Source organism: Salmonella sp. 32100201201700099SM, assembly GCF_017572645.1.
In the GTDB taxonomy this organism is placed as follows: Bacteria; Pseudomonadota; Gammaproteobacteria; order Enterobacterales; family Enterobacteriaceae; genus Salmonella; species Salmonella enterica.
Genome location: NZ_JAGERQ010000007.1, coordinates 114,954 through 172,624, shown reverse-complemented (window position 1 = coordinate 172,624; position 57,671 = coordinate 114,954). Strand labels below are relative to the sequence as shown.

Here is a 57,671-nt window from a genome sequence, read left to right as displayed (position 1 = left end):
TGTGAGTAGGCTGTGGTAACGGGCTAAAATTGGTAGGGCCAATTGAGGGGAGAGGACAGCAAAGGGAAGTGAAAAGGCAATGGCATTATGCCATTGCCTTTGATGTCGGGAGTGTTGTTACTTCATTACCACTGGAAGCCCGCGCCAATGGCCGCAGAGTAATCGCCCTGGCTGTTGCTGGTTCCTTGCAATTTATACACCCAGCCCCCGCTTTCACTTACCATGGAGACACTAATGGCGACGGCACTTTCACCATTAAACGTACCGCCAGCAATCGAGGTCATGTTGGCGCCCGGGGCGTAGGCTTGTGGCAGACCGGCCATCGCCATCGCTGAAGCGATACCGCCGCTCATCTTGTTTTCTACGCCTTTGATTTTGCTGTTCATTTCACCCATTTTTTGGTCGGTATAGGTGTTTGCTTCTTCGACGCTGCGTTTCAATTGCGCATAGTTAACCGCATCCGTATCATTCACCGCCGCTGAAACATTGCCGATCCGAGTGGTGCCGCCACTCCCGTCTCCCAGGTTGAGCACGCTATAGTTAACCGAGCCATCTGCATTGGTTTCATAACGCACGGAGCCTGCTTCTGAGGCTTTCAGTTGAGCCACATTAACCGCGTCAGTGTTATTCACCCCTGCGGCAACGTTGGTAATACGGCGTTGTTGAGTAGAAGAGCCGACAGACACAGTATTAGCTTCATCTGCGACGGAATTTGTGCCTAACGCCACGCTGTTTTCAGCGGCAGCAATAGAGCCAGAGCCAATCGCGACGCTGTCCACACCCTGGGCATTTGCATCTGCGCCATCGGTGTTGGTCTTGAAGTACTTGGTGCTACCGGTAGTGACGATATCGCCAATGCCGTTTTCGATATTGGTGACGCGGGTATCCAGATTCGATACCTGAGTATTCAGGTTAGTAATGCTCTGGGTATTCCTGGAAACCTGCGCGTCCGTTACTTTCAATTGACCAACGTTAACGGCATCGGTATCTGCCGAACCCGCCGCGACGTTAGTGATCTGACGTTGACCGTCTTCACTGCCGACAGAGAACTCACCGACAGAGTTCTGCGGTGTGTCCATGTTGTAGGCGGTGTAGTCAGTCTGTGCGCCGCGAGTGGTCTGAGAACCATTACCCATTGCAATACTGTTTGCATGGTTGGCGCGTGCGTTAGAACCGATAGCAATCCCGTTGATGGCATCAGCCATCACCAGTGTATTCAGACCAATACCAATACCTGCATCAGCATTGACGATAGTCTTCGCACCCATTGCCAGTGAGTCAGTTCCGACAGCCAGTGAATCTTCTTCCGTTGAGTTTGCGTGGTAGTACTTGGTCGGTGTAGTAGTGACCGCACCAATGGCATTTTGTAACTGACGAACTGTTACCGCATCTTGCGCTTCAGAGCCGTCAGCAACGTTGGTAATTTGACGATAGCTTTCTCCATCCGTCCCCAATGATAACGCGCCCAGCAACTCTCTGTCTGTTGTATTGTAGCCAATCACCACGCCATCGCTTGTTGCGCTCGTTTCTCGTATACCGGTTGTAATAGCGCGGTTAGAGGTGGAGCCACTGCTCAAAGCGATACTGCCCTCAATGCTGCTGCTGCTGTTTTGGCCAAGAGCCAGACTGCCAGCGCCAGAGGCGACGGCGTCGTAACCTACTGCCGTTGCGCCGTTACCCGTTGCGTATGCATCCTGGCCTTCAAGCCCGTTATCATTCGTACGGATGTATTTCACGCCGGTACCATTTTCCGTGATATAGGTTTCGCTGGTATCGCCGGCTAGTTGGCTAATAGATTCATTATACTGAGAAATCAGCATGTTAGTTTCATAGAGCTGAGAGCCATTAACGGTGTCAGTACTGTCACTGGCGATTTCACCTGCTGCTACATTGGTTATCTTATTAGTACCGCTGGTACCGTGGCTGGCGCTGAACGCACCCTCTTCGTCATCCCAGCTCAGTGCATCGGTACCAAGGTTGGTGATGGACGTATTGATATCCGCGATAGCAGAGGTGTTTTGATCCACCTTCTGGTTGGTTTCATACAACTGTGAGCCGTTTACCGCGTCTGTACTGTCCTCAGAAAGCGCCCCGGCGGCGACATTGGTTATTTTACTGGTGCTTCCACCGTGGTTTGCGCTGAAAGCGCCGGTGTCTTCGTCCCATAACAGGGCGTTATCAGTGAGGCCGGTAATGGACGTATTAATGTCGGAGACAGAAGTATTCAGGTTCTCAATCGCGGTGCTGTTCTGAGTGATGTTGGTGGTATTGGCGGCGATATCGGTCGTGTTCTGATCCACTTTTTCATTGGTTTCGAACAGCTGCGATCCGTTAACCGCGTCGGTACTTTCTTCAGACAGCTCTCCGGCAGCAACGTTGGTGATTTTGTTTGTCGTACTACTTCCGTGGCTGGCAGAGAACGAACTCGTTGTCTCATTCCAGCTCAGGTTGTCAGAGCTAAGATTGGTGATTTTGCTGTCGCTTCCGTTGTGGTTAGCGCTGAATGCGCCAGAGGCTGCATCCCACAACAGGGCATCATCGGTGAGCGTGGTGATAGAATCGCTCAGATTGTTAATATTGGTAGTGTTGGTGGCAATATCAGTGGTGTTCTGATTGATGCTGTTGGTATTGGTGGTGATATCAGCGGTGTTCTGATCCACTTTCTCGTTCGTATCAAACAACTGGGAGCCATTAACCGCATCGGTGCTGTCCGCGGTCAGGGTGCCTGCCGCCAGATTGGTGATTTTGCTGGCGCTTCCGTTGTGCTTAGCGCTGAATGCGCCAGAGGCTGCATCCCAAAGCAGGGCATCATCGGTGAGCGTGGTGACGGAGTCGCTCAGACTGTTGATATTGGTGGTGTTGGTGGCAATATCAGTGGTGTTCTGATTGATGCTGGTCGTATTGGCGGCGATATCGGTTGTGTTCTGGTTAATGCTGTCGGTATTAGCGGTAATATCGGCAGTGTTTTGGTTGATGCTGTCGGTATTGGTGGCGATATCAGCAGTGTTCTTATCCACTTTCTCATTTGTATCAAACAACTGAGAGCCGTTAACGGCATCGGTGCTGTCAGCAGCCAGGGTACCCGCCGCCAGATTGGTTAACTTGCTGTCGCTTCCGTTGTGCTTAGCGCTGAATGCGCCAGAGGCTGCATCCCATAGCAGGGCATCGTCGGTGAGCGTGGTGACGGAGTCGCTCAGACTGTTGATACTGGTGGTGTTGGTGGCGATATCAGTGGTGTTCTGATTGATGCTGGTCGTATTGGCGGCGATATCGGTTGTGTTCTGGTTAATGCTGTCGGTATTAGCGGTAATATCGGCAGTGTTTTGGTTGATGCTGTCGGTATTGGTGGCGATATCAGCGGTGTTCCGATCCACTTTCTCGTTCGTATCAAACAACTGAGAGCCGTTAACGGCGTCGGTGCTGTCAGCAGCCAGGGTACCCGCCGCCAGATTGGTGATTTTGCTGACGTTTCCCGTGTGGCTAGCGCTAAAGGCGCTGGTGCTGTCATCCCACAACAGCGCGTCTTCGGCTAATCCTGCGACAGAGGCCTCTGTATTAGTGATAGAAGTGTTAAGTGCGCTTAATGCACTGCCTACGTTATTGTAGATGCCTGTGCCTACCTCGTAGAGGGGCGCATTCACTGTACCATCAGAATTAACGGAAGCCCCTCCGCCGAGTCGATCGGCGACGGATTGACTTAAAGAATAAATTTGCGCACCTGTAACGGCATCGGTACTGGTGGAATTGATGTCGCCTTTAGCAACGTAGGTGATCTGCCGCTGAGTGGTGCTGTTACCCACGGCGACGGAATTGTCTTCCTGGGCGATAGAGCCCGAGCCAAGGGCAACTGAGTTGGTGCCTACCGCTTTTGCGCCATTACCAAAAGCAGCGCTGTCGTCGCCGCTCGCAGTAGCTTGATAACCTAATGCAGAGGAAGTTGCTCCGCTCGCGACAGATTTATAACCTAATGCAACCGATTTTGCGCCGCTCGAATTGGCATACACGCTGAATAACTTCCACTGGCTGAGGATGAGGCCCCCATCGCAATGGCCCGGTCACCGGCTGAAGTCGATTTTACGCCAAGCGCTAGCGAAGAGTCGCCGGTGGACTGGCTGTATGAACCAATGGCGGTACTCCATTTCCCCATTGCGGAGGCATGATAACCCATTGCGGCGCTTGCGCCATCAACGTTGGTGTAAGTATTGGCTGTGGCATCAGTACCAATTGCAATCCACCCGCTTCCCGTTGTGCCTGATACTGTAACACCGCTGCCGGTATCGTTCCCTGCATTGGCCAGCGCATCTGCAGAGACCATAATACTGCTAAGACCGACGAGTGCGGAAACCGCCAGCTTTCTGCGGCCGCTTTTTTTTCCGCGGCTTTTTGCCGTCTCGCTGGTGACAATAAATGTTCCCGTAGCGGCATTCCAGAGGACTTTAAATATTCTGTTCATGAATAAGTGCTTTCCTTTTCTAAAATAGTTGTATCAATGGCTATTATTTTTTTGGCTTCTTTTTCGTATCATTAATAGGTTGTATGCTGTCGAATATGACATTCTCCATGTTAATACCTATTTTTAGATACTTAAGATTATTGGGCGATACGCCTTTTAATGTTAGCGTGACGTTTGTCCATGCTCCCGGTAAGAGTTCGATTGTCGAGTCCATTTTCGTGTTGAGCAGGAGTTGTCGCCAGCGAGGCAGATCTTTTGCCTCGGAAGGTTTTTTCGTACCCCATGTCATATTAAACGCAAGGTTTGATACGGGAATGCTGAGTAAGTTAACTAAATCAAGATGAATAACACTTCCATTATCTATTGGCTCAATAGATAGAATACGCCCGGCTAATCCGATATTGCCGTTGTTAATAATAAAATAGTGCGTTTGTGATGGGTCCAGTTCTGTATAGTCGAATAGCCGTTGTTTGCGTTCAACGCGGCCAACGACTTCGGCGATCTTTTGAGTCGTGTTGATAACCGTAGTTTGTTGTTTTTCTAGCAAATTTATCTTTACTTCTTGTTCTTTTTGTTGTTTTTCTAACAGGTTTATCTTTGCTTCTTGTTCTTTTTGTTGTTTTTTCAGTTCTTCAACAAGGTGCTTATCTGCGAAGTAATCACAACCAGACAAAAAAAATGTGAATCCCAAAGCAAGCAGGGGGATAAATTTTCCATTTTTGTACATATAAAATATCCTTGTTAATAATTTATATAATATAAATAGTTAACCTATTATTTATACAGCCAACTCATCATTTTGCGGGCATTGCCAATAGCCATTAACGTATGGTTATAATGAAAACATTCATTGCTTCTATAGGAATGTGCAAATACCCGACGTTGTTTATCAATTACTCATAACAATGCTTTATAAAAATATAATTATAATATTTATGTATGAGCATTTTTTTCATGGATGATAATGTTATTTAATTTTGCGGGTCAATTATATTCTGCGGGTTATGAGAAAAGAGGATGAAAAAATTCATTGTATAAATACAAACAGGCACGATAGTGGAATTTTTTATCCTGAAAAAGCAGGGATTGCCGTTAAAAATGAACTTGTATATAAACGATGTAAATACTTCTAGGAAAAATTCGGAATATAGCCCGATGCATTCAAGACACCCTCCGTACAACGGGTGTCTTGAGAGCCTGGGATGCGGAAGGTTTAGAACTCGCTCTTCGCGAAACCTGTCATCTCTTTGAGTCCCATTTCCCGGCCCAGCGCCGTCATCGGGTGCACTACGATCAGACCACGCACGCTTTTCTTCAACTTGCCCATATCGGCCTGCTCTTTTTTAGTGATAGCGCGGCGAAACGGCAGGTTCATCAGCTTCTGCGCTTCTTTACTCAGTTTCTGGCTGTGTACTTCGCGCAGACGGATAATTTCTGCTTCCAGCGTCTCTTTTTCTTTTTCCAGCTCCGCGTATTTATCGGCGGATTCAACCAGCGAGAGACCTGCCTGCTGGTGGCGAATAGCATCAAGACGATCGCTCAGGCGTTTAATTTCGTTTTTTTCGACTTCTTTCATGGGATAGCTTCTGATAGAAATGGGATAGATACCCTATAGTATGCGCGCAGTGGGTGATTCTTCACAACTCATGGCGTAACGATAATCAATTATGGTAAATATTACACCGCTAATTATTTATTTATCCATTTGAAAATAAAGTGCTTTTTTTTCGAAAGAAAAGATGAAACGCCTTTTTGTCGGCAAGAAAAGCAATTAAGCACATTTTCCTCAATGACGACGCTAAATCGATCCTAAACTCAAATAAGCGGCCGCGGGAGTCAGACGCGGATCACACATGGAGGATCTATCATGGCAAAAATAGGTGAGAACGTACCACTTCTTATTGATAAAGCCGTCGATTTTATGGCGTCCAGCCAGGCGTTCCGTGAGTACTTGAATAAAACGCCGCCGCGTGATTATGTTCCTTCCGAAGTGCCGTCGGAGAGCGCGCCCATTTATTTGCAGCGTCTGGAATATTACCGGCGGCTGTACCGACCAAAAGAAGAAGAAAGAGGTTAACGGCGGGATTTACTTTTGAAAGGCCTTTTTTAAGCTGATTTTAGAAATCAGCTCGGTCAGAGAGAGAACCATCGTCGAACGCACCGCCTGCTGGTAGCGCTGAATTTGCATGGCGTATAGCGCCGCGTCGGATGTATCAAAATGCGGCGGTGGCGGCAGCGCCATGACGCAATGCAGTTCGCCAAACGGCCCGAGGATTTCATCGTCGGTAAAGGCGTACTCATTGCCGTCGTGATTCAGCTCTTCGCGCAGCGCCATTAACAGCTCCGCATCTTCATATTCGGTGCGGCTGAGTACGCCAAGGCCATAGATAAGTTTCAGACGTACCGAAAGATCGCCCAGCGGCCCGTCGCCGTCCAGCAACGGTTCCACAGCGTATTTCACGGCATAGTCGTCTTTGCGAAACACCTGGAGCACCAGAATATTCACCGCCTCGGTCAATAACTCGACGGCGGTAATCAGGAAGCTCCGTACGGTTTTGCCAGCATTCAGACGCTCAAGCACACGATTTTCAAAGGCCTGGGTTTGTTCCATTATTGCTGCATATCTGACAATCTGTTATTTGGGCGCAGGCTAACCTGCGCCGGATTCTGCGTCATTTGGTCGCGTTATATGCGTTAACCGCCTCCGCCACCACATCGCTATTGGCATCCAGCCCGGAAATTTGCGCCAGCGCGGCCTGCGGGCCTTTTTCGGTAATCAGAGCCGCCAACTCCTGCGCCTGCGGATCTTCATCACTACGGAAATGCATCGCCGCCGCGATCCCTTTGACCAGATTCACATGCGGCAGACCATATTCCAGGGTGCCAAGCAGTGGTTTGATCAGACGGTCGCCCGCGCTGAGTTTGCGTAGCGGCTGACGACCTACGCGTTCGACGTCATCTTTCAGATACGGGTTTTCAAAACGACCGAGGATTTTCTGAATGTATGCCGCATGTTTGTCGGCATCAAAACCGTAGCGTTTGATCAGCACCGCGCCGCTTTCTTCCATCGCGCCTTTCACCACCGCGCGAATACTCTCATCGAGAATGGCGTCGCGAATGGTTTGGTGACCGGCTAATTTGCCGAGGTACGCGGTTATAGCATGACCTGTGTTCAGCGTGAAGAGTTTACGTTCGACAAATGCCATCAGGTTATCCGTTAACTCCATCCCCGGAATGTTTGGCAACGCGCCTTTAAACTGGGTTTTATCGACGATCCACTCGCTGAAGGTTTCTACCGTCACTTCCAGCGGATCGTTGGTTGCCGACGCAGAAGGCGGCACGATGCGGTCAACGGCGGAATCGACAAAGCCAACATGTTCTTCTACCCATGCTTTGGCGTCTTCCGGTAGGGCATTCATCACATGGCCTTTCAACTGCGTTGTGCCGCGTACCATGTTTTCACAAGCGATGATGTTCAGCGGGGCATCCACGCCCTGCGCCTTACGTTTTACCAGCCCTTTAGCGATGGCCGGAGCGATACGCTCAAGCACAACCGGACCCACGGCAGTAGTGATTAAATCAACGTGGGCAATCAGGTCGACAACATCATCGCCGATGCTGCTGACAGCGTTGACGCCGGAAACGGTATCCACCTGCTCATTTTCACCCACAACATGAACCTGATAGCTATGACGGGCATTCAGGGCATCGAGTACGACCTGATTTACATCCGCAAACGTCAGTTGTATCCCCGCGTCAGCCAGCAGTTTGCCGATAAAGCCACGACCGATATTACCTGCGCCAAAATGTAATGCTTTCATAGTATTAACCTTCATTAATGTTTTTACCCGAGAGGGCTGGGGTGAGGCTTTTCCCTCAACCTAACCCTCTCCACAAGGGAGAGGATATCGCCTTCATATTTCGAACTGCAGATGCGTTGGCTCTCCTCGCTCACCCCAGTCACGTACTTATGTACGCTCCTGGGGATTCACTGCGTTGCCGCCTTCCTGCAGCTCGAACTATTTTGGGGATACTTAACTGTTAAGCTTTTTTACCTGCCAGCAGTTCCAGCACTTCATCCACGCTGGTGGTGTGCGCCAGACGTTCGATCACGGATTCATCATCCAGCGCGTTGGTCAGGCTGGTAATCACTTGAATGTGCTCATTGTTACGTGCGGCGATACCAATGACCAGACGGGCAATATCGTCTTCTTCTTCACCGAAGCGTACGCCTTCCGGATACTGGCAGAACACCACGCCGGTTTTCAGCACGCGATCTTTCGCTTCCACCGTGCCGTGCGGAACTGCGATGGATTCACCGAGGTAAGTCGGCGTCAGCTTTTCGCGGTCCAGCATCGCTTCGACGTATTCCGGCTCAACATAGCCGCCTTTCACCAGTTGTTCACCGGCAAAGCGAATCGCCTCTTCTTTGTTAGCGGCTTTACGGCCCAGGAAGATATTCTCCGCGCCCAGCTTGAACAGGTTGTTATCGCCCTCTTCAAAGCTATCTTTCAGATGATCGCGGACTTTCTCTTCATTAGTATTGTGGCGCTGTGCGGCAACCAGACGTTCGGTCAGGCTGGTGTACAGGCCGCTATCCAGGAAGTTGGTCAGCGAAATATGCTGCGCCTGCGGTACCTGACGCATCGCGCGCTCGGTAAGGTCGCGGTGAGTAATGACCAGATCCACATCCGGCGGCAGATTGTTAATGGCGCTGTTGGTGACGGAGATCTGGCTCAGACCCGCATCCTGTACTTTCTTACGCAGTACCCCTGCGCCCATCGCGCTGGAACCCATACCGGCATCGCAAGCCACGATGATTTTACGCACATGGCTGAGGTCGTTGGTCACGTCGCCAGCCGCCAGCGGAGAGGCGCCTTTAGATTCCGCTTTCATGTCATGCATACGACGGGTGGCCGCTTCAATGTCATCTTCTTCTTTCACTTTGCTGGTTTTCAGCAGAATTGCAGACACCACGAAGGAGACCGCCATTGCCGCCACGATGGCCGCGATGTTAGCGAAGTAAGCGCCTTTTGGCGTCATCGCCAGTACCGCCAGAATGGAACCCGGAGATGCCGGAGAGACCAGACCGCCGTTCAGGATGGTCAGGGTGAATACGCCGGTCATACCGCCGAGAATCACCGCCAGAATCAGGCGTGGGTTCATCAGCACGTACGGGAAGTAAATTTCGTGGATACCGCCCAGGAAGTGGATAATTGCCGCGCCGCCCGCAGACTGTTTAGCGCTGCCGCGACCGAAGAACATGTACGCCAGCAGGACGCCCATCCCCGGACCCGGGTTAGCTTCAATCAGGAAGAAGATGGATTTACCCATCTCATGGGACTGCTGGATACCCAGCGGTGAGAAGATGCCGTGGTTAATCGCGTTATTGAGGAACAGGATTTTCGCCGGTTCAACAAAAATGGACGCCAGCGGCAGCATATCGTGCGCCACCATGAAGTTAACGCCCGCCGCCAGAATTTTGGACAGGACTTCAACCGCCGGACCAATACCGAGGAACGCCAGGATGGCGAGGATCATACCGATGATGCCAGCGGAGAAGTTGTTCACCAGCATCTCAAAACCGGATTTGATCTTACCGTCTACCCAACTGTCGAATTTCTTAATGCAGTAGCCGCCTAATGGACCGGCGATCATCGAGCCGAGGAACATCGGCATATCCGCGCCGACAATAACGCCCATGGTAGTAATAGCGCCTACCACGCCGCCGCGTTCGCCGCCAACCAGACGACCGCCGGTATAACCGATGAGCAGCGGCAGCAGGTAGGTGATCATCGGACCAACCAGTTTCGCCAGCGTTTCGTTAGGCAACCACCCTGTTGGAATAAATAATGCGGTGATAATACCCCACGCGATAAACGCGCCGATATTAGGCATCACCATATTGCTGAGGAATCGACCAAAGCTTTGCACTTTGATCTTAATATCGGATGACATAAAAACACCCCTTCTTATGTTGCTGTCGCGCAGGCTGAAAGCCCGAGGTTTGTTAATGTAGCGGCAGAGGTAGCCGGACCCTGTAGTGTAGATACTGCGCAATCTGGCACTGAATCGTTCAACTGTCCAGACAGGGACAATTTATGTGATTTGCGTCACATAAATATAGGGGGTAGAGAGGTAATTGATGTGATATTGATCACAAAGTAGCTGTGTAAAAAAACAACGAATCTCATTTTTAGCCCTTAAAAGGCCATTTTATGTGAGATATTTCACATTTTTATTTTGGTGCTTTGTTGAATTTTTGTGATCCTCTTCACAAGAAATTTTAAGCCCGGGTAACGTCAATACGATCCGGCAAACATTTTGTCGCGAGCCCTCTCACGTTATGTCATTCAGCAACCTCCTTTTGTGTCTCTTTTCGTCTTATTTGAGCCATACTATGATTTTTACTGGTTGGCAAAAAGGACACGGCATGAAACTCATCGGTAGCTACACCAGCCCTTTTGTGCGCAAAATCTCTGTTCTGCTGCTCGAAAAAGGCATCACCTTCGAATTTATTAATGAACTACCCTACGAGGCGGATAACGGCGTGGCGCAATACAACCCTCTGGGTAAGGTGCCAGCGCTGGTGACGGAGAAAGGGGAGTATTGGTTCGATTCGCCGATCATCGCGGAATATATTGAACTGCTGGATATCGCGCCAGCGATGCTCCCGCGTGACCCGATGGCAGCGCTTAAAGTTCGCCAGCTCGAAGCGTTGGCTGACGGCATTATGGATGCAGCGTTGGTTTCTGTACGCGAACAGGCGCGTCCGGCGGCGCAACAATCGGAAACGGAACTGCTGCGCCAGCGGGAAAAAATCAACCGCAGCCTGGATATGCTCGAAAGTTATCTGAGCGACGGGACGCTAAAAACGGATACGGTCAATCTGGCGACTATCGCGATTGCCTGTGCGGTAGGCTATCTCAACTTCCGCCGGGTCGCGCCCGGCTGGTGTGTTAGCCGCCCCCACCTGGTCAAACTGGTCGAAACGCTTTTTCAGCGCGAAAGCTTTGCCCGCACCGAAGCGCCAAAGGCTTGACGCGCATTATGTCCGCCTGAGCAAACTCACGTTACAATCCCCCTTATGTCGATATCCCTCTCCCGCCAGGAGAGGGCCACCAACAGCCAGGCATTTTCATGACAAGCGAAACGCGTACACTCTACAGCCAGCTTCCTGCTATCGATCGTTTATTGCACGATAGCGCCTTTCTTTCTCTGCGCGATCGGTATGGCCATACCCAGGTGGTTGATCTGCTTAGGCGGATGCTTGACGACGCGCGCGACGTCATCCGGAATACGCAAACGCTTCCCGACTGGTACGCAGACTGGGCGCAAGAGGCGAAACTCCGGCTGGAAAATGCGGCGCAAAGCGCGCTGCGCCCGGTGATTAACCTGACGGGGACGGTGCTGCACACCAATCTTGGCCGCGCATTGCAGGCGCAAGAAGCGATTGAGGCGGTAACGCAGGCGATGCGCGCGCCGGTGACGCTGGAATACGATTTAGATGGCGCCGGGCGGGGGCATCGCGACCGGGCGCTGGCGACGCTGTTATGCCGTATCACCGGGGCGGAGGACGCCTGTATCGTCAATAACAATGCGGCGGCGGTATTGCTGATGCTGGCGGCGACCGCCAGCGGCAAAGAGGTGGTGGTTTCGCGTGGCGAACTGGTCGAAATCGGCGGCGCGTTTCGTATTCCGGATGTTATGCGCCAGGCGGGCTGTACGCTGCATGAAGTGGGCACCACCAACCGGACGCACGCGAAAGATTACCGTCAGGCGGTAAATGAAAATACCGGGCTGTTGATGAAGGTGCATACCAGTAATTACAGCATAGAGGGCTTTACCAAAACGGTAGAGGAAGCGGAACTGGTGGAAATCGGGCGAGAGCTGGATATTCCGGTGGTGGCGGATCTGGGCAGCGGTTCGCTGGTGGATTTAAGTCAATATGGCTTACCCAAAGAGCCGATGCTGCAGCAGCTCATTGCCGCAGGCGTCAGTCTGGTAAGCTTCTCCGGCGATAAGTTGTTGGGCGGGCCGCAGGCCGGGATCATCGTCGGCAAAAAAGCGATGATTGCCCAACTGCAAAGCCATCCGCTGAAACGCGCTCTGCGCGCGGATAAAATGACGCTGGCGGCGCTGGAGGCAACGTTACGTCTGTATCTGCACCCGGAAGCGTTGGCGGAGAAATTACCCACCCTGCGTCTGTTAACCCGCAGTGAAGCGTCGATTCGCGAACAAGCGCAGCGATTACAGGCGCGGCTGGCGGCACGTTACGGCGATGAATTTGCGCTGGAGGTTAAACCCTGCCTGTCGCAAATCGGCAGCGGTTCATTACCAGTAGACCGCCTTCCCAGCGCCGCCATGACCTTTACCCCGCACGACGGGCGCGGTAGTCGGCTGGAGGCGCTGGCGGCCCGCTGGCGCACGCTGCCTGTACCGGTCATTGGCCGAATTTATGATGGCCGTTTATGGCTGGATATGCGCTGTCTTGAAGACGAAAGCCGGTTTATGGAGATGATGCTGAAATGATTATTGCAACTGCCGGACACGTAGACCACGGTAAAACGACGTTGCTCCAGGCGATTACCGGAGTCAATGCCGATCGCCTGCCGGAAGAGAAAAAACGCGGGATGACTATCGATCTGGGCTACGCCTATTGGCCGCAGCCGGATGGTCGTGTGCTGGGCTTTATCGATGTGCCTGGACATGAAAAATTCCTCTCTAACATGCTGGCGGGCGTAGGCGGTATCGATCACGCTTTGCTGGTGGTCGCCTGTGATGACGGCGTCATGGCGCAAACGCGCGAGCATTTACAGATCCTGCAACTGACGGGCAATCTCCAGCTCACCGTCGCGCTGACCAAAGCCGATCGCGTGGACGAGGCGCGTATCGGTGAAGTACGTGAAGAGGTACTGGCGGCGCTCGACAACTATGGCTTCGCCGATACCGTTTTATTTGTCACCGCCGCCAATGAAGGACGCGGTATTGCAGAACTTCGCGCTCATTTACAGCAGCTTCCTGCACGTTTGCACGCCGCGCAGCATCGCTTCCGCCTGGCTATCGACCGTGCGTTTACGGTGAAAGGGGCGGGACTGGTGGTGACCGGAACGGCGCTGAGCGGAGAGGTAAACGTGGGCGATACGCTATGGTTGACCGGCGTTAATACGCCGATGCGCGTACGAAGTCTACACGCGCAAAATCAGCCCACTGACCATGCGTATGCCGGGCAACGTATTGCGCTCAATATTGCGGGCGATGCGGAGAAGGAGCAGCTTAACCGCGGCGACTGGCTGCTTTCCGATGCGCCGGTGGGGGAGGCTTTTTCCCGGGTGATCGTTTCTCTGACGCTTCATGCGCCGCTTTCCCAATGGCAACCGCTACATATTCACCATGCCGCCAGCCATGTGACTGGTCGCGTCTCTTTGCTGGAAGGCGGGCTGGCCGAGCTGATCTTTGATACGCCGTTGTGGCTGGCCGATAATGACAGACTGGTGCTGCGTGATATTTCCGCACGCGCCACCCTTGCCGGCGCACGCGTGGTGACGCTTAAGGCGCCGCGTCGCGGTAAACGTAAGCCAGATTATTTGCACTGGCTTTCAACGCTTGCCGACGCGCAGGACGATAGCGCGGCGTTGGCCATTCATCTGGAACGCGGCGCCGTCAACCTGCCGGATTTCGGTTGGGCGCGTCAGCTTAATCCTCTCGGTATGCGTCAGCTTATTGAGCAACATGGTTTTATCCAGGCCGGAGACAATCTGTTAAGCGCGCCCGTCGCCGCCCGCTGGCAGCGTAAGATTCTTGATACGCTGGCGACCTACCACGAACAGCACCGCGATGAACCGGGGCCGGGACGTGAGCGTTTACGCCGCATGGCCCTGCCAATGGAGGATGAAGCGCTGGTCCTGATGCTGATCGAGCGGATGCGCGACGACGGCCTGATTCATAGCCATCACGGTTGGTTGCATCTGCCGGATCATAAAGCAGGATTTAGCGATGAGCAGCAGGCCGTCTGGCAAAAAGTTGAACCGCTATTTGGCGATGAGCCCTGGTGGGTACGCGATCTGGCGAAAGAGACCGGAACGGAAGAACAATTGATGCGGCTGGTGCTGCGGCAGGCGGCACAGCAAGGCATCATTACCGCGATCGTAAAAGATCGGTACTATCGTAACGATCGGATTGTCGCTTTCGCCAATATGATCCGCGAGCTGGATCAAGAGAGAGGATCAACGTGTGCGGCGGATTTTCGCGACAGGCTGAATGTAGGGCGGAAGCTGGCCATTCAGATCCTTGAATATTTTGACCGGATTGGATTTACACGACGTCGTGGGAATGATCATTTATTACGTGATGCGTTATTATTTCCGCAAAAAGAATGAAATGGTTAAATTAAATCAGAAATGAAGCAATACAATTATTGCGTTGCTTTTTATTTTTCTGACTTCTTAAAATAGCCAGCGTGAGCCTATTATCAGGATAATTTTACCCATATTCTTTGCGCCTTATTCAGGCGACTCACGACGAGATTGTGGAAATTTATCGCGCGGCGATGTAACGTTTTTGCCCGGTAGCGCGGACGCTTACCGGGCCTGCGTAGGCGATGCAGGCCGGATAAGGCGTAACACGTTAGCTTCGATCGAGCTTTTGCTGCGCCAGCCAGACGGCGCCCAGCCTGCCCGCCTGATTTCCCAGTTGGCAGGGCTGAATCGGCACCTGGAGCGCCTCCCACATTTCAAACGTTTCAAGATGCCGCGTCAGGAGCGGGTAGAGCTTTTCCTGTTCGCTTATTCCTCCGCCGATCAGCACCACGCCCGGATCAAACATAGAGATCACGCTGTAAACGCCGCGTGAAAGATAACGCGCCCAGTCATTGACCGCCTCACGCAGATGAACATCGGTCGCCATTCGTTCGAAGATCACATCCGCAGGCGGCATCTCTTCGGCAGGCAGCGCCAGCGCCTGGCGGCACGACGCCATTAATCCGCTGGTTGACGCGATTTTATGCATACTTTCACCATTATTCCCGACCGGCATGACGCCGAATTCACCGGCGTGAAAATGCGCGCCGCGATACAGTTCTCGTCCGACGATAATACCGCCGCCAATGCCGGTTCCAATGGTAATGCAGACCATGTTTTCATAATGCTGCCCGGCACCTCGCCACATTTCGCCCAGCGCCGCACAGTTCGCGTCGTTCTCCACGACCAGCGGCAGATCGGTCAGCCCGCTGAACAACTCCATCAGGTTGACGTCATCCAGGTAAGCCAGCGCGCCCGCTTTTGCCGCATGACCGTTATGGGGATTAATATGGCCGGGGAAACTGACCCCGATTGCCGCAATGTCATAGTCCTGCTGGCAACGCGCCACCACATCCTGCCATTTGCGGGTAAACGTGGAGGCGTCCTCTGGCGTATCGAATTGATGATGGGTTAATTCTTCGCCGTCACTGTTAATCACGCTATATTTGACGTGAGTTCCTCCCACATCAATACCGATATATTGCTGCATAGTGTTCTCCGTACGTTAAACAGGCACCTGTTTAGTATGGCTAAAACCAGACGGAGAAACGTAAAGGAAAGTAATTCGTGATTGCTGTCGTAAAGCGGGAAACCATTGGCGAAAAATTCACCAGTACCGTCTACCCTTGTGGAGTACCTTTACAATAAGGAGTTGGTCATGACGAACAATCCCCCTTCAACACGTATTCAGCCAGGTGAATACGGGTACCCACTGAAGTTAAAAGCCCGCTATGACAATTTTATTGGCGGTGACTGGGTTGCGCCCGCCGACGGCGAATATTATCAAAACCTGACGCCAGTGACCGGCCAGCCGCTATGTGAAGTCGCTTCCTCCGGTAAAAAAGATATCGATTTAGCGCTCGACGCCGCGCATAAGGCGAAAGATAAGTGGGCGCATACGTCAGTACAAGACCGTGCCGCTATCTTGTTTAAGATCGCCGATCGGATGGAACAAAACCTCGAACTGTTGGCGACAGCGGAAACCTGGGATAACGGTAAACCGATTCGTGAAACCAGCGCCGCCGACGTACCGCTGGCGATCGATCATTTCCGCTATTTCGCCTCCTGTATACGTGCGCAGGAGGGCGGGATCAGCGAAGTTGATAGCGAAACCGTGGCCTACCATTTTCACGAACCGCTTGGTGTCGTGGGGCAGATAATCCCGTGGAACTTTCCGTTGTTGATGGCAAGCTGGAAAATGGCGCCAGCGCTGGCGGCGGGTAACTGCGTGGTGCTTAAACCGGCACGCCTGACGCCGCTTTCCGTTCTGCTGTTAATGGAAGTCATTGGCGATCTGTTACCGCCGGGCGTCGTCAACGTCGTGAACGGCGCGGGCGGCGAGATCGGCGAATATCTGGCGACCTCGAAACGTATCGCGAAGGTGGCGTTTACCGGTTCGACGGAAGTGGGTCAACAGATCATGCAGTACGCCACGCAGAATATTATTCCGGTGACGCTGGAGTTAGGCGGTAAATCGCCAAATATCTTCTTTGCTGACGTGATGGATGAGGAAGATGCGTTCTTTGATAAAGCGCTGGAGGGATTTGCCCTGTTTGCCTTTAACCAGGGCGAGGTGTGTACCTGTCCAAGCCGTGCGCTGGTCCAGGAGTCCATCTATGAGCGCTTTATGGAGCGCGCTATTCGCCGGGTAGAGAGCATTCGCAGCGGGAACCCGCTAGATAGCGGTACACAGATGGGGGCGCAGGTCTCCCACGGCCAGCTTGAGACTATCCTCAATTATATCGATATCGGTAAAAAAGAGGGGGCCGATATTCTGACCGGTGGGCGACGCAAGGAGCTGGATGGCGAACTTAAAGAGGGCTATTACCTTGAGCCTACTATCCTGTTTGGTAAGAACAATATGCGCGTCTTTCAGGAGGAGATCTTTGGCCCGGTGCTGGCGGTAACCACCTTTAAAACCATGGAGGAGGCGCTGGAAATCGCTAACGATACGCAGTATGGCCTCGGCGCCGGCGTCTGGAGCCGTAATGGATCGCTGGCGTATAAGATGGGGCGCGGCATTCAGGCCGGGCGCGTATGGACCAACTGCTATCACGCCTATCCGGCACATGCGGCGTTCGGCGGCTATAAGCAGTCGGGCATCGGGCGCGAAACGCATAAGATGATGCTGGAACACTACCAGCAAACCAAGTGCCTGCTGGTGAGCTATTCCGATAAGCCGCTGGGGCTGTTCTGACGCAAGAGGTAATGCCCGATGGCGCTGCGCTTATCGGGCCTACCGCATTGATATCAGCCTGGTGGTAATGCCCGATGGCACTTCGCTTATCGGGCCTACCGCGTTGATATTAGCTTGGTGGTAATGTCTGATGGCACTTCGCTTATCGGGCCTACCGCGTTGATATTAGCCTGGTGGTCATGTCCGATGGCGCTTCGCTTATCAGGCCTACAAAAATTCATCGCAATATACTGATATTGCAAATCTTGTAGGCCGGATAAGGCGCAGCCGCCATCCGGCACAGTATTACCGCTCGTTAACCCAAATCCGCATTTCGCCCTCGCCACGGTTGGCCCAGCTAAACCACGGAATGAACGTTAGCGTCTGCGGCTGGCGCGATGACGGCGCGTTATCGTAGTGCCACAACGCCTGATGCTGCGCATCTGGGGCGCTTTGCTTCTCGCCTTCAGCCTGAATCAGCATCTTATGCGCAAAAAGCCCTTTGCCCTCAAAGACCCGGAACTCACTCTCTTTCGGTAGCCACAGATTATGCAGTTCTTCGCCGTTATCGGCCTGCTCAAGGCAATAGACCAGCGGCCCGCGCTGAATAGCGACCTTACCGGCGACGTGACGCGCCAGCGGATTGCCATACACGCGGCGAACCGGCATAGGCAGCGTCAGGCTTATCGTATCGCCCTCCTGCCAGGTTCGACGGATATGCAGATAACCTTTGCGAATATCCTGTTCCACTTCCAGCCCGTTGAGCGTCACTTTTGCCTCAGGGCACCAGTCCGGCAGACGTAGCGCCAGTGTGTGACGTACCGGCTGCACAGAGTCGATGGCAATCTTCACCTGCTCATGCCACGGGTAGTTCCCGCCAATCCGCAGTTTGAGCGCGCCATTTTCAACGGGTACTTCCAGGCTGTTACCCACGTACATATTGATGTACAGCGCATCCGCACGCGGCGTGTAGATGTAGTGACCAATGGACGTGAGTACGCGGGCGATATTCGGTGGGCAGCAGGCGCAGCCAAACCAGCGCTGGCGGATGGGTTTAACGTGATCGTAGATATGGTTGAATTTTAACGATTTTGGATGCACTTCCAGCGGGTTGACGTAAAAGAAATGCTTGCCATCCAGCGCCATGCCGCCGAGGACGGTGTTGTACAACGCGCGCTCCATCACGTCGGCGTACTGGCTATCGGCTTCCATTTCCAGCATCCGGCGGGCGAACATCATCAGGCCGATTGAAGCGCAGCTTTCCGCATAGACCGAATCATTCGGTAAATCGTAATCGCTGCTAAAGGCTTCGCCGCTGCTTTGTGAACCGATGCCTCCGGTGATATACAGCTGACGCTGCGCCATATTTTTCCACAGGCGCAGGCAGTCCTGGCGTTTGCCTTCATCGTTGCTCAGGCGAGCGAGATGCGCCACGCCGGTCATCAGATAGACAAAACGTACCGTGTGGCCGATTGCCGTCTGCTGCTGCGAAATTGGCAGATGCGCCTGGCTGTAGGCTTTGTCTTTGACCATCCACGCCGGGCCGTAGGTATGCCAGTAAGAGGTTTGGCCGCGTTTTTCGTACTCTTCGTCGTAGAAGTGCGGTTGGGCGCCGCGCTGCCCGATAAAGTAACTTGCCAGCGTCATATAGCGCGGCTGCTCTGTTACCTCATACAGACGCATCAGCGCCAGCTCAATTTCCGGGTGGCCCGGATAGCCGTGCAGCTGATTTTCGCCAGGGCCGAAAGTGCTGTCGATATGATCGGCCAGGCGACAAACGACGTCTAGCAGCCGACGCTTGCCGGTAGCCTGAAAGAAGGCGACGCCCGCTTCAATCAGATGCCCGGCGCAATAAAGCTCATGGCACTCCGCCAGGTTGCTCCAGCGTTCTTGCGGGGCTTTTGCCGTAAAGTACGTATTGAGATAGCCATCGTCACACTGCGCGGCGGCCACCAGTTCAATCACCTCATCGGCGGTTTTCTCAAGCGCGGGATCGGGCTTCTGGCACAGTGACCAGGCAACCGCTTCCAGCCATTTCGCCACGTCGCTGTCCTGAAAGACCATGCCGTAAAAGTCGCCCGTCTGCTGGCCTGCGGCAATGCGGAAATTTTCAATGGCATGGCTGGGTTCAGCCTCTGGAATACGATCGTTTAACGCATCCCACTGGTAAGGAATAACCACATCGCGAACCAGTTGTTGATACTGTCCGAGGAACGGATCGCTGACCGTCAGTTTATGCAGATCGACTTCCAGTACGTTCATTTCGTGCTCCTTAAGGCTGTAGAGGTCATAGATATTCCTCGCTGACGGGGTATTTTATGGCAGTAATTTTTATTTTCGCGTTATGACCTGATTCATTTTGCCCAGATAGCGGTGAGCGACAAGGCGATAAAAGAGTAAAAAAAGATGACGATTCCGACCCGTATTTAAAAATGTGAGATGGATCGAGTGAAAGGACTATTTTTAGTTAATAATCAAAAGCTAATATGAAATACGGTGCTGAATGAGCGGGAAATGACATATTAATGCTCGAATTATCCATGACATTACCGATTAAAGTCCAAAACGGCGGATTATTTATTTCTCGCGGCATTGGGCGTCATCCTGCCAGGCGTTTGCAATCGTGGGAAATTATATTTGTGGAAAAAGGCTGCCTGAAAATTCAGGAAGAAGAATGTGTTTTCTGTGTCGAAGCCGGGGAAAGCCTGTTGCTTTGGCCGCATCGCCGCCATATTGGCGTTGAGGAGTTTCCCGCCGATCTTAAATTTTACTGGCTCCATTTTGAGGTCAAAGCGCCGGACAGCGACCCGCGCTGGCTGACGCATCTTTCCGTGCCGCAGCATACCCAGGTTGCCGATCCGCAGGCGCTGATTGCGCTTTTTCGCCAGTTTATGAACGAGCAGGAAAAGCACCAGCGCAGCCCGGCGCTGGAGTTCATCGTGCTGCTGATTTTGCAGCAGCTCACCGTTGACGCCCGGCAGAATGAAAACGCCGAGGCCGCTGGCGTGTCGCTGGCCTGGAAAGTGCAGCAGTTGATTCGAACGCACTATCACCTGCCGCTTTCCAGCTCGGTTCTGGCGAAAGAACTGCATTGCAATGTGGATTATCTGGGACGCGTTTATCGGCGGGTATTTCACCTTACGCTAACGGAAGCCATCCACCGCCAGCGGGTGCGCGAGGCGGAAAAGTTGCTGATTAGCGACGCGCGTTCGTTAAAAGAGGTGGCGGAACGGTGCGGTTTTAATGACGTTGGTTACTTTCGCCAGATCTTCCGCAAGCACACCGGCCTGACGCCTACCGCCTGGAAGCGGCGCTACAGTAAGGAACACGTTAATTCTTGAGTATAATCTTTGGCCCTCTGACAACGCGGTTGCAAACTGAATGCCCGATGGCGCTTTGCTTATCGGGCCTACAAGAGTTCATCACAACGTATTGATATTGCAAATCTTGTAGGCCGGATAAGGCGCAGCCGCCATCTGACACAGGCTGTGGCTGCCGGCATTACTGCCCGTAATAGGCATTCGCGCCGTGTTTACGCAGATAGTGTTTATCGAGCAGTTCAGGCTGCATATCCGGTAGCTGCGGGGCCAGCTGGCGCGAGAACAGCCCCATATAGGCACACTCCTCAAGCACCACGGCGTTGTGGACGGCATCGGCGGCATTTTTACCCCAGGCAAACGGGCCGTGCGAATGAACCAATACCGCCGGGATTTGCGCCGGATCCAGACCGCGCTCTTCAAAGGTTTTAATAATCACCTCGCCGGTCTGATACTCGTACTCGCCGTTAATTTCCTCAACGGTCATCAGTCGGGTACAGGGGATTGCGCCATAGAAATAGTCGGCGTGGGTGGTGCCCCAGGCGGGCAGATCGAGCCCGGCCTGCGACCAGATCGTCGCATGGCGGGAATGGGTATGCACGATCCCACCGATCTGCGGATAGCGGCGATAGAGCGCCAGATGGGTCGCGGTATCGGACGACGGTTTTTTGTTGCCTTCAACGACCTTACCGCTGGCGATCTCTACCACCACCATATCGTCGGCGGTCATCACCTCATATTCGACGCCGGAAGGCTTAATGACCATCAGCTTGCGCGTCTCATCGACCGCGCTGACGTTGCCCCAGGTAAAGGTGACCAGCCCGTGCGCCGGGAGGGCCAGGTTTGCCGCCAGCACCTCGGCTTTCAGTTGCTCTAACATGTGAAACCTCCTTCCTGCATCCGTGATTCAATCCAGCGGCGGGCCTGGATAATTTCCAGCACCGGCTCACTGGATTTCTCTGTCCACATCTCAATCAGAAATGAACCGCGATAATTCAGCTCATGCAGCGTTTTGAAGATGCCGACAAAATCAACGCATCCTTCGCCAAACGGCACGTCGCGGAACTGGCCGGGGCTGTCACCGGTCACCGGCAGCGTGTCTTTCAGGTGGATAGCGGCGATACGGTCGATACCCAGCTTCAGCTCGGCGGTCACGTCGTTCCCCCAGGCGCTGAGGTTGCCGACGTCCGGGTAGACGGTGAACCACGGTGACGAAAGCATCTCGTCCCACTTTTTCCACTTGCTGATGGAGTTCATAAACGCGGTATCCATGATCTCCACCGCCAGCATCACCTGCGCAGCCGCAGCCTGTTCTACCGCCCACGCCAGCCCTTCGGCGAAACGTTGCCGGGTGCCTTCGTCGTGCTCTTCGTAATAGACGTCGTAACCCGCCAGCTGGATGGTGCGGATCCCCAGATCGCGCGCCAGACGGATGGCTTTGGTCATGATTTCACGCGCCCGCTGGCGTACCGCTTCGTCGCGGCTGCCAAAAGGGAAGCGACGATGGGCGGAGAGGCACATCGACGGGATGGCGACGCCGCTTTCCAGCATCGCGCTCACCAGCGATGCGCGCTGAGCCGAGGTCCATTCGAGGCGCGAAAGGCGTTCATCCGTTTCATCCACCGACATCTCGACAAAATCAAAACCGCAGCTTTTTGCCAGCACCAGCCGCTCTGGCCAACTGAGATCTTTCGCCAGTGCTTTCTCGTAAATACCTAATGGATGATTACGCATGCTTTTCTCCCCAGATGGCGTCAATTTGGGCGTGGAATTCGGCGGCGACCTGCGCCGGATGGGCGGCACCTGCCAGCGCGCGTCCGGCGATAAATGCCTTGACGTTAATGTCGCGGAACAGCGGCAGATCCGCTGGGGTAATGCCGCCGGTAATCGATAGTTCAAGGCCGATGTCGGACAACGCCTTCATGCGTGTTAGGTCCGCTTCTCCCCACTGTTGCCCGCTGGCCTGCGCATCGCGTCCGCGGTGGTAAATCGCCTGGCGAACCCCGACGCGATACCAGTCTCGGGCGTCGTCCAGCGTCCAGTTGCCGAATAGTTCCATTTGAATTTCACCGCCGCAGGATTGCGCGACGGCATGGCCTTTCTCGACGGTCGCGAGCGGCGCGGCACAGATGATAGTCATCCAGTTAGCGCCAGCGCTAAAAGCCTGCTGCGCCAGGGTTTCACCGGCATCGGCCACTTTCCAGTCGGCGACGATGATTTTTTCCGGGCACTGCGCTCGCAGGGCTTTCACCGCGCTAAGGCCTTCGGTTAAACAAAGGATGGTTCCGGCCTCAACGATATCGACATGATCCTGTAGCAGGGCGACATCGCGTTGGGCTGCTTCCAGACTGGTGTGGTCGAGCGCCAGTTGCAGTAATGGTCGGCTCATAATGCGTGCTCCTTAATACGGGCGTGATAGCCCTGTAGTGCTTCAATCAAATCCTGGTATTGGCGGTATTTGCGCTGGTAGAGGGCGTGTGCGGTCATGTCCGGCAGCAGCGTGCGCACCGGGTGCTGCAGGTCGCGTTGGGCCTCGCGGAAATCGCGATATACGCCGGTGCCGACGCGGGCCGCCAGCGCCGCGCCGAAGCAGCCGGTCTCCTCCACCTGCGGCAGCTCAATGCGTAAACCGCTGACGTCCGCCAGCATCTGCATCCAGACGTCGGAGTGGGCCGGGCCGCCGGTAACGCGCAGGGCGCAAACGTCGGTAAAACGTTCACGCATGCGGTTGAGGTGGGTCATATGGCTGAAGACCACGCCTTCATAAATCGCCTGCATGCCGTAAAAACCGCAGGTCATCTCCAGTCCGGCATTGCTGCCGTAGAGAAACGGCAGAAAAAAAAGGTCGCTACCGGCTTTCGACAGGCTGGCGACCGCCTGATTGATCTCGTCAAAAGAGAGGTCGCCCCACTGGGCGGTAAACCATTCGAGGTTGCCGGAGGAGGTCGGGCTGGCTTCGTGAACGATATACTGCCCGTCATTGACGTAGCGGCCATAGACGTAAGGGTGGGCCTCATGGTCGCGCAGGCCGTGCGCGATGCCGCTGGTGACGGCCCAGGTGCCCATCACCGCATTGAGGGTCGATTCATCCTCAATACCGGCGCAAAGGGCGGTGGAAACCACGTCAAACAGGCCGCCGACGACGGGGGTGCCCGCCGCCAGACCGGTGATGGCGGCTGCCTGAGCGGTGATCTCCCCGCATATTTCGGCTGAACCCACCACGGGGGGCAGCGCGCTATCGATTTCACTGATGTCCAGCCACTCGGTCAGGCGCGGGTCGTACTGGCCCGTCGCCATGTTGTAGAGGTTGGACTCGGAGATGTTGCTCTCCTCACAGCCTTTCACGCCGGTTAAGCACCAGCGCAGATAGTCATGCGTCATCATGACGCTGCCTATCTGCGCGTAGCGCTGCGGCTCATTCTCTTTTACCCAGCGTAAAAGGGAGACTGGATGCCCGGTCCACAGGGTTTGCCGAGTTAGCGGGTAGAGTTTTTGCGGAACCGCTTCTTTTTGCCAGCGCTGGACAATTTCCATGGCGCGACGGTCGGAAGAGAGTATCGCTTTACCTAATGGCCGATCGCTTTTATCTAACAGGAACAGGCCCTTACCCTGAGCGGAAATACCCAGACCGCGGATTTGTGAGCCGCTCACCCCCGTGTGCGTCAGCAGTTTGCTGATGACCGAGCCGCACTGTTGCCACAGTTCGGTCATATCGCGTTCAACCCAGCCTGGCTGCGGGCTTAAAGCGTGCAGCGGCAGGCGTTGCACCGCTACTTCCCGGCCTGCGCCATCGTACAACCCGGCTTTTAGCCAACTCCCACCACAATCTAACCCCAGCCAGTAGTTGCTCATGACTTATTGCACCTCGTCCACGGCTTTCAGGAGATCGGCGCCCTGCGGGTTGTCTTTCAGGAACATATCGCGCACCTGGCTGCCCAGCGCATCGCTGAAGGCTTTACGGTCGATATCGGTCAGGACTTCAACTCCGGCTTCTTTCATGCCATCGATAATTTTTTGCTGATCTTCGGCGACCAGTTTGCGCTGGTAGTCACCCGCTTCTTTGGCGGAACTCAGCAGTGCCTCCTGGAACTGCGGGCTTAAAGCGTCGAATTTGGCTTTATTGATCACCAGCAGCAGAGGCGAATAGGCGTGATGAGTGAGGGAGAGGTATTTCTGTACCTCATAGAATTTCGCTGACCACACGACGTTGATAGGGTGTTCCTGGGCATCAATCGTACGGGTTTCGAGGCCGGTATAGACTTCGGAGAACGGCATCGGAATAGGGTTCGCGCCGAAGATTTTAAAGGCCGCGATATTCATTGGGCTGTTGTTAGTGCGGATTTTTAAGCCTTTCAAATCGCCCGGCGTTTTTACCGGCGCGCGGGAGTTGGTGACGTCGCGCCAGCCGTTTTCCCAGTAGGCGAGGACTTTTAACCCTTTTGAATCGAGTGATTTTTTCAGTTCATCGCCGACTTTACCGTCGAGCGTTTTATGCGCATGCGCGGTATCGCGAAACAGGAAGGGGACATCAAGTAAGTTGAATACAGGGGCCAGACCGGTGAAATTGTTCGAACCGGACATTTCCATATCAATGGTTCCGCCGCGCACCCCGCTGATCATTGCCTGGGCGTTACCTAATGTGCTGTCAGGAAAGAGTTTTAGCGTTAATTCGCCGTTAGTTTTTTCTTTTAATAATTCGTTAAATTTTTTCGCGGCAATATGTTGGGAGTCAGTTTGCGGTGTTTCATAACCAAAACGTAAAGATTGCGCCGCCAGAGACGACACGCTGAAAACCGTCAGACCAGCTATCAATAATGAACGAGCAATAACGTGTAATTTCATAATATTATCCTTTAATTAATCCATTTAAGCGGTGTAATAATTAGCTCGGGAATAAAAATAAATAAAACCAGCAGTGACATCAGTACGACAACGTAAGGGAATACGCCTCTTACCGCGTCATCAAATTTCAATTTTGCTACCCCGGAAATAACGTTGAGGACGTTGCCAACGGGCGGTGTGATTAATCCAATAGAGCAGTTAATAATGAACATGACGCCGAAATAAATCGGGTCAATATTGGCTTCTTTAACTAATGGCAATAATACAGGGGTAAGAATTAACACCGTTGGCGTTAAATCCATCACCATACCGACGACCATAATTGAGATCATAATGACGATAAATAAGAGTCGCGGAGAGTCGACCAGCGGCTGCAGCAAATCTGACACCATCATGGGTAATTCCGCGATCGTAATCAGCCAGGCGGATACCTGGGCCGCGGCCACCAGAAACATGACGACTGACGTCGTTTTGGCGGCATTGACCAGCACGTGGTAGAGACTGGAAAACGTTAATTCCCGATAGATAACCACGGCGACAAAGAGGGCGTAAAAGGCGGCAACCGCCCCTGCCTCCGTTGGCGTGAAAAGTCCGGAACGGAAGCCGCCGATAATAATCACCGGTAAAAACAGCGCCCAGATACCTGAAACCAATGATTGCCAGATTTCACGCGGTGTTGCTTTAGGCTGAGAAGGGAGATTTAATCGCCCGGCCTGCCACCACCAGGTGAGCATAAGCGCCGCGCCCATCATGATGCCCGGTGCGATCCCGGCCATAAACAGCTTGCTGATCGACAAGCCGCTGGAAACGCCGAAGATAATAAAAGGAATCGAGGGGGGAATAATTGGCGCAATGATCCCGCCGGAAGCGATTAACCCAACGGAGCGGTTGATCGGGTAGTTTGCGGAGCGCATCATCGGCACCAGCAGCGCGGCGACCGCAGCGGTATCTGCTACCGCAGAGCCGGAAAGGCTGGCCATAATCATTGCCGCAATAACGCCCACGTAGCCCAGGCCGCCGGGCTTATGGCCGACCAGCTTCATCGGCAGGTCGACAATTCGCTTTGACAGGCCGCCCGCGTTCATGATTTCACCGGCCAAAACAAAAAAGGGAATGGCCAGCAGGGAGAAACTGTCCGCGCCGTTAACCAGGGTTTGCGCCATAATCTGCACGTCAAACATATCCAGGTATGCCATCAGAGCAGCGCCGCAAAGCAGCAGCGACCAGGCGATGGGTAAACCTATCGCGATCCCGCCGAGCAGGCAGCAGAGAAATATCACCACGGCCATGATTAGGCTCCTTGCTGTGGTTGTTGAAAGGAATCGTTACGCGTTATTAAGTGATAAAGCCGACGCAGCTCGATTAACGCGATAGCAACGCTTGTGGGCAGACAGGCGATATACATCAGGCCGATCGGTAAACCGAGGATTGGCGAGTGATCGCTCCAGTCCTGCAACGCTTTTTGCAGGCTGCCCCAGCCTAATGCGATGCATAACAATAAAATCAGTGAATGCGTCAGCAGCGAGAGACGACGCTGATTCGCTGGCGAAAGTTTTTCCACCACAAAAGTGACCTGAACGTGAGCGTTATCCATAAATGCAACAATGGCGCCAATAAACGTCAGCCATACAAATAGATAACGTGATAGTTCATCTACCGACAAAATACTGCTCTCAAAACCGTAACGTAAAATAACGTTAATAAATACAATGCAGGAAAGTACGGCAATTAATACCGCAAGTATGCCCTCAAGTACCCGCTTCATAACGACTCCATCAGGTTATAGAAACTTATTTCTTTCGATGCTGAATAGTGGAACTTAATTTCTTATGTTTGGTTTATATTAGTTCGGCGCAACGTTGAGTTGCAGGCCGAGAATTAAGGTGATGATGTTTAATTCAGGTTAGCGGCGTGTGGCCTTTTTCATCATGTTAATACCATCGCGTAATATATTTATGCGGTGATTAATATCGGCACTGGCATTGATTTCCAACAATTTAATACCGGTAAACTGCAACAGTTCGGGAGCTGCGGCGGTAATGAGTTCTTTAACATGTTTCTCCGTCATCAGGCTTTGTGGACAGAAAGGTGCAAACGGAGCATGGAGGTCCTGCCATTCGCCGTATTCTTCATCCAGCGTTGTACCGGAGAACATCAGCGCCCCGAGTTTTCCAGCCTGTTTGGCCTACTGCGTGTGGATCAGCGGTAGAGAGGTATCCCGCCCTTCAATAGCCGAGCGCGCCCAGTTAATGCAGACGCTTATGTCATAGTCGGCAATAGTTTCCAGTACGTTTACCAACGGTAAGAATCCTTTGCGCGGTGCGGGGCCGGTCATCGCGTCGCAGTGTTCAAGCACCAGGTCGCAGGACCAGTCCCAGTTGGCAATCTTTTTTAATGAGCGCGCAAAGGCGTCGGTTGCTTGCGCCACGTTCGGATTGCCCGCCAGCGGGGCGGCATGAAGCTCAAGGGCTATAACTTTGCCGGGGGTTTTCGCATTGAGTTTATTTATCTTCTGATAAAGATGACGGTAGTATTCCACGCAGGCTTTACGCTGTTCCTCGTCACTGGACGCTAATCCAAAACCGCCGTTTTCGCTACGGCGACGCATGGTTTCCATTATCGCGGTGACCACGATTTGCCAGTTTCCCGGTGTATGGCGCAATAACCACTCGTCGCCGAGCGGGTGAAGATGTTCAAGACAAGGCTGCTCCAGCCCCCGGATATCCGGAGTATCAGAGAGTTGCCGCCAGAATTCCGTCTCTTCCTCTTCACTCTTCTGGTGAAATGAGGGTGCACAAGGGTACGCACCGATAATATAACCGGTATTATTTTTCATTTTGTGCTCCAGTAAACTCTATTTTATAAAACGTCTATGGCGACTTTTACGACTATTTTCCGTATCGGCGTAGCAATGCTTTTATTACAACCGGGACGATGAACATCCTGCGGGAAAAACAGGGCATAACTTCCCGGTATCATTTCAATGAATGATTCATGTTCACTGTCGTGATAAAAAATAATATCGCGCTGTTCTAATAATGACTCGCTGATTTGATTATTACCGGTATCAATGGCAACCCCAATTTTCTCTTCACCCCATGCCAGAAACTGAATATCCAGATAGCGGCGATGGACTTCCGGACGATTTTCAGCAGCATCACGGGTGGTCATATCGATAATCTGCGCGAAGATATTTTTGCCGTCGATTTCCACTACGCCGGGTTCCAGCGTGCGAAAGTCGGTGGTACGTAAAAAGTGAAGCGCTTTCTCGATCGCGGCTGGCAAATGACATGGATTTGGCTGCGCGATATGTCCAAAAATCATGATGTGGCTCCTTACAGCGCCTGAATTTTAGCCCAGACGCTGTCGTCAACGGTGATACCGTGACGGCGGTTGTCATCCAGCAGTTTGGTAAATTCGTGGCCTGGCAGCCGGATAGCGACGTTGTCGTCGGCGCGTTCAGCGGTGGTGATGAAATCCATAATCCGCTGCAGTTTGGCATCGCGGGTTGCGCCATCGATCAGCTTATCCACTTCTATGGCGATGAAGATCTGCGAGACGCCATATTCATCGCTGTTTTCCTGTGTCACTTCGGCAACGGAAGAACCGTTAGAAAGCAGGGTGGCAATCATGTCCAGCACAATCGACAGACCAGATCCTTTCCAGTAACCCATCGGTAAAATGCGGCGATTTTTCTCGATCACGCCCGGTTCTTTGGTCAACTGACCGTTATCGTCGAAACCGCCGTCCACCGGCAGTTCGCGGCCGGCCAGGCGGTTAACCTCCAGCATGCCGTAAGAGAACATCGACATCGACATATCTACCATCGTGATCGGCGTAGACGGGATGGCGACGATCAGCGGATTGGTACCGATACGGCACTCTTTCGCGCCCCACGGCGGCATGACGGCGATGGAGTTGGTCCAGCAAATGCCGATATAGCCTTTTTCCGCCGCCTGCCAGCCGTAGCTGCCGCCGCGCATCCAGTGGTTAGCATTACGTAACGCCACCAGGCCAATACCATGATCGGAAGCCAGCTCGATGGCCCGGTCCATCATCTTTTTCGCCGTCAGGTTGCCTATAGCGCGCTGAGCATCCCACTGTTCGATGGCGCCGAGGCTGGTAACCCGCTGCGGTTTAGCATCAGGAATAATGTCGCCGTTATCCAGTTGCTGGATGAAGCGGGGAAAACGGTTCACGCCGTGGGAATAGACACCGGACTCGGTGGTGCGAGCGAACATTTCCGCGCAGGCGTCGGCGGTATCTTCCGCAATATTCCGCGACCGCAAGACGCGGTAGAAGGCCCCTTTTAACTCTTCGAAAGTTACTTTCATCCCTGTTCTCCTGGTCGATTGTTAGAAATTTTAGTATGTTTTTTTGTCGATAAATTTCATAATACGAAATGTAGTTCCAAATATATAGATCAAAAATTGACATGGCAACGCCAGAGAAGGTTTTTAAAAACGATTAAAATCATCTGGTTATGTTTTTTATGCTGATATCGTGAACTGCAACACACTTTGAGCTACCATCTGATCGCCCAAGAAAGGAGAGAGTTTTCTGATGAGCCAGAACAACGATAAAGAGAAGCCTGCGGGGAGTCAGAGCCTGTTTCGTGGCCTGATGTTGATAGAAATTTTGAGTAACTACCCGAACGGTTGCCCACTGGCGCACCTGTCGGAGCTGGCGGGGTTGAACAAGAGTACCGTCCATCGTTTGTTGCAGGGGCTTCAATCCTGCGGATACGTGACGCCAGCGCCGGCGGCCGGAAGCTACCGTCTGACGACAAAGTTTATTGCCGTCGGCCAAAAAGCCCTGTCATCGCTGAATATCATCCACGTTGCGGCACCGCACCTTGAGGCGCTCAACCTGGCCACCGGCGAGACGGTGAATTTTTCCAGCCGTGAAGATGACCACGCTATCCTGATTTATAAGCTGGAACCGACCACCGGTATGCTGCGCACGCGTGCCTACATTGGCCAGCATATGCCGCTGTACTGCTCGGCGATGGGGAAAATTTATATGGCGTTTGGTCAGCCGGATTATGTGGCGTCTTACTGGGAAAGCCATAAAGATCAGATCCAGCCGCTGACTCGTAATACCATTACCGATTTACCAGCAATGTACGATGAGCTGGCGCAAATTCGTGAAACCAGCATGGCGATGGATCGCGAAGAAAATGAACTGGGCGTTTCCTGTATTGCTGTGCCTGTGTTTGATATTCACCATCGAGTGCCTTACGCCATTTCTATTTCACTGTCGACGTCACGGCTAAAACAGATCGGCGAGAAAAATCTGCTCAAACCGTTGCGTGAAACCGCACAGGCTATCTCTAATGAGCTGGGATTTACCGTTCGCGAATAAGACAGCTCGCCAGGTTTTATCAGGCATCTGACAAAATTTGTCCGTTTGCGTAGTGGGATCAAAGCGGCGGGGAATGGCTCTTTGGCATTCTGGCGTTTTAACGCAGGGGGAGAACAATGAACCGGTTTATTATGGCGGATGCGTCGGCGTGTATCGGGTGTCGTACCTGCGAGGTCGCCTGCGTAGTGTCGCACCAGGAACAGCAGAATAGCGCGGCGGTGACGACGGCGGACTTTGTGCCGCGTATCCGGGTGATAAAAGAGGATAGCTTCACCACGGCCACGGTCTGCCATCAGTGTGAGGACGCGCCGTGCGCGAATGTCTGCCCGGTACAGGCGATTCGCCGTGATCGGGGGCATATCTTCGTGACGCCATCGCGCTGCATTGGTTGTAAAAGCTGTATGCTGGCTTGCCCGTTTGGCGCGATGACCGTGGTGGCGTCCGCGTCAGGCGCGCAGGCGATTAAATGCGATCTTTGCTGGCATCGGGAAGCGGGGCCGGCGTGCGTGGAAGCCTGCCCGACCAGTGCGTTACAGTGCGTTGACGCAACACACGTGCAGCGCCAGCGCCTCTATTCTCAACCTTTCTGAATGTCGTTCCGGCCTGCATGATGGCCGGAATAGCCGTCAGCCTTCACGCCAGGCGCGTTCTATCTCTTCTGCCAGAATTTTTACGCCCGCCTCGATTTTGTCCGGTTCAGGCACGTAGTTCATCCGCATACACTGGTGTGTGTGGGGCCAGGGTTTATCCAGCCCGGGAAAGAAATAATGGCCTGGCACCATCAGCACGCCGCGCGCTTTCAAGCGTTGATAGAGTAGCTCGGTGGTAATCGGCAGATCTTTAAACCACAGCCACAAAAATATTGCGCCTTCCGGTTTATGAATCAGGCAGCGTTCTTCGGATAAATAGCGACGAATGATCGCGATAGTCTGTTGAACGCGCTGATAGTAGAAAGGTTTGATAACCGTTTCCGACAGCCGCAGCAGATCGTTACGCTTAATCATTTCGCACATCATCGCCGGACCCATGCCGCCGGGCGCAAGGCTGATAATGCCGTTCATGTTGGCAATGGCGGAAATCGTCTTATCATTGGCGATGATAATCCCGCAGCGGGAACCGGGCAGCCCCAGCTTCGAGAGGCTCATGCATAGGATAATATTGGGATTCCACAGCGGGCGCGCCTCGCTAAAGATAATGCCCGGAAACGGTACGCCATAAGCGTTATCAATCACCAGTGGGATGTTGTGCTGATTCGCCAGTCTGTCCAGCTTCATCAGCTCTTCGTCGGTGATAACGTTACCGGTTGGGTTGGTCGGGCGCGAGACGCAAATCATCCCCGTTTCTTCGCCGATGTGCAGATGCTCAAAATCGACGTGATATTTAAACTGGCCTTCCGGCAGCAGCTCAATATTTGGGCGCGCCGAAACGAAGAGGTCGTCTTCCAGACCGGAATCCGCATAGCCGATGTATTCCGGCGCAAGCGGGAATAGTACCTTTTTCGTACTGCCATCGGCGCGACGTCCGGCGAAGAGATTAAATAAGTAGAAAAACGCGCTCTGACTGCCATTTGTCAGCGCAATATTCTGTGGTTCGATATCCCATCCCAGCGTTTCACGTAGCAGTACGGCCAGTGCATTCAGTAGCGCCGTTTTTCCCTGGGGACCGTCATAATTACAAAGCGCATCAGCGGCTTTGCCGCTTTCTACCATATCTGTCAGTAGCGTCTGGAAATAATCCTGCATTGCAGGGATGTGTGCCGGGTTACCGCCGCCAAGCATGATGGCTCCTGGCGTGCGTAAGCCGTCGTTGAGATCCTCCATCAGGCGGGTAATGCCTGAATGGCGGGTAAATTTATCGCCGAAAAGTGAAAATGTCATAACGGGTGATCTATCGAACTGTCTGTCAAAGTGGATAACCATAACGCTACAAATGGCGGGGCGCAAATGGGGGTCAGGCGGTAGTGTTGATGTTTTATGCTACAAATTTTTATCAGGTTAGTTTTTTATTTTGAAGGGGCTACCGGTACGCGAGGAGACCGGTAGCGCCACGATTAGCGGCGGCCCGCCCAGACGACCATCACCGTATCGTCGCCGTACTGGCGTACAAAACCGTACCCATGTTTTAGCGTCAACGTGGTTTGTTGGCCTGCGCCGATGGCGGGATGTCTGGCGCGGAACTGGCTAATATGCTGCCAGTGCGCGACGGCTGCGGCTGACTTTCCGCTCACGTCCTGCCAGTTCATATCTGAACGGGTGCCTTGCAGCGGGTCGGAGCCGGTGGGGCCGAAGGGACGAGCGGATTCATCGCCGTAAAAGATCTGCACCGCGCCCGGTGAAAGCAGCAGCAGTTCCGCCGCCTTATCACCGCCCTCACGGAAAAGGCGCGTATCATGCGAGGAGAGATAACTTAATACGTTGAAATCCTGCATTTTATCCGCCATCTGCTGCCAGACTGGCCCCATTTCCGCCAGGCAATCGACCGCTTTCGCCGCCTGCTCCTGATAATCAAAATTGATCATCGCGTCGAAACCATAGCGATAATAATCACTTTTCATGACGCCGTGGCCCCACGCTTCGCCAGTCATCCAGAACGGGCTATCATCCAGCGCTTTGTCCGGATTGGCCTGCTTCCATTCATGTAACGCCGCGCTGGCCTGGGTTTTTAGCTGTTGCCAGGCAGGAAGCTCAACATTTTTGGCAGTATCGACCCGGAACCCGTCAATGCCGTAATCATGCACCCACTGGCTTAACCAGTGAGTCAGATAATCCCGTGGCGTATAGCCTTCAATGAACTTTGCTTTAGTACCGGGTTTGTTGGCATAGAACGCGGGTAGGCCGGAAGGCGTGGTAGATTCCGTTTTTATATCCGGCAGGAAGGCCAGCGACAGGGTTAAATCGTCAAATCCCGGACTGTCGTAGTCGCCAATATCGGTACGAATCCACTTTTTCCCCCACCATTTTTCCCAGGCGGCGCTGTCGCTGAAGTTGATGTAGTCGTTAAAGCTGTGCCAGCTTTGTCCGGTGGCCGGTCGCCAGTTTGTCCAGCGATCGCCGAGAATTTTTTGCCGTTCCGCGCCGGATAAATAGAGCGCGCCAAACTGATACTCCTGCATATCCGCCAGCGTGGCGTAACCGGCATGATTCATTACTACGTCAAATAAAATACGGATGCCGCGCTGGTGCGCTCCGTCGACCAGTGCGCGGAGATCGGCTTCGCTGCCCATATTGGCATCCAGCGTCGTCCAGTCCTGAGTGTAATAGCCGTGATAGGCGTAATGAGGAAAATCGCCTTTTGTTCCGCCGCCGACCCAGCCGTGGATCTGTTCAAACGGCGCGCTTATCCACAAGGCGTTCACGCCTAATTGCTGTAGATAGTCCAGTTGACTCGTCAACCCGCGTAAATCGCCGCCGTGGAAAGTGCCAATCTCTTGCATACCATCCTTATGGCGACCATAGCTGTGGTCGTTGGTTGGATCGCCATTGCGAAAGCGATCCGTAAGCACAAAATAAACGGTGGCGTTGCGCCAGTTAAAAGGCGCTGACGCATGGGTTTCCGCGCGTTCCAGCAATAAAAGCCCGTGGCTGTCGGCAGGTCGCAGCGTGATTTTTCCGTTTTGGATGGTATCGGTTTGACCACTGTAATAATCGCGCACTACCGTCCCTTCCGGAAAGGTTTGGCGAACATCCAGCGTGAGCGGCGAACCATCCCAGACGGGACACTGGTAGGTGAGCTGCGCGGTGCGTTCAGGTTCAGTTTTTATCGATAACAACAGGGTCGGCGTACCGGAGCGGGTATCTACCGTTATCGTATAGTCGCCATCTTTAAACAGGCGCCATTGCGGCGGCGCGCCTTCGCAGGGTTTTAACGACAACATTTGGTTGAGTTTTATGGCGCTGGAGGGCTGCCAGCACTGCTGGTCAATATGGAGCGTTAACGCGCGTGTACCTTTTGTTAATGCAGCATGGCTGGTAAAGCGCCCGGTTTCCTGCGTCGAGAACGTCGGAAAACCGGGTGAGGTCCATGATGAGGCGATCGCGATACCGGGTATCAGCGTCAGAGCGAAGGCGGCAAATTTCATCACGCTATCCTTTGTGGGCAATATTCATCAGCTTGCCTGGTTTTTAGGCGAATGAACTCCTCCCCAGCAGAGAGTCGCGCAGGAGGAGGCGCGAGGGTGAGCGACGAGGCGCAAAAAAACGCCTCTATTTGCGATAAACGCCGCATTTTATTGGCATTATTGCTGTCTGTTATCGTTAATAGTTGACATAGTTTCGGATTAAGACTATTCCCTGAGGTGCTTTTTAAGCCTATTTTTGCTAGAATTTGGGGTTCAAACCTCAACTTCGTGAAAAATAAAAGGTGTTGGAATGTATCAATCCGACCAGGAGACCTAATGATATTGACTCCCATGCGACGATATGGGGCAATGATTCTTATGTTACTCACCATCGCATTTTCGGGTGAGGTGCTGGCAAAGACGCACGCAACACAAACGAGTCAAAAGTCCCACTTAACTGAGACAAGTTATAAACAGGTTAGCAGTAAACAAGAGTATTCTCGCAATAGTGCAAAGAGCAGTTCACTTCCTGATTTGCGAAAATACCCTTCCGGAACCCCCAGAAAAAAAGCGTTTCTCCGGACCGTTATGCCTTACATCACCAGCCAAAATGCCGCGATTACCGCGGACCGTAATTGGCTGATCTCAAAACAGTACCAGAACCGCTGGTCGCCGTCTGAGCGCGCGCGTATGAAAGATATCGCGAAGCGCTATAAAGTGAGCTGGTCCGGCAACACGCGTCGTATTCCGTGGAATACGTTGCTGGAGCGCGTCGACATTATCCCAACCAGCATGGTGGCGACGATGGCGGCGGCGGAAAGCGGCTGGGGAACCTCTAAACTGGCGCGTAGCAACAATAACCTGTTCGGCATGAAGTGCATGAAAGGGCGTTGTACCAATACGCCGGGTAAGGTGAAAGGTTACTCGCAATTCGCGTCGGTTGAGGAGTCGGTGAGCGCGTATGTCGCTAACCTGAACACGCATCCGGCTTATTCCTCTTTCCGCAAGTCGCGCGCCCAACTGCGTAAGGCGGATCAGGAAGTCACCGCCACGGCGATGATTCATAAGCTGAAGGGTTACTCTACCCAGGGGTCGCGCTATAACAACTACTTGTTCGCGATGTACCAGGACAACCAGCGTCTGATCGCCGCGCATATGTAGTTCTGTGTGCCGGATGGCGCTACGCTATCCGGCTTACAAGGCGTCTGTAGGCTGGATAAACTACAACAACGCTTCACTATGCTGGTCGCGATACTCCTTAGGCGTAGTGACGTACTCCTTTTTAAACACCGAATAGAAATATTGCAGTGACGGGTAGCCGCACATTTGCGAAATTTCGTTTATCGCCAATGTGGTAGAAATCAACAAACTACGCGCTTTTTCCAGCTTTTCGGCGTGGATCAGCGCATGTATCGTCTCGCCAACTTCTTCCTTAAAACGTTTTTCCAGGTTTGAACGTGAAATCCCAACCGCGTCCAGCACCTGCTCGACTTTAATGCCCTTACAGGCATGGTTACGAATAAAGTGCATCGCCTGGATAACCGCCGGATCGGTCAGGGAGCGATAGTCTGTCGAGCGGCGCGCAATGACGCGCACCGGCGGCACCAGAATGCGCTGTAACGGCATCTCTTCGCGCGCCAGCAAACGGTGCAGCAGCTTCGCCGCCTGATAGCCCATTTGCCGCGCCCCCTGCGCGACGGAGGAAAGCGCGACGCGCGACAGATAACGGGTTAACTCTTCGTTATCAATACCGATAACGCAAAGTTTTTCCGGCACCGGAATATGCAGGTGTTCGCAGGCCTGCAATACGTGACGGGCGCGGGCATCCGTTACGGCAATGATGCCGGTTTGCGGCGGCAGCGTCTGAAGCCAGTCGGCGAGGCGATTTTGCGCGTGCTGCCAGTTTTCCGGCGCGGTTTCCAGCCCCTGATAGACTACGCCGCGGTATTTTTCCTCGGCGACCAGCTGGCGAAAGGCGTATTCCCGTTCCGCCGCCCAATGTTTGCGGCTGGAGTCGGGCAAACCGTAAAACGCGAAGCGGTTAACGCCTTTTTCTTTTAAATGCAGGAAAGCGCTTTCAACGAGCGCATGATTATCGGTGGCGATGTAATGAACGGCGGGATAATTTTCAGCAAGATGGTAAGAACCGCCGACCCCGACAATGGGTACGTCGACATCGGCCAATAATTGCGCGATATCGTCATCATCGTAATCGGCAATAACGCCGTCGCCTAACCACTCTTTAATGTTATCGATACGGGCACGGAAATCTTCCTCAATAAATATATCCCATTCGGATTGCGAGGCTTGTAAATATTCACCCCCCCCCTCCACTACCTGACGGTCATAGGCTTTATTCGCGTTAAATAACAGAGTGATACGGTGACGTTTATCAAACATGAGGATATATCCTGCAAAAGTGAACCTGGACTCATGGATACTATCAAAACGGCTGACATAACGGTCTGGCGAATGATGACAAATTATTTTGCGCCTGAAACGTTATGCGAAATTCATCACAGCAAACGGCGGATGACAATTGTCATTTCTTATCTATATATTACGGTTTTTTGTTTATTTGCCAGGATTCGATCGCGATCGCTTTTTTCTTCTGTGGTTTTCAGCGTTTTTTTGAGAGCCAGCGCACATTTGGGGATTCTCTTAATAGCGGTGTGAAATAACGTAATTGAGCAATAAATCAGGAAATTCCAGTATGACGTTATGTCGTTTACTTGCCGTCTTATCTGATTATGGAGCTCACTATGCAGGCTTATTTTGACCAACTCGATCGTGTTCGCTATGAAGGCCCTCAATCGACTAACCCGCTGGCATTTCGTCATTACAATCCCGACGAGCTGGTTTTAGGTAAACGTATGGAAGATCACCTGCGTTTCGCGGCCTGTTACTGGCATACCTTCTGCTGGAACGGCGCGGATATGTTTGGTGTAGGCGCGTTTAATCGTCCGTGGCAGCAACCGGGCGAAGCGCTGGAGCTGGCGAAACGCAAAGCGGACGTGGCGTTTGAATTTTTCCACAAACTGAATGTGCCTTTTTACTGCTTCCATGACGTGGATGTGTCGCCGGAAGGCGCGTCGTTGAAAGAGTATAAAAACAACTTCGCGCAGATGGTGGATGTGCTGGCGGCGAAACAGGAGCAGAGCGGCGTAAAACTGCTGTGGGGAACGGCGAACTGCTTTACCAACCCGCGCTATGGCGCAGGCGCCGCCACTAACCCGGACCCGGAAGTCTTTAGCTGTGCAGCGACGCAAGTGGTTACGGCAATGAACGCCACGCATAAACTGGGCGGCGAAAATTACGTCCTGTGGGGCGGACGCGAAGGTTATGAAACGTTGCTGAATACCGATCTACGCCAGGAACGCGAACAGATTGGCCGCTTTATGCAAATGGTGGTTGAGCACAAACATAAAATGGGTTTCCAGGGCACGCTGCTGATTGAACCGAAACCGCAGGAACCGACAAAACATCAGTATGATTATGACGTTGCAACGGTCTATGGCTTCCTCAAACAGTTCGGCCTGGAAAAAGAGATCAAAGTGAACATTGAGGCGAACCACGCCACGCTGGCGGGCCATTCGTTCCACCATGAAATCGCAACCGCTATCGCGCTGGGTATTTTTGGCTCCGTTGACGCCAACCGCGGCGATGCGCAACTGGGCTGGGATACCGATCAGTTCCCGATTAGCGTTGAAGAGAACGCGCTGGTGATGTACGAAATCCTGAAAGCGGGCGGATTCACGACGGGCGGTCTCAACTTCGACGCCAAAGTTCGTCGCCAGAGCACCGATAAATACGATCTGTTCTACGGTCATATCGGCGCGATGGATACGATGGCGTTGTCACTGAAAATCGCCGCGCGTATGGTCGAAGACGGCGAGCTGGGGCAGCAGATTCTGAAAGGACAACTCTCCTTAGGCAAACTGGCGCAGTATGCGGAGCAGCACCATCTGGCGCCGGTACATCAAAGCGGTCATCAGGAGCTGTTAGAAAATCTGGTTAACCGTTATCTGTTTGATAAATAACTCTATCTACCGGGCGACTCCGCGTTAGCCCGGCCTGTAGTCGTGATTAGCCCGGTAAGCGTAGCGCTGCCGGGCGCTTTCAGTAAAGGAACCCACACTATGTATATCGGGATCGATCTTGGTACATCGGGTGTAAAAGCTATCCTGTTGAATGAGCAGGGCGATGTGCTGGCTACGCATACTGAAAAACTGACCGTATCGCGTCCGCATCCCTTATGGTCGGAACAGGAACCAGAGCAGTGGTGGCAGGCGACGGATCGTGCGGTTAAAGGTTTAGGTCGGCAACAGTCGTTAAGCGGCGTCCGGGCGTTGGGCATCGCCGGACAAATGCATGGCGCGACATTGCTTGATAGCCGTCAGCAGGTTCTGCGACCAGCGATTTTATGGAATGACGGACGCTGTAGCGAAGAGTGCGCCTGGCTGGAAAAACAGGTGCCGCAGTCGCGTGCGATAACCGGTAATCTGATGATGCCCGGTTTTACCGCGCCCAAATTAGTCTGGGTGCAGCGCCACGAACCGGATATTTTCCGCCAGATAGACAAAGTTCTGCTGCCGAAAGATTTTCTGCGGCTGCGAATGACGGGCGTCTTTGCCAGCGATATGTCGGATGCAGCGGGAACGATGTGGCTGGACGTGAAAAAGCGCGACTGGAGCGACGTTATGCTCAACGCCTGTCATTTAACCCAACAGCAGATGCCAGCGTTATTTGAAGGTAGTGACATTACCGGAACGTTGCTGCCAGAGGTAGCCAGCGCATGGGGAATGCCAGCAGTACCTGTGGTGGCGGGCGGCGGCGACAATGCGGCTGGCGCAGTCGGCGTAGGAATGATTGATGCCGGACAGGCGATGCTCTCACTTGGAACATCGGGCGTCTATTTTGCCGTCAGCGACGGCTTTCTGAGTAAACCGGAGAGCGCAGTACACAGTTTTTGCCATGCGCTGCCGGAACGCTGGCATTTAATGTCTGTAATGTTGAGCGCCGCCTCTTGTCTGGACTGGGCGGCTAAACTCACCGGGCAGGAGAACGTCCCGGCGCTGATTGCCGCCGCGCAGCAGGCGGATGAGCATGCCGATTCGATCTGGTTTTTGCCGTACCTGTCCGGCGAGCGCACGCCGCATAATAATCCGCAGGCAAAAGGCGTTTTCTTTGGTTTAACCCATCAGCATGGCCCGGCGGAACTGGCGCGGGCGGTACTGGAAGGCGTGGGATATGCTTTGGCGGACGGTATGGATGTGGTTCACGCCTGCGGCGTCAAACCCGCCAGCGTGACGCTTATCGGCGGCGGAGCGCGCAGCGAATACTGGCGTCAGATGCTATCTGATATTAGCGGGCTACAGCTTGATTATCGTACTGGCGGCGATGTAGGGCCAGCGCTGGGCGCGGCGCGTCTGGCGCAAATTGCGGTGAATAAACAGACTCCGCTCGCCGATGTATTGCCGCAGTTGCCGCTGGAGCAGGCGCATTATCCTGATGCGCAGCGTCATGCGGTTTATCAACAACGTCGTGAAACCTTCCGTCGACTCTATCAGCAGCTGTTGCCGTTGATGTCATAAGTCAGAATGCCTTTCAGTTTTGGCTGAAAGGCATTTACCGTAAATATTAATTCTATTGAATTATATCGAAGTAAGTATGTGTGTTTTCTGATTTTTATATTATTGCTGAGCAGGCGCCTTTTTCATCGCTATTTCTTCGCTTAATGTGTCTCACTCAACCACAAGGAGAGTGAGATGGACGATCACGTTGCACGCAGGAAACGGATATTCGGCCTGGGAATGTTAGTTGTCGGTGCAGTGGTATACCTGGTGGGATTGTGGCCAGGCTGTCATACATTAAGCGAAAAGGGATATTTTTTTGCGGCAATCGTCATGTGCGGTTTTCCAGTCTTAATTCGCCAGGAACACACGGGGAATGACCGCTTGCTTTCTCGTTGCAAATCTTTGCTTTTGCTTGGCATCGGCATGGTCGCGGTCGGCGTATTTAACCTGGCGCTGGCGGGTGCGTTGAAAATACTGTGTCTGGTGGCGCTGGGGGTCAGTATATATGGAACCGATCTTTACGCTTCCTACAGTGATGATGAATGATGGCCGGAGCCATCATTGTCGTTTAGCTAACCCATTTCCGTTTATCAATACGCTGTAATAGCATGGAAAGTAGCAGGCTTCCTGTCACCGTCGCGGCAAAAACCCACACGATGTCTAACGGCGGCCAACGTTTTAATTCCAGACCATTAGTACGTAGCGCATGGATAATCAGCGCGTGGAAACCATAAATACCCAGCGAGTGGCGGGAGATAAGCCCCAGTCCAGGTAACGTCCGCGCATTCAGCTTATTTTTAACTACCGTGAACAGTGAGACGGCGCAAATAAACACCATGGGGCCGCAATACAGATACCAGGTATCGGCAAAATTTCCGCGCCAGCGTAATTCATGCAATGTGCCGCGAGAAATAACAAATACCGCGATGATGAACAGGGCAGCGCAGATAAGCGTCAGCGATGGCTTTTGCGTCTCCATCATTCCAATGGCGCGGCCCAGGATACCGTAGAGAATGTAGTAGAACGTGTCGCCGCTGATATACAGATTGATGGGCAACCATTCAACGCCGCCGATTTTTTGCGGCACAGTATTTGGGTTAGCAATAATGCCAATGACCACCATCAGCATCAGGAGCATTTTGCCGCTCACGTTTTTTACCTGGATTAATGGCGATACCAGGTAGATCACCGTAATCGCAAAGAAAAACCACAGGTGGTAAAACACGGGTTTTTGCAGCACATTTTTTAGCGAAAGCTCGACGTTGATCGAAGTAAAAAGTGAAATGTAAGCCAGGGCGACAACGCTGTAAAAGATAAGGCACAGGGCGATACGTAAAAAATGCCGCGGTTGCGCGCAGCGCTCGCCAAAAAAAAGATAGCCTGAAATCATAAAAAACAGGGGAACGCTAACGCGCGAAGCCGAATTCAGGACATTCGCAATATCCCAGTTTAGCGGGCTGACGCTGTGGGCGTTGGTGATGTACCACGTTGTAGTATGGATCATCACTACCATTAAACAGGCGATCCCTCGCAGGTTATCAATCCAGTTAATTTTAGGCTGCATCAGTTCCTCAGCTTCCGTTTCAATAGAGTTCCAGCGCGGTGGCTCACTGGAAAAATCCGACTTTCTACGCTACATCTTGTGATGGCGTAAGGAGATTCGCACAATGTGTCTGTTACCCACAAACCTTAATAATAAGACTGACCAGCAAACCAGACGGTAATAAAAATGACAATGAAGTATTTCTGTTCTGTGATGATAGCCATCGCTCTGGTGGGATGCACAGCGACACCGCCACCGACGCAAAAAGCCCAGCAGAGTAAAGTGAGCCCAACACGCACGCTGGATATGGAAGCATTGTGTAAAGCTCAGGCGGCGCAGCGTTACAACACTGGCGCACAGAAAATTGCTGTTACCGGTTTCGAACAGTTTCAGGGGAGCTATGAGATGCGTGGTAATACCTTCCGTAAAGAGAGTTTTGTCTGCTCTTTTGATGCAGATGGGCAGTTTTTACATCTTTCTATGCGGTAAAAGCCGCGCCTGGTGAGGTGTGATGCCGCGAAATCCGGCAATTTTCGCTAAACAAACCGGTTTCATACTGTATATCTCGCATCCAGCGGGTATACTGGCTCCTTCCTTTAAATCCACACGTATCCAGCACGAAATAATATGCAAAAGTTTGATACCAGGACCTTCCAGGGCTTGATCCTGACCTTACAGGATTACTGGGCTCGCCAGGGCTGCACCATTGTTCAACCATTGGACATGGAAGTCGGCGCGGGAACTTCTCATCCAATGACCTGCCTGCGCGCGCTGGGGCCAGAGCCGATGGCGACTGCCTATGTGCAGCCTTCTCGTCGTCCGACCGATGGCCGCTACGGCGAAAACCCGAACCGCTTACAGCACTACTATCAGTTCCAGGTAGTGATTAAGCCGTCTCCGGAGAATATTCAGGAGCTGTACCTCGGTTCTCTGAAAGAGCTGGGTATGGACCCGACCATTCACGACATCCGTTTCGTGGAAGATAACTGGGAGAACCCGACGCTGGGTGCCTGGGGACTCGGCTGGGAAGTGTGGCTGAATGGCATGGAAGTGACGCAGTTCACCTACTTCCAGCAGGTCGGCGGCCTGGAGTGCAAGCCGGTGACCGGTGAAATCACTTACGGTCTGGAACGTCTGGCGATGTATATCCAGGGCGTGGACAGCGTTTACGACCTGGTCTGGAGCGATGGCCCGCTGGGTAAAACCACCTACGGCGACGTGTTCCATCAGAACGAAGTGGAGCAGTCCACCTATAACTTTGAATACGCCGATGTGGATTTCTTATTCACCTGCTTCGAGCAGTATGAGAAAGAAGCCCAGCAGCTGCTGGCGCTGGAAAACCCGCTGCCGCTGCCGGCCTACGAGCGTATTCTGAAAGCCGCCCATAGCTTCAACCTGCTGGATGCGCGTAAAGCTATCTCCGTCACCGAACGTCAGCGCTACATTTTGCGTATTCGCACCCTGACCAAAGCAGTGGCAGAAGCTTATTATGCTTCCCGTGAAGCCCTCGGCTTCCCGATGTGCAACAAAGACAAGTAAGAGGCGGCCATGTCTGAGAAAACTTTTCTGGTGGAAATCGGCACTGAAGAGCTGCCACCAAAAGCACTGCGCAGTTTGGCTGAGTCCTTTGCTGCGAACTTCACTGCGGAGCTGGATAACGCTGGCCTCGCGCACGGTAACGTTGAATGGTTTGCCGCCCCGCGCCGTCTGGCGCTGAAAGTGGCGAATCTTGCTGAATCGCAGCCCGATCGCGAAGTCGAAAAACGTGGTCCGGCGATTGCTCAGGCGTTCGACGCCGAAGGCAAACCGAGCAAAGCGGCAGAAGGCTGGGCGCGCGGCTGCGGGATCACCGTTGATCAGGCCGAGCGTCTGAAGACCGACAAAGGCGAATGGCTGCTGTATCGCGCCCACGTGAAGGGCGAAAGTACCGAAGCGCTGGTGCCGAACATGGTAGTCACCTCGCTGGCAAAACTACCGATCCCGAAACTGATGCGCTGGGGCGCGTCTGACGTACACTTCGTGCGTCCGGTGCACACCGTGACTCTGCTGCTGGGCGATAAAGTGATTCCGGCGACTATTCTGGGTATTCAGTCTGACCGCGTCATTCGCGGCCACCGCTTTATGGGTGAGCCGGAGTTTACCATTGACAGTGCCGAACAGTACCCGCAAATTCTGCTGGAGCGCGGTAAAGTCATTGCCGATTACGAAGCGCGTAAAGCCAAAATCAAAGCGGACGCTGAAGAAGCAGCACGTAAGATTGGCGGTAATGCCGACCTGAGCGAAAGCCTGCTGGAAGAAGTGGCTTCGCTGGTGGAATGGCCGGTGGTATTGACGGCGAAATTCGAAGAGAAATTCCTCGCCGTGCCTGCCGAAGCGCTGGTATACACCATGAAGGGCGACCAGAAGTATTTCCCGGTTTATGACAACGCGGGCAAGCTGCTGCCAAACTTTATCTTCGTCGCCAACATCGAATCGAAAGATCCGACCCAGATTATCTCCGGTAACGAGAAAGTGGTGCGTCCGCGTCTGGCAGATGCTGAATTCTTCTTCAATACCGACCGTAAAAAACGTCTGGAAGACCATCTGCCGCGTCTGCAAACCGTGCTGTTCCAGCAACAACTGGGCACGCTGCGCGACAAGACCGACCGCATTCAGGCGCTGGCGGGCTGGATTGCCGGTCAGATTGGCGCTGACGTCAACCATGCCACTCGTGCGGGCCTGCTGTCTAAGTGTGACCTGATGACCAACATGGTCTTCGAGTTCACCGACACCCAGGGCGTGATGGGGATGCATTACGCGCGTCACGATGGCGAAGCGGAAGATGTGGCCGTGGCGCTGAACGAGCAGTACCAGCCGCGCTTTGCCGGTGATGACCTGCCGTCTAACCCGGTGGCCTGCGCGCTGGCGATCGCCGATAAGATGGACACCCTGGCGGGTATCTTCGGTATTGGTCAGCATCCGAAAGGCGACAAAGACCCGTTTGCGCTGCGTCGTGCCGCACTTGGCGTGCTGCGCATCATCGTTGAGAAGAACCTGAATCTTGATCTGCAAACGCTGACCGAAGAAGCGGCGCGTCTGTATGGCGACAAGTTGACCAACGCCAACGTAGTCGATGATGTGATCGATTTTATGCTGGGTCGTTTCCGCGCCTGGTATCAGGATGAAGGTTACACCGTCGACACTATCCAGGCGGTACTGGCTCGTCGTCCGACCCGTCCGGCAGATTTTGATGCCCGCATGAAGGCGGTGTCTCATTTCCGCACCCTGGAAGAAGCCTCTGCGCTGGCGGCGGCGAACAAGCGCGTCTCCAACATCCTGGCGAAAGCCACTGAGCCGCTGAACGATATCGTCCACGCCTCCGTACTGAAAGAAGCGGCGGAAATTGAGTTGGCCAGACATCTGGTTGTGCTGCGTGATAAGCTTCAGCCGTACTTTGCCGATGGTCGTTATCAGGAAGCGTTGATTGAGCTGGCTGCTCTGCGCGCGCCGGTGGATGAATTCTTCGAAAATGTCATGGTTAACGCGGAAGAGAAAGATATCCGTATCAACCGCCTGACGCTGTTGTCGAAACTACGCGAACTGTTCCTGCAGGTTGCGGATATTTCGTTACTGCAATAAGCGTTCAGTTAAATAAATAAAAACCTGCTTTCGGGCAGGTTTTTTTATAACGTAAAGAGCGCTAGTCGATTCGCTAATAATTCTGTAACTCATAGACGCGGTTATTTCTATTGATTGGCAAGAAATATTTCAGGAATACATTAACGCTGGCGGTACGGATATTGGCGTTAGAATAGCTGCGGGTGCTTGAGACTGTTTGTCTCAGGTATTCACCAAAAGGCAGACAGAGAAAAGCCCCACCTGACTATACCCAAAATAATTCGAGTTGCTTAAAGGCGGCAAGGGAGTGAGTCCCCAGGAGCATAGATAACTATGTGACTGGGGTGAGCGAGCGTAGCCAACACATAAGCAACTTGAAGTATGAAGGGTATATAAATCAAAAGTGCACTGTGCCCATTATTGATCTCTTCAATAACGAAGTGATCTCCTGCAGTATTTCAGAACGTCCAACCATGCCGATGATCGATGACATACTCATGAAGGCATTTGCCAGACTTGATGCGGGTACCAATCCGGTTCTTCATTCAGATCAGGGCTGGCAATACCGTCATCAATGGTACCAGTATCAGTTACGAGAGTTTGGCATCATCCAAAGTATGTCCCGCAAAGGCAACTGCCTTGATAATGCCTGTGCAGAATGTTTTTTCGGGACTTTAAAATCAGAAAGTTTTTACACCAGTAAATTTAAGGATATTGATGAACTTAAAATAGCTATTGAAGATTACATACGATACTACAATACCCGATGAATTAGCCTTAAATTTAACGGACTCAGCCCGGTTGAATACCGCCTAAAGAGCTATCAAGGCAGAAATTAACAAGGTCTGTACAGGGATGCTATCAGGAAACCTGAACGTCGGTAGATACGCTCACGCAAATGTCTGCTATGAGCGAGGAACGGACGCCCTATTTCACAAAAATTAGTATTGTTCTACAAGTAACTCTCACAATGAGGTTTTATGAAAATCAGAAGGTTCAGTAATGGGGATGAAATATCGTTATTCAGAGTTTTTTTCTCATCTGTACATACGATCGCATCACACTACTACACACGTGAACAAATTGATGCTTGGGCCCCAGCAGATATCGACCTGGAGCGATGGGCCAATCACATTAAGGAATTACAACCTTTTGTTGTAGAGCTGGATGGTGAAATAGCTGGATATGCAGATGTTCAACCAAATGGATACATTGATCATTTCTTTGTATCAGGAACCTATTCAAGACAGGGGGTAGGGACACTACTGATGAATTGCATTCATGAGGAAGCCAGACAGCGTGGAATTAGTGAACTTACTTCAAATGTAAGTAAGGCTGCGGAAGTGTTCTTTCTACGACACGGCTTTCATATAGTGGAGCGAGGCTTTCCTATTTGCCGTGGAGTGACATTACAAAATGCTCTGATGAGGAAATGTTTGGCGAAATAATAGTCAGCCTGCAGAAAGGCAGCATTGTTCTTTTGCCTTGTTGAACTCAGTAAACCGCTACAATGAGCAATTTCCGCTTCTGGCACAAAGCGAACATCAGTATTCAAAAAATGAAAAACGACGACTTGATGTATACCGTTTGCTATACATGGTGGTTGTGCTATTCTTGTAAAGCAAATGCTATACAAGGGGTGTCTCATGAAATCAGATGTTCAACTTAACCTTAGAGCTAAGGAATCGCAGCGGGCGCTCATTGATGCAGCTGCGGAAATCCTTCACAAGTCACGTACAGATTTCATTCTGGAAACGGCCTGCCGGGCTGCCGAGAATGTGATCCTTGACCGCCGTGTATTTAACTTTAACGATGAGCAATATGAGGAGTTCATTAATCTGCTTGATGCACCGGTCGCAGATGATCCCGTTATCGAAAAACTGCTGGCAAGGAAACCTCAGTGGGACGTGTAACAGCACCAGAACCTTTGTCCGCTTTTCATCAGGTAGCTGAGTTCGTCAGCGGTGAAGCTGTGCTCGATGACTGGTTGAAGCAAAAGGGCCTCAAAAACCAGGCTCTCGGAGCGGCCAGAACATTTGTGGTGTGCAAGAAAGACACGAAGCAAGTAGCCGGTTTTTACTCTCTGGCCACCGGTAGCGTCAACCATACAGAAGCGACAGGCAACCTTCGGCGTAACATGCCAGATCCCATCCCTGTCATTATACTTGCCCGTCTTGCTGTCGATCTCTCATTCCATGGAAAAGGGCTTGGGGCTGATTTACTTCATGATGCAGTGCTTCGTTGCTATCGGGTTGCCGAGAATATTGGTGTACGTGCAATCATGGTTCATGCACTTACCGAAGAAGCCAAAAATTTCTACATTCACCATGGTTTCAAATCATCACAAACTCAGCAGCGAACATTGTTCCTTAGGCTCCCTCAATAGAATGCAAAGACTGTTACGTTCAAATCGCTATAAGCGATAATTTGATAGAACGTCCAAGGTTAGATTCAGGAAGAATACGGCAAACAAAATATTGATGAGACAGGAATCCGCGTGATGCAAGAAAGCAACGGAATGGATAATCCGATTGCGGACAATGTTATTTAGTTATAGCCAGAAACAAAAAAGAGCCCATGTATTAAACGGATACTCTTTCTCTGATGCCCCGGTTAATCTGTCCAGGTTTTTGGGGTCAGTACAAAGTGAGGCCACCTCTGCCATTCTTGTGGCGTTATGCATTCTCAAGGCACCCTGTTAATTTTATCTTGTTGGCGCTTTGTAGGCCCGATAACCCATTATGTTATCGGGCATTTTTTTAACGTAATGGTAATTCCGTCAGACAGGTCTGGCTGTCATCTCTGGTGGCAATGGCATGTGACGCCGTTTTACCGTTGTAGCTTACTTCGAGCGTCCCTTCCATATTGCGCGGTAGCCAAACACCGATAAATCCGTTTCGATAGCTTTGCATCTCTTTTTGTACGATGACAGCGCCTTTACTGTCTGTCACTTTTACAGTGAACGGTTTATTCGGCATTTCTCCCTGACAGCCGGAAAGGCTGTGGTTAAAACAGGGGTGTGTCCGCCATTCATAGGGCGCAAAAGAGAGATAGAATTTGTCGCCTAACGGTAGCGTATAAATCTGCTCTCCGTCAGATAATTTGAGCTCGGTGCTGGTAATCGACGCGGAGTAAGGCAAAGGACGGCTCTGCGGAGTTTGATCAATTGTATCCACGATCTGCTCAACCGTTTTTCCCGCCAGCCCATGTTGCGCCAGAAAAGCGGATTCTGAGGATGCCGCAAGCGCGGAGCCGCTGGCGCATAAACCCAAAAGTAATAACCATGATGATTTCGACATAACTTCAATTCCTTGTGAACAATCTCCTTGCCTACTATAGGGGTTCCCCTAAGGGAAAGGTCAAAGGGACGCAGGGTAAAGTAATGCAAAGTTATGCTGGGGGGGGGGAGATGGGGAATTGGAATAAAAAAAATCCCCGCCATCAGGCAGGGATTCAAAATTCTGAGCTTTTTAAGCTTACAGGCTGGTTACGTTGCCAGCTGCCGGGCCTTTAGCGCCGCTTTCGATGGTGAAGGAAACTTTCTGACCTTCGTCCAGAGATTTGTAACCATCGTTCTGAATAGCGGAGAAGTGTACGAACACGTCTTTAGAACCGTCATCAGGAGTAATAAAGCCGAAGCCTTTATCAGCGTTGAACCATTTTACGATACCAGTCATTTTACCGGACATAGTGTATTACCTTTTAAAAAATAAGTGTGCCTTTCGGCGTTATGGCGTGCTTTACAGATTTTTTAAGCGTTAAGGAAATGCGCACTACGAGGGGTATCTAATGGATAACTCTTGAAGGGACTTGCCTTACTAAACTGCTTTAATGGTCTGTACGTCAAACCGTTGAGCACATTAACTCATGTAATGCCGGGTGATGCAACTTTTATTTTACTTTATTTCTCCAGGCCAGTAATCGGGCGGGGGAAACGGCCCTTACGCAGGACCGTTAAAACAGGAAATGGTAAAAATTACTCCATCAATTGCTTACTTAAGCGTGGGTTTGCCTGTATCAGGCGCATCAATTTGAGCTCTGCTGGCGTGGGTTTTTCGCGTTTCGATTCCCATTCCTGAACCATGGCAACCGTTACGCCCAGCGCTCTGGCGAATTCATCTGTTTTTAGTCCCGTTCCTCTCCGTAACTGTTCAAATTCGGTAAAAGGATTGGGTTTTTGCGTCAGGGTGATCTTTCGTGTTTCATCTTTAAAAACAATTTGTTCCAGGCTGCTCAGCAGCTCAAACATCGGATCTTTATATTCCATTGAGAACTCCTGTAAATCACACAGCGGGATCGTGAAATGCATCGAAGCCTCTTAAGAATAGTCGGGAAACTTGCGGGTGGGGGGCGACGCGCCGCCAGGAAGCGCTATCGATTCGTTTCGATGCCTTACGCTACGCGACTTTTAGGACGCTAACAATTTGATCCAGGAAGATATATCCGTCTTTCAGAAAATAATTGTAAAGATTAAAAAAATATTACATCCCCCGCTGGAAAGCTTTCTTGCCGCGTTTTTTATCGCAGTGTCAGGTTAAGAATTAACAATAAAATAACAAATTAAGCATTGATGCAGATAAACATAATTTTCCGCTACAAGATCGCGTGGAAAGGGTATCCTGCAAGCCTGACCTGGACTATCCTTGTAAGCCGTCAGGCACGCAGGTGTCGTTGTGCGCATTTTTGGGTGAAAGGAGTATTAACAATGGCGACAGGTAAGTCCTGCTCTCGCTGGTTTGCGCCTGTTGTGGCGTTATTAATGGTGTTTAGCCTGAGCGGGTGTTTTGATAAAGAAGGCGATCAGCGCAAAGCGTTTGTCGATTTCCTGCAGAATACAGCAATGCGTAGCGGAGAGCGTTTACCAACGCTGACGGCCGATCAGAAAAAACAGTTTGGTCCGTTCGTGTCTGATTACGCGATACTGTATGGCTACTCGCAGCAGGTAAACCAGGCGATGGATTCCGGTCTGCGCCCGGTGGTCGATAGCGTTAACGCCATCCGCGTTCCGCAGGATTATATGACGCAACGCGAGCCGCTGCGGCAGGCAAATGGTTCGTTAGGCGTGCTGGCGCAACAGTTGCAGAATGCAAAACTGCAGGCTGATGCCGCGCATGGCGCGTTAAAGCAGGCCGATGACCTGAAACCTGTGTTTGATCAGGTCTACAAAAAAGTAGTCACCGTGCCGGCAGATGCTTTGCAGCCGCTGATCCCGGCGGCGCAGATCTTTACGCAGCAGTTGGTACAAGTGGGCGATTATATTGCGCAACAGGGCGAGCAGGTGAGCTTTGTCGCGAACGGCATTCAGTTCCCGACCTCACAGCAGGCCAGCCAATATAATGCGTTGATTGGGCCGTTGGCCTCGCAGCATCAGGCGTTTAATCAGGCCTGGACGGCGGCGGTAAACGCGACCCAGTAATGACAGTCTGCCCGATAAGCGCAAGCCAGCGCTTATCGGGCCTGTAGCGTTATCCCGCCGCTTGCGGATTGACGCAGTTCTTCTCTATTTTTCCCTGCAGCGCATCAATCAAATTATCCACCGCACAGGCCATCATGTTGTAGCGCGTCTCATGCGTTGCCGAGCCAATATGCGGCACCGCGACGACATTAGACATGTTCAGCAGGGGGGAATCCACAGATAGCGGTTCATGCTCAAAGACATCCAGACCTGCTGCATATATTTCACCGTTTTGCAGCGCGGCAATCAGCGCGTTTTCATCGACCACCGGGCCGCGTCCGGCATTAATAAAAATGGCGGACGATTTCATTCTGGCAAACTGTGTTGTGCCAAACAGATGTCGCGTTTCTGTCGTTAGCGGCAGGATCACGCAGACAAAATCAGCCTCCTGCAATAACGTATCCAGATCGCAGTAGCGGGCGTTAAACCGGTCTTCCGCCTCCTGATGCCGCCGACGGGCGTGATAGAGAACCGGCATGGTAAACCCAAAGTGCGCTCGCTGCGCCAGCGCCATCCCGATACGCCCCATCCCAACGATACCGAGCGTTTTGTGATGGACATCGACGCCAAACCACGCCGGGCCAATGCTTTCTGTCCATTCACCCGCCTTAACCCGTTCTGCGACGTCCACCACGCGGCGGGCAGTGGCCAGCATCAATGCCATCACCGTATCGGCAACGGTTTCCGTCAAAACGGCAGGCGTGTGCATCAGGACTATTTTGCGGGCAGTAAGGGCGTCCACCTCGACATTATCGTATCCCACCGAGATGGTTGACGCCGCGCGTAGCGCCGGCATTTTTTCCAGCAGCGCGCGGTTAACGGTTTCGCTGGCGCCCAGAAGGCCTTGCGCGCTGGCAAATGCCTGCGCGTGTCGCGCTACCGTTTCCGGATGCAGGTTCGGTACCTGGGTGACGGTAAAATGCGCCTCCAGGCGATGCAGCAAATCATCAGGCAGGGTTTTGTAGAGAATGATGGACGGCTTCATGCGACTCTCCGTAAATCAAAAGGTAAGCGCGGCATGCGCCAACCGGAACAGGCTTATTATTAACCCGTTTAGCAATAATCGACCAGCCGATTTCCCCGCTGTCGGCAGCCGTGTCGTGGTAAATAGTGAATGAATACTGAATAATGCGACGTGTATCCGGTCTGGCGAGGGAATAATGCAGGCCGGGTAAAGCATACCGCCTTACCCGGTACGGTAGTTTACTGCAATGGACTCAAGGTAATTTCGACGCGGCGGTTTTGCGCCTTACCTTCTGCCGTACTGTTGCTGGCGATCGGGTTCGCCGGACCCATTCCGCTGGTACGGATACGGCTGGCGTCGACGCCCTGGGTGATCAGCGAACTGGCGACGGAGTCAGCACGCTGCTGCGACAGACGCATATTCAGATCGTGGCTACCGGTACTGTCGGTGTAGCCCACCACATTGACGGCGGTCTTGGGATACTCTTTTAGCACCATCGCCACGCCGGTCAGCGTGTTAGCGCCTGCCGGTTTCAGCGTCGCGCTGCTGCTGTCGAAGGTGACATTATTCGGCATATTCAGAATGATATTATCGCCGCTTCGCGTCACGCTAACGCCTGTGCCCCGCATTTTGTCACGCAGTTTCGCTTCCTGTACGTCCATGTAGTAACCCACGCCGCCGCCCAGCGCCGCGCCAATCAGCGCGCCTTTACCGCGATCTTTTTTGGAGGAGGAGAGCGCGCCGATGCCTGCGCCGACCAGCGATCCAATACCCGCGCCAATGCCGGATTTACCTGCTTCGCGTTCGCCGGTGTAAGGGTTTGTTGTGCAGCCAGATACTGCCAGGGCGCCGCTCACGATGGCAGCAATCACAAATACACGTTTTTTCATCTTAAATCCTTATCACTTTTTTATTTTTACCACAGCGACCGTGGCGGTTGATTATGACGTCTGCACATGAAGAAAATTCCAGGGAAAACTCTGAAATTTGTAAGTAACATTGATCGGCAAAATAAATAATCCCAATAATTCAGGAGCGAACCTTGACCCACGCACCATCGCGTCATTCGGTATTGACCGCCGCACACTGGGGGCCAGTCCGCGTTGAAACCGACGGAGAACGCATTTTTGCCTCGTATGGCGAACTCCCGACGGCACACCAGAACTCCCTGCAAACCGTTGTGCATGACCAGGTACACAGCAAAACGCGGGTTCGTTTCCCGATGGTGCGTAAAGGGTTCCTGGCTTCTCCCGATAAGCCGCAAGGCATACGCGGGCAGGATGAGTTTGTTCGCGTAAGTTGGGATGACGCGCTGGATCTGATCCACGCTCAGCACAAACGTATTCGCGAAAGTTATGGGCCATCGTCCATCTTCGCCGGCTCCTACGGTTGGCGTTCGAACGGCGTATTGCATAAAGCGGCTACGCTATTGCAGCGTTACATGGCGCTGGCGGGAGGGTATACCGGCCATCTTGGCGATTATTCCACCGGCGCGGCGCAGGCTATCATGCCTTATGTGGTGGGTGGCAACGAGGTTTACCAGCAGCAGACTAGCTGGCCGGTGGTGCTGGAACACAGCGAGGTGGTGGTGCTCTGGAGCGCGAACCCGCTGAATACTCTGAAAATTGCCTGGAACGCCTCGGATGAACAGGGGCTCGACTATTTTGCGGCGTTGCGACAAAGCGGCAAGCGCCTGATCTGCATCGATCCGATGCGATCGGAAAGCGTCGACTTTTTTGGCGATAAGATGGAGTGGATCGCCCCACATATGGGCACCGATGTGGCGTTAATGTTGGGAATCGCCCATACGCTGGTGGAAAACGGTTGGCAGGATGAAGCGTTCCTTGCCCGCTGCACGACGGGTTATGACCGCTTCGCCGACTATCTTTTGGGCACGACCGACGGTACGGCCAAAACAGCGGAATGGGCGGCAGAAATTTGCGGCGTTTCTGCGGTGAAAATCCGCGAACTGGCGGAAATATTTCATCATAACACCACCATGTTGATGGCTGGTTGGGGAATGCAGCGTCAGCAGTTCGGCGAGCAAAAGCACTGGATGATCGTTACGCTGGCCGCAATGCTGGGGCAAATTGGTACGCCTGGCGGCGGGTTTGGTTTTTCTTATCATTTTGCTAACGGCGGAAACCCGACGCGCCGCGCCGCCGTGTTAGCCTCGATGCAGGGAAGCATCCCTGGCGGGGTCGATGCGGTAGATAAAATACCGGTGGCGCGTATTGTCGAGGCGCTGGAAAACCCCGGTGGGTTTTACCAACACAATGGGATGGATCGCCGCTTCCCGGATATTCGTTTTATCTGGTGGGCGGGCGGCGCGAACTTTACCCATCATCAGGATACCAACCGTCTGATTCGCGCGTGGCAAAAACCGGAACTGGTCGTTATCTCGGAATGTTTCTGGACGGCCGCCGCGAAACACGCGGATATTGTTCTGCCTGCGACCACCAGCTATGAGCGCAACGATTTAACCATGACCGGCGACTATAGCAATCAGCATTTGGCGCCGATGAAGCAGGTCGTGTCGCCCCGGTGGGAGGCGCGGAATGATTTTGACGTTTTTGCTGAACTGAGCGAACGGTGGGAAGTCGGCGGTTACGCTCGGTTCACCGAAGGAAAAAGCGAGCTGGCGTGGCTGGAGACTTTCTACAATATTGCCGCCCAGCGTGGCGCCAGCCAGGGGGTGACGCTGCCGCCGTTTGCCGCATTCTGGCAGGCTAACCGTTTACTGGAAATGCCGGAGAATCCCGCCAACGCGCAGTTTGTGCGCTTTGCGGATTTTCGCCGCGATCCTGATAACCATCCGCTAAAAACGGCCAGCGGCAAAATCGAAATCTATTCTGCGCGCATTGCCAGCTATGGTTACGCGGATTGTCCCGGTCATCCGATGTGGCTGGTGCCGGATGAGTGGCACGGGAACGCCGATGCGGGACAGGTTCAGCTACTTTCCGCGCATCCGGCGCATCGTCTGCATAGCCAGCTCAACTACAGTTCATTACGGGAGCGGTATGCGGTAGCCGGACGCGAACCGGTGACGATTCATCCGCAGGATGCGACAACGCGTGGAATCGTCGATGGCGATACGGTACGCGTCTGGAATCATCGCGGGCAGGTTCTGGCGGGCGCGGTCGTTACCGACGGAATTCGGCCTGGCGTTATCTGTATTCACGAAGGCGCATGGCCGGACCCTGAACCTACCGCAGGCGGCATATGCAAAAACGGCGCGGTAAACGTCCTGACAAAAGATCTTCCCAGTTCCCGGCTGGGGAACGGTTGTGCGGGCAACACCGCGCTGGTCTGGTTTGAGAAATATACCGGCCCGGCGCTACCGCTTACGGCGTTTGATCCGCCTGCCAACTCATAATCCAGGTGGGGTGGGCGGTATCCTCCTGCCAGGCGCTATCTTCAATACGAAAACCAAGCGCATGGTAGAAGTTTACGGCGGATTGATTTTTCTGGTAAACCTCAAGGCTCAGCAGAGGAAAACGTTGCTGGACATATTCCAGAAGCGCTTTGCCAATGCCGTGTCTTAACGCGTCGGGGGCGACAAACAGCGCCCCGACAAAACGGGCTTCCAGTACACTGACGAAGCCTTTCAGTTGCCCATTTTCCTCCCATACCCAGGTTTGCGCGGCGGGTAAATAGACGTCGCGTACAATTGCTTCGCTCTCGTGCCAGTAACGTTCTTCGATAAAGGGATGGGCATAAATGGTACTTTTCATCCACAGCGCCAGAATAGACGCCATGTCTTCACTCTGGGATTTGCGAATCATGTTTTTCTCCCGGATGGCAAAAACAGCCGGTAATATGGTCGTTGACCAGTCCGCACGCCTGCATAAAGGAGTAACAGATAGTCGTACCGACAAACTTGAAACCGCGTTTTTTCAATGCCTTAGCAAGCGCATCGGACGCAGGTGTTGAGGTGGGGATCTTATCCAGGCTGGCCGCCTGGGTGATCTGCGGCTGGCCATCAACGAATGACCAGACAAAATCGGCGAAAGACTCGCCGTTTTGCTCCATCGCAAGCCAGGCGCGGGCGTTACTGATAATGGCCTGAATTTTACCGCGATGTCGTATGATGCCCGGGTTCTGCAGCAGGTGTTCGACATCCTCCTCCTGCATAGCTGCGATGCGTACCGGGTCAAACTGATGAAAACAGGCGCGGTAGTTCTCCCTCTTTTTAAGCACGGTGATCCAGGATAAACCGGCCTGTTGGCCTTCAAGACAGATCATTTCAAACAGCTTTCTGCTGTCAGTTTCCGGTACGCCCCACTCGTTATCATGATAGGCAATATAAAGGGGGTCCTGGCTGACCCAGTCGCAACGCTGCATAGACTTCCTCGTTATTGTGGTTACCGCGAAAATTTCCTTCAACCCGCCTTGACGGGCCCGCTAAAAGGACAATAGTTAATACAGGGCTGATGCCCGACATCCTTCATTCAATGACAATAATATCGCCGAATTCGGCTCTACTCTGGAGTCGCGTTGATGATTGTAAGAAAACGCCGTGGTCGCCGGACATTGCGTTGTCTGGCGTGCCTTATGGCCTGCTCGTTTTTTATCAATACCACGTATGCCTGGCAACAAGAATATATCGCTGAAGCGGCTCCGGGACATACGACGGAACGCTATACCTGGGACAGCGATCACCAACCGAATTACAACGACATACTGGCCGAACGTATTCAGTCTACGCAAAATACAGTGGGGCCGGTGCTTAGCCTGGCGGATGAAACCCCGCTTGATGCGACCAGCGGTATCAGTATGGGCTGGAATTTTCCGCTTTCCCGACGCGTGACCACTGGGCCAGTCGCGGCGCTGCATTACGACGGTTCGACGTCATCAATGTATAACGAATATGGCGATAGCGCGACGACATTAGCGCTTACCGATCCGTTATGGCACGCCAGCGTCAGTACGTTAGGCTGGCGGGTAAACTCGCAGTTCGGCGATGTCCGTCCCTGGGCGCAAATCAGCTATAACCAACAGTTTGGGGAGAATATCTGGAAAGCGCAGTCCGGGTTGAGTCGTATGGCCGCAGGAAATCAGGTGGGAAACTGGCTGGATGTCACCGTAGGCGCGGACGTGTTACTTAACCCGCACCTGGCGGCGTATGCGGCGTTTTCTCAGGCGGAAAACAGCGCTACGGATAGCGATTATTTGTATACCCTGGGGGTGAGCGCCAGGTTTTAACGGGATAAACCGTCGCCTGGACTTATTAGAAGTTCAGCTAATACCCTATCTATATATTTACAAAAATATATAGGTCAATCACATTCTCTATAGACACTTTTTGC

General features: G+C 52.7%; 47 protein-coding genes and 4 pseudogenes. 22 read left to right on the top strand and 29 right to left on the bottom strand.

Annotated features, from left to right (window positions below; genetic code table 11):
• Positions 1–125: 125 nt before the first annotated feature.
• The 3 genes and pseudogenes from sadA to J4685_RS13350 form a co-directional block, all read right to left on the bottom strand.
• Positions 126–4,453: pseudogene (sadA, locus tag J4685_RS13360) on the bottom strand (trimeric autotransporter adhesin SadA).
• 43 nt (positions 4,454–4,496) lie between these two features.
• Complete coding sequence (locus J4685_RS13355) at positions 4,497–5,180, bottom strand: DUF3251 domain-containing protein (RefSeq protein ID WP_000277585.1); 684 nt, start codon at positions 5,178–5,180, stop codon at positions 4,497–4,499.
• A 486-nt stretch (positions 5,181–5,666) separates the two neighbouring features.
• Positions 5,667–6,029: a YibL family ribosome-associated protein gene (locus J4685_RS13350; RefSeq protein ID WP_000665687.1), complete on the bottom strand. Its 363-nt coding sequence runs from the start codon at positions 6,027–6,029 to the stop codon at positions 5,667–5,669.
• A gap of 291 nt (positions 6,030–6,320) precedes the next feature.
• On the opposite strand from J4685_RS13350, the gene J4685_RS13345 reads away from it, so the two are divergent.
• Positions 6,321–6,530 carry a hypothetical protein gene (locus tag J4685_RS13345; RefSeq protein WP_001062558.1) on the top strand — a complete coding sequence of 70 codons (210 nt, stop codon included), beginning with the start codon at positions 6,321–6,323 and terminating at the stop codon, positions 6,528–6,530.
• Between the two features lie 9 nt (positions 6,531–6,539).
• Here J4685_RS13345 and mtlR read toward each other — a convergent pair.
• The 3 genes and pseudogenes from mtlR to mtlA all read right to left on the bottom strand — a co-directional run bounded on the left by mtlR (position 6,540) and on the right by mtlA (position 10,411).
• A pseudogene (mtlR, locus tag J4685_RS13340) lies at positions 6,540–7,129 on the bottom strand (mannitol operon repressor MtlR).
• Entirely contained in the window at positions 7,126–8,274 is a 1,149-nt protein-coding gene (gene mtlD / locus J4685_RS13335; RefSeq protein WP_000645397.1) for a mannitol-1-phosphate 5-dehydrogenase, read from the bottom strand. Before mtlD ends, mtlR begins: the two are co-directional and overlap by 4 nt.
• 220 nt (positions 8,275–8,494) lie before the next feature.
• Positions 8,495–10,411: a PTS mannitol transporter subunit IICBA gene (mtlA, locus tag J4685_RS13330; RefSeq protein WP_000093287.1), complete on the bottom strand. Its 1,917-nt coding sequence runs from the start codon at positions 10,409–10,411 to the stop codon at positions 8,495–8,497.
• Positions 10,412–10,886: 475 nt separating this feature from the next.
• On the opposite strand from mtlA, the gene J4685_RS13325 reads away from it, so the two are divergent.
• The 3 genes from J4685_RS13325 to selB all read left to right on the top strand — a co-directional run bounded on the left by J4685_RS13325 (position 10,887) and on the right by selB (position 14,832).
• Positions 10,887–11,495: a glutathione S-transferase gene (locus J4685_RS13325; protein ID WP_000766681.1), complete on the top strand. Its 609-nt coding sequence runs from the start codon at positions 10,887–10,889 to the stop codon at positions 11,493–11,495.
• A 98-nt stretch (positions 11,496–11,593) separates the two neighbouring features.
• Positions 11,594–12,985: an L-seryl-tRNA(Sec) selenium transferase gene (gene selA / locus J4685_RS13320; protein ID WP_000200191.1), complete on the top strand. Its 1,392-nt coding sequence runs from the start codon at positions 11,594–11,596 to the stop codon at positions 12,983–12,985.
• Positions 12,982–14,832, top strand: coding sequence for a selenocysteine-specific translation elongation factor (gene selB / locus J4685_RS13315; protein ID WP_000582390.1), 1,851 nt, complete (start codon positions 12,982–12,984; stop codon positions 14,830–14,832). Before selA ends, selB begins: the two co-directional genes overlap by 4 nt.
• A gap of 247 nt (positions 14,833–15,079) precedes the next feature.
• Here the strand turns inward: selB and J4685_RS13310 are convergent, their stop codons facing one another.
• A complete protein-coding gene (locus tag J4685_RS13310; protein ID WP_001188283.1) occupies positions 15,080–15,961 on the bottom strand; it encodes an ROK family protein in 882 nt (293 codons plus the stop codon).
• 168 nt (positions 15,962–16,129) lie between these two features.
• On the opposite strand from J4685_RS13310, the gene aldB reads away from it, so the two are divergent.
• A complete protein-coding gene (gene aldB, locus J4685_RS13305; protein ID WP_000183989.1) occupies positions 16,130–17,668 on the top strand; it encodes an aldehyde dehydrogenase AldB in 1,539 nt (512 codons plus the stop codon).
• A gap of 285 nt (positions 17,669–17,953) precedes the next feature.
• On the opposite strand, the gene J4685_RS13300 is transcribed toward aldB, so the two are convergent.
• A complete protein-coding gene (locus tag J4685_RS13300) occupies positions 17,954–19,909 on the bottom strand; it encodes a glycoside hydrolase family 127 protein (RefSeq protein ID WP_001101515.1) in 1,956 nt (651 codons plus the stop codon).
• A 263-nt stretch (positions 19,910–20,172) separates the two neighbouring features.
• Between J4685_RS13300 and J4685_RS13295 the strand changes: the two genes are divergently transcribed.
• On the top strand, positions 20,173–20,988 hold the full coding sequence (locus J4685_RS13295) for a helix-turn-helix domain-containing protein (RefSeq protein ID WP_000891816.1): 816 nt from the start codon (positions 20,173–20,175) through the stop codon (positions 20,986–20,988).
• Between the two features lie 160 nt (positions 20,989–21,148).
• Here J4685_RS13295 and araD read toward each other — a convergent pair whose 3' ends face one another.
• The 10 genes and pseudogenes from araD to yiaK all read right to left on the bottom strand — a co-directional run bounded on the left by araD (position 21,149) and on the right by yiaK (position 30,140).
• On the bottom strand, positions 21,149–21,844 hold the full coding sequence (araD, locus tag J4685_RS13290; protein WP_000893174.1) for an L-ribulose-5-phosphate 4-epimerase: 696 nt from the start codon (positions 21,842–21,844) through the stop codon (positions 21,149–21,151).
• Entirely contained in the window at positions 21,838–22,698 is an 861-nt protein-coding gene (locus J4685_RS13285; protein ID WP_001244043.1) for an L-ribulose-5-phosphate 3-epimerase, read from the bottom strand. The genes araD and J4685_RS13285 overlap by 7 nt, the downstream gene beginning before the upstream one ends.
• Positions 22,691–23,353, bottom strand: a complete 663-nt coding sequence (ulaD, locus tag J4685_RS13280) for a 3-keto-L-gulonate-6-phosphate decarboxylase UlaD (RefSeq protein WP_000089541.1) — start codon at positions 23,351–23,353, stop codon at positions 22,691–22,693. Before ulaD ends, J4685_RS13285 begins: the two co-directional genes overlap by 8 nt.
• Positions 23,350–24,816 carry an FGGY-family carbohydrate kinase gene (locus J4685_RS13275; protein WP_000074091.1) on the bottom strand — a complete coding sequence of 489 codons (1,467 nt, stop codon included), beginning with the start codon at positions 24,814–24,816 and terminating at the stop codon, positions 23,350–23,352. Before J4685_RS13275 ends, ulaD begins: the two co-directional genes overlap by 4 nt.
• Positions 24,817–24,819: 3 nt before the next feature.
• Entirely contained in the window at positions 24,820–25,806 is a 987-nt protein-coding gene (yiaO, locus tag J4685_RS13270; protein WP_000766337.1) for a 2,3-diketo-L-gulonate TRAP transporter substrate-binding protein YiaO, read from the bottom strand.
• A gap of 11 nt (positions 25,807–25,817) precedes the next feature.
• Positions 25,818–27,095 (bottom strand): 2,3-diketo-L-gulonate TRAP transporter large permease YiaN, encoded by a 1,278-nt coding sequence (gene yiaN / locus J4685_RS13265; RefSeq protein WP_000301822.1) that lies wholly within the window; start codon positions 27,093–27,095, stop codon positions 25,818–25,820.
• Between the two features lie 2 nt (positions 27,096–27,097).
• On the bottom strand, positions 27,098–27,571 hold the full coding sequence (gene yiaM / locus J4685_RS13260; RefSeq protein ID WP_000832313.1) for a 2,3-diketo-L-gulonate TRAP transporter small permease YiaM: 474 nt from the start codon (positions 27,569–27,571) through the stop codon (positions 27,098–27,100).
• Positions 27,572–27,709: 138 nt separating this feature from the next.
• Positions 27,710–28,642 (bottom strand): annotated as a pseudogene (locus J4685_RS13255) (DUF4862 family protein).
• A gap of 23 nt (positions 28,643–28,665) precedes the next feature.
• Positions 28,666–29,130, bottom strand: a complete 465-nt coding sequence (locus tag J4685_RS13250; RefSeq protein WP_000576059.1) for a YhcH/YjgK/YiaL family protein — start codon at positions 29,128–29,130, stop codon at positions 28,666–28,668.
• Positions 29,131–29,141: 11 nt separating this feature from the next.
• Positions 29,142–30,140 carry a 3-dehydro-L-gulonate 2-dehydrogenase gene (gene yiaK / locus J4685_RS13245; protein WP_000869009.1) on the bottom strand — a complete coding sequence of 333 codons (999 nt, stop codon included), beginning with the start codon at positions 30,138–30,140 and terminating at the stop codon, positions 29,142–29,144.
• A gap of 229 nt (positions 30,141–30,369) precedes the next feature.
• Between yiaK and yiaJ the strand changes: the two genes are divergently transcribed.
• The gene (gene yiaJ, locus J4685_RS13240; protein ID WP_000081338.1) at positions 30,370–31,170 is read left to right on the top strand and encodes an IclR family transcriptional regulator YiaJ; all 801 of its coding nucleotides are present in this window, start codon (positions 30,370–30,372) and stop codon (positions 31,168–31,170) included.
• Between the two features lie 116 nt (positions 31,171–31,286).
• The gene (locus tag J4685_RS13235; protein WP_001078818.1) at positions 31,287–31,760 is read left to right on the top strand and encodes a 4Fe-4S dicluster domain-containing protein; all 474 of its coding nucleotides are present in this window, start codon (positions 31,287–31,289) and stop codon (positions 31,758–31,760) included.
• Positions 31,761–31,796: 36 nt separating this feature from the next.
• Here J4685_RS13235 and avtA read toward each other — a convergent pair whose 3' ends face one another.
• Both avtA and J4685_RS13225 read right to left on the bottom strand, forming a co-directional pair.
• Positions 31,797–33,047, bottom strand: coding sequence for a valine--pyruvate transaminase (gene avtA, locus J4685_RS13230; protein WP_000144379.1), 1,251 nt, complete (start codon positions 33,045–33,047; stop codon positions 31,797–31,799).
• A gap of 173 nt (positions 33,048–33,220) precedes the next feature.
• Entirely contained in the window at positions 33,221–35,248 is a 2,028-nt protein-coding gene (locus J4685_RS13225; RefSeq protein WP_000666519.1) for an alpha-amylase, read from the bottom strand.
• Between the two features lie 315 nt (positions 35,249–35,563).
• On the opposite strand from J4685_RS13225, the gene J4685_RS13220 reads away from it, so the two are divergent.
• On the top strand, positions 35,564–36,388 hold the full coding sequence (locus tag J4685_RS13220; RefSeq protein ID WP_011233201.1) for a protein bax: 825 nt from the start codon (positions 35,564–35,566) through the stop codon (positions 36,386–36,388).
• Positions 36,389–36,448: 60 nt separating this feature from the next.
• On the opposite strand, the gene xylR is transcribed toward J4685_RS13220, so the two are convergent.
• Positions 36,449–37,627, bottom strand: a complete 1,179-nt coding sequence (gene xylR, locus J4685_RS13215) for a D-xylose utilization transcriptional activator XylR (RefSeq protein ID WP_000459814.1) — start codon at positions 37,625–37,627, stop codon at positions 36,449–36,451.
• A gap of 362 nt (positions 37,628–37,989) precedes the next feature.
• Between xylR and xylA the strand changes: the two genes are divergently transcribed.
• The 3 genes from xylA (at position 37,990) to J4685_RS13200 (ending at position 41,349) form a co-directional block, all read left to right on the top strand.
• Positions 37,990–39,267, top strand: a complete 1,278-nt coding sequence (xylA, locus tag J4685_RS13210; protein ID WP_001149558.1) for a xylose isomerase — start codon at positions 37,990–37,992, stop codon at positions 39,265–39,267.
• A 99-nt stretch (positions 39,268–39,366) separates the two neighbouring features.
• Positions 39,367–40,821 (top strand): xylulokinase, encoded by a 1,455-nt coding sequence (gene xylB / locus J4685_RS13205; RefSeq protein WP_000275317.1) that lies wholly within the window; start codon positions 39,367–39,369, stop codon positions 40,819–40,821.
• Between the two features lie 174 nt (positions 40,822–40,995).
• Entirely contained in the window at positions 40,996–41,349 is a 354-nt protein-coding gene (locus J4685_RS13200) for a YiaA/YiaB family protein (RefSeq protein ID WP_000340932.1), read from the top strand.
• Between the two features lie 22 nt (positions 41,350–41,371).
• Here J4685_RS13200 and J4685_RS13195 read toward each other — a convergent pair whose 3' ends face one another.
• The gene (locus tag J4685_RS13195) at positions 41,372–42,367 is read right to left on the bottom strand and encodes an acyltransferase (protein WP_001182589.1); all 996 of its coding nucleotides are present in this window, start codon (positions 42,365–42,367) and stop codon (positions 41,372–41,374) included.
• A 165-nt stretch (positions 42,368–42,532) separates the two neighbouring features.
• On the opposite strand from J4685_RS13195, the gene J4685_RS13190 reads away from it, so the two are divergent.
• The 7 genes and pseudogenes from J4685_RS13190 (at position 42,533) to J4685_RS13160 (ending at position 48,329) form a co-directional block, all read left to right on the top strand.
• Complete coding sequence (locus J4685_RS13190; RefSeq protein ID WP_000178128.1) at positions 42,533–42,835, top strand: YsaB family lipoprotein; 303 nt, start codon at positions 42,533–42,535, stop codon at positions 42,833–42,835.
• A 138-nt stretch (positions 42,836–42,973) separates the two neighbouring features.
• The gene (gene glyQ / locus J4685_RS13185) at positions 42,974–43,885 is read left to right on the top strand and encodes a glycine--tRNA ligase subunit alpha (protein ID WP_001168556.1); all 912 of its coding nucleotides are present in this window, start codon (positions 42,974–42,976) and stop codon (positions 43,883–43,885) included.
• A 9-nt stretch (positions 43,886–43,894) separates the two neighbouring features.
• Positions 43,895–45,964: a glycine--tRNA ligase subunit beta gene (gene glyS, locus J4685_RS13180; RefSeq protein WP_001291747.1), complete on the top strand. Its 2,070-nt coding sequence runs from the start codon at positions 43,895–43,897 to the stop codon at positions 45,962–45,964.
• Between the two features lie 314 nt (positions 45,965–46,278).
• Positions 46,279–46,782: pseudogene (locus J4685_RS13175) on the top strand (transposase).
• A 141-nt stretch (positions 46,783–46,923) separates the two neighbouring features.
• A complete protein-coding gene (locus tag J4685_RS13170) occupies positions 46,924–47,391 on the top strand; it encodes a GNAT family N-acetyltransferase (protein ID WP_000702452.1) in 468 nt (155 codons plus the stop codon).
• 177 nt (positions 47,392–47,568) lie between these two features.
• Positions 47,569–47,856 carry a DUF1778 domain-containing protein gene (locus J4685_RS13165; protein ID WP_000965889.1) on the top strand — a complete coding sequence of 96 codons (288 nt, stop codon included), beginning with the start codon at positions 47,569–47,571 and terminating at the stop codon, positions 47,854–47,856.
• Positions 47,844–48,329, top strand: a complete 486-nt coding sequence (locus J4685_RS13160) for a GNAT family N-acetyltransferase (RefSeq protein ID WP_000533909.1) — start codon at positions 47,844–47,846, stop codon at positions 48,327–48,329. Before J4685_RS13165 ends, J4685_RS13160 begins: the two co-directional genes overlap by 13 nt.
• A gap of 373 nt (positions 48,330–48,702) precedes the next feature.
• Here the strand turns inward: J4685_RS13160 and cueP are convergent, their stop codons facing one another.
• The 3 genes from cueP to J4685_RS13145 all read right to left on the bottom strand — a co-directional run bounded on the left by cueP (position 48,703) and on the right by J4685_RS13145 (position 50,210).
• Entirely contained in the window at positions 48,703–49,242 is a 540-nt protein-coding gene (gene cueP, locus J4685_RS13155) for a copper-binding periplasmic metallochaperone CueP (protein ID WP_000047148.1), read from the bottom strand.
• 177 nt (positions 49,243–49,419) lie between these two features.
• Complete coding sequence (gene cspA, locus J4685_RS13150; RefSeq protein ID WP_000014594.1) at positions 49,420–49,632, bottom strand: RNA chaperone/antiterminator CspA; 213 nt, start codon at positions 49,630–49,632, stop codon at positions 49,420–49,422.
• 287 nt (positions 49,633–49,919) lie between these two features.
• Entirely contained in the window at positions 49,920–50,210 is a 291-nt protein-coding gene (locus J4685_RS13145) for an HTH-type transcriptional regulator (protein WP_000455790.1), read from the bottom strand.
• 438 nt (positions 50,211–50,648) lie between these two features.
• Between J4685_RS13145 and J4685_RS13140 the strand changes: the two genes are divergently transcribed.
• Positions 50,649–51,359 (top strand): DUF3053 domain-containing protein, encoded by a 711-nt coding sequence (locus J4685_RS13140; protein ID WP_000190524.1) that lies wholly within the window; start codon positions 50,649–50,651, stop codon positions 51,357–51,359.
• A gap of 49 nt (positions 51,360–51,408) precedes the next feature.
• Here J4685_RS13140 and ghrB read toward each other — a convergent pair whose 3' ends face one another.
• Both ghrB and J4685_RS13130 read right to left on the bottom strand, forming a co-directional pair.
• A complete protein-coding gene (ghrB, locus tag J4685_RS13135; protein WP_000804679.1) occupies positions 51,409–52,383 on the bottom strand; it encodes a glyoxylate/hydroxypyruvate reductase GhrB in 975 nt (324 codons plus the stop codon).
• A gap of 218 nt (positions 52,384–52,601) precedes the next feature.
• Positions 52,602–53,252, bottom strand: coding sequence for an OmpA family lipoprotein (locus tag J4685_RS13130; RefSeq protein ID WP_000747550.1), 651 nt, complete (start codon positions 53,250–53,252; stop codon positions 52,602–52,604).
• 152 nt (positions 53,253–53,404) lie between these two features.
• Between J4685_RS13130 and J4685_RS13125 the strand changes: the two genes are divergently transcribed.
• Positions 53,405–55,738 (top strand): molybdopterin guanine dinucleotide-containing S/N-oxide reductase, encoded by a 2,334-nt coding sequence (locus tag J4685_RS13125; protein ID WP_000148460.1) that lies wholly within the window; start codon positions 53,405–53,407, stop codon positions 55,736–55,738.
• Here J4685_RS13125 and J4685_RS13120 read toward each other — a convergent pair.
• Both J4685_RS13120 and tag read right to left on the bottom strand, forming a co-directional pair.
• Positions 55,707–56,147 (bottom strand): N-acetyltransferase, encoded by a 441-nt coding sequence (locus J4685_RS13120; protein ID WP_000619902.1) that lies wholly within the window; start codon positions 56,145–56,147, stop codon positions 55,707–55,709. The genes J4685_RS13125 and J4685_RS13120 overlap by 32 nt on opposite strands.
• Positions 56,125–56,706: a DNA-3-methyladenine glycosylase I gene (gene tag, locus J4685_RS13115; RefSeq protein WP_001188410.1), complete on the bottom strand. Its 582-nt coding sequence runs from the start codon at positions 56,704–56,706 to the stop codon at positions 56,125–56,127. Before tag ends, J4685_RS13120 begins: the two co-directional genes overlap by 23 nt.
• 156 nt (positions 56,707–56,862) lie before the next feature.
• On the opposite strand from tag, the gene J4685_RS13110 reads away from it, so the two are divergent.
• Positions 56,863–57,567 carry an autotransporter outer membrane beta-barrel domain-containing protein gene (locus tag J4685_RS13110; RefSeq protein ID WP_000637065.1) on the top strand — a complete coding sequence of 235 codons (705 nt, stop codon included), beginning with the start codon at positions 56,863–56,865 and terminating at the stop codon, positions 57,565–57,567.
• The last annotated feature ends 104 nt before the right edge of the window (positions 57,568–57,671 follow it).

Bases quoted from the DNA above. Each gene is read 5' to 3' on its own strand.
- J4685_RS13295 (WP_000891816.1), top strand. From the start codon at position 20,173: ATGCTCGAATTATCCATGACATTACCGATTAAAGTCCAAAACGGCGGA.
- araD (WP_000893174.1), bottom strand. From the start codon at position 21,844: ATGTTAGAGCAACTGAAAGCCGAGGTGCTGGCGGCAAACCTGGCCCTC.
- J4685_RS13200 (WP_000340932.1), top strand. From the start codon at position 40,996: ATGGACGATCACGTTGCACGCAGGAAACGGATATTCGGCCTGGGAATG.
- J4685_RS13275 (WP_000074091.1), bottom strand. From the start codon at position 24,816: ATGAGCAACTACTGGCTGGGGTTAGATTGTGGTGGGAGTTGGCTAAAA.
- yiaJ (WP_000081338.1), top strand. From the start codon at position 30,370: ATGAGCCAGAACAACGATAAAGAGAAGCCTGCGGGGAGTCAGAGCCTG.
- J4685_RS13140 (WP_000190524.1), top strand. From the start codon at position 50,649: ATGGCGACAGGTAAGTCCTGCTCTCGCTGGTTTGCGCCTGTTGTGGCG.
- J4685_RS13235 (WP_001078818.1), top strand. From the start codon at position 31,287: ATGAACCGGTTTATTATGGCGGATGCGTCGGCGTGTATCGGGTGTCGT.
- J4685_RS13300 (WP_001101515.1), bottom strand. From the start codon at position 19,909: ATGAACGTACTGGAAGTCGATCTGCATAAACTGACGGTCAGCGATCCG.
- yiaO (WP_000766337.1), bottom strand. From the start codon at position 25,806: ATGAAATTACACGTTATTGCTCGTTCATTATTGATAGCTGGTCTGACG.
- mtlA (WP_000093287.1), bottom strand. From the start codon at position 10,411: ATGTCATCCGATATTAAGATCAAAGTGCAAAGCTTTGGTCGATTCCTC.
- J4685_RS13110 (WP_000637065.1), top strand. From the start codon at position 56,863: ATGATTGTAAGAAAACGCCGTGGTCGCCGGACATTGCGTTGTCTGGCG.
- glyQ (WP_001168556.1), top strand. From the start codon at position 42,974: ATGCAAAAGTTTGATACCAGGACCTTCCAGGGCTTGATCCTGACCTTA.
- avtA (WP_000144379.1), bottom strand. From the start codon at position 33,047: ATGACATTTTCACTTTTCGGCGATAAATTTACCCGCCATTCAGGCATT.
- J4685_RS13285 (WP_001244043.1), bottom strand. From the start codon at position 22,698: ATGCGTAATCATCCATTAGGTATTTACGAGAAAGCACTGGCGAAAGAT.
- J4685_RS13195 (WP_001182589.1), bottom strand. From the start codon at position 42,367: ATGCAGCCTAAAATTAACTGGATTGATAACCTGCGAGGGATCGCCTGT.
- J4685_RS13130 (WP_000747550.1), bottom strand. From the start codon at position 53,252: ATGAAAAAACGTGTATTTGTGATTGCTGCCATCGTGAGCGGCGCCCTG.
- ulaD (WP_000089541.1), bottom strand. From the start codon at position 23,353: ATGAGCCGACCATTACTGCAACTGGCGCTCGACCACACCAGTCTGGAA.
- J4685_RS13165 (WP_000965889.1), top strand. From the start codon at position 47,569: ATGCTATACAAGGGGTGTCTCATGAAATCAGATGTTCAACTTAACCTT.
- cspA (WP_000014594.1), bottom strand. From the start codon at position 49,632: ATGTCCGGTAAAATGACTGGTATCGTAAAATGGTTCAACGCTGATAAA.
- glyS (WP_001291747.1), top strand. From the start codon at position 43,895: ATGTCTGAGAAAACTTTTCTGGTGGAAATCGGCACTGAAGAGCTGCCA.
- mtlD (WP_000645397.1), bottom strand. From the start codon at position 8,274: ATGAAAGCATTACATTTTGGCGCAGGTAATATCGGTCGTGGCTTTATC.
- selB (WP_000582390.1), top strand. From the start codon at position 12,982: ATGATTATTGCAACTGCCGGACACGTAGACCACGGTAAAACGACGTTG.
- yiaM (WP_000832313.1), bottom strand. From the start codon at position 27,571: ATGAAGCGGGTACTTGAGGGCATACTTGCGGTATTAATTGCCGTACTT.
- ghrB (WP_000804679.1), bottom strand. From the start codon at position 52,383: ATGAAGCCGTCCATCATTCTCTACAAAACCCTGCCTGATGATTTGCTG.
- cueP (WP_000047148.1), bottom strand. From the start codon at position 49,242: ATGTCGAAATCATCATGGTTATTACTTTTGGGTTTATGCGCCAGCGGC.
- J4685_RS13190 (WP_000178128.1), top strand. From the start codon at position 42,533: ATGACAATGAAGTATTTCTGTTCTGTGATGATAGCCATCGCTCTGGTG.
- J4685_RS13310 (WP_001188283.1), bottom strand. From the start codon at position 15,961: ATGCAGCAATATATCGGTATTGATGTGGGAGGAACTCACGTCAAATAT.
- J4685_RS13350 (WP_000665687.1), bottom strand. From the start codon at position 6,029: ATGAAAGAAGTCGAAAAAAACGAAATTAAACGCCTGAGCGATCGTCTT.
- selA (WP_000200191.1), top strand. From the start codon at position 11,594: ATGACAAGCGAAACGCGTACACTCTACAGCCAGCTTCCTGCTATCGAT.
- J4685_RS13220 (WP_011233201.1), top strand. From the start codon at position 35,564: ATGATATTGACTCCCATGCGACGATATGGGGCAATGATTCTTATGTTA.
- J4685_RS13355 (WP_000277585.1), bottom strand. From the start codon at position 5,180: ATGTACAAAAATGGAAAATTTATCCCCCTGCTTGCTTTGGGATTCACA.
- xylR (WP_000459814.1), bottom strand. From the start codon at position 37,627: ATGTTTGATAAACGTCACCGTATCACTCTGTTATTTAACGCGAATAAA.
- J4685_RS13225 (WP_000666519.1), bottom strand. From the start codon at position 35,248: ATGAAATTTGCCGCCTTCGCTCTGACGCTGATACCCGGTATCGCGATC.
- J4685_RS13250 (WP_000576059.1), bottom strand. From the start codon at position 29,130: ATGATTTTTGGACATATCGCGCAGCCAAATCCATGTCATTTGCCAGCC.
- aldB (WP_000183989.1), top strand. From the start codon at position 16,130: ATGACGAACAATCCCCCTTCAACACGTATTCAGCCAGGTGAATACGGG.
- yiaN (WP_000301822.1), bottom strand. From the start codon at position 27,095: ATGGCCGTGGTGATATTTCTCTGCTGCCTGCTCGGCGGGATCGCGATA.
- J4685_RS13325 (WP_000766681.1), top strand. From the start codon at position 10,887: ATGAAACTCATCGGTAGCTACACCAGCCCTTTTGTGCGCAAAATCTCT.
- yiaK (WP_000869009.1), bottom strand. From the start codon at position 30,140: ATGAAAGTAACTTTCGAAGAGTTAAAAGGGGCCTTCTACCGCGTCTTG.
- J4685_RS13145 (WP_000455790.1), bottom strand. From the start codon at position 50,210: ATGGAATATAAAGATCCGATGTTTGAGCTGCTGAGCAGCCTGGAACAA.
- xylB (WP_000275317.1), top strand. From the start codon at position 39,367: ATGTATATCGGGATCGATCTTGGTACATCGGGTGTAAAAGCTATCCTG.
- xylA (WP_001149558.1), top strand. From the start codon at position 37,990: ATGCAGGCTTATTTTGACCAACTCGATCGTGTTCGCTATGAAGGCCCT.
- J4685_RS13120 (WP_000619902.1), bottom strand. From the start codon at position 56,147: ATGATTCGCAAATCCCAGAGTGAAGACATGGCGTCTATTCTGGCGCTG.
- J4685_RS13170 (WP_000702452.1), top strand. From the start codon at position 46,924: ATGAAAATCAGAAGGTTCAGTAATGGGGATGAAATATCGTTATTCAGA.
- J4685_RS13345 (WP_001062558.1), top strand. From the start codon at position 6,321: ATGGCAAAAATAGGTGAGAACGTACCACTTCTTATTGATAAAGCCGTC.
- tag (WP_001188410.1), bottom strand. From the start codon at position 56,706: ATGCAGCGTTGCGACTGGGTCAGCCAGGACCCCCTTTATATTGCCTAT.